This is a genomic window from Qipengyuania sp. S6317L1 (assembly GCF_023015615.1).
In the GTDB taxonomy this organism is placed as follows: domain Bacteria; phylum Pseudomonadota; class Alphaproteobacteria; order Sphingomonadales; family Sphingomonadaceae; genus Erythrobacter.
This window is the reverse complement of the sequence record NZ_JALKAJ010000003.1, coordinates 284,761-330,948: the sequence shown is the minus strand read 5'-3', so window position 1 is coordinate 330,948 and position 46,188 is coordinate 284,761. Positions and strand designations below refer to the sequence as shown.

The window sequence follows — 46,188 nt, the reverse complement described above, 5'->3', positions numbered from 1 at the left end:
TACGACGTGATTGTGCTGGGCTCTGGCCCTGGTGGCTATGTGGCGGCCATTCGTGCCTCGCAATTGGGATTGAAGACCGCGATTGTGGAGCGTGAACTGCTTGGAGGCATCTGCCTCAACTGGGGCTGTATTCCGACCAAGGCGATGCTGCGCAGCGCGGAAGTCTTTCACCAGATGAACCATGCAAGCGATTATGGTCTCAAAGTCGCTGGCGAGATCGAGGCTGATCTGGAAGCGATTGTGAAACGTTCGCGCGGCGTTGCCAAACAGCTTAATCAGGGCGTCACCCATTTGATGAAGAAGAACAAAATCACCGTCCACATGGGCGAGGGGCGGCTGTCGGGTCCAACCTCGCTCACGGTGACAAGCGATAAGGGCGAGGAAGAACTCACCGCCAAGCATATCATCGTCGCCACCGGTGCGCGTGCACGCGATCTGCCTTTTGCGCCCGCAGACGGGAAGCGCGTTTGGACCTATCGCCATGCGATGACCCCGCCCGAAAAACCGACCAAACTTCTGGTGATCGGATCAGGCGCAATCGGGATCGAATTTGCCAGCTTCTACAACGACATTGGCGTTGATGTGACCGTGGTCGAGATGCTCGACCGGATCGTGCCGGTGGAAGATGCAGACGTATCGACCTTCCTTGAAAAGAGCCTGACCAAGCAAGGCATTGCGATTATGACCGGGGCAGGGGTCGAAGACCTGAAGGTTGGCGACAAGAGCGTGACGGCGACGATCAAGGACAAGGACGGCAATACCGAAACCACCGAGTTCAGCCACGTGATCACCGCGATTGGCATCGTGCCCAACACCGAAGATATCGGCCTCGACGATCTTGCCGAGATGGACAAGGGCTTTATCCAGATTGACGAATATGGCCGCACCAAGTCGGATGGCCTGTGGGCGATTGGCGATTGCACGCCGGGGCCATGGCTCGCGCACAAAGCCAGCCACGAAGGCGTGACCGCAGCAGAGGCCATTGCGCAAGAGCTTGGCAACACCGAAGTCCACCCGCACCCCATGGACCGCTCAAGCATCCCGGGCTGCACCTACTGCCACCCGCAGGTCGCCAGCGTCGGCCTGACCGAGGCCAAGGCGAAGGAAGCAGGCTACGAGCTGAAGGTCGGCAACTTCCCCTTCATCGGCAACGGCAAGGCCATCGCGCTTGGCGAAGCGGAAGGGTTTATCAAGACCATCTTCGATGCAAAGACCGGCGAGCTTCTAGGCGCGCATATGGTGGGCGCAGAGGTCACAGAACTGATCCAGGGGTACACCGTGGGCAAGACGCTTGAAACGACGGAAGCCGAGCTTATGCAAACGGTCTTTGCGCACCCGACGCTGTCAGAGATGATGCACGAAAGCGTGCTCGACGCCTACGGCAAAGCGATCCATATTTGATTGGGGAGGCCTCAAGCAGCGAAGCGGTAGGCCTTGAATAAGGTGGCGGACAGTCAGGGATTCGAACCCTGGAAGGGCTTGCACCCTTGCCGGTTTTCAAGACCGGTGCATTCGACCACTCTGCCAACTGTCCGCTTGGGGGATGCTCGCTAACGATGTAGTTTGATTCTGTCACCCCTCCTTTTTCAAATTTGGAGCGAAATATCTTGGCCAAAGGCACGCACGATTTTGAAGCCGACCCGCGCAATGATGAAATCCTCATCAACGTAAACGGCGCACTCGTGCCACGCGCCGAGGCAAGCGTCTCGGTTTTCGACAGTGGCTTCATGCTAGGTGACGGTGTGTGGGAAGGTTTGCGGCTGCACAAAGACAAAATTGCCTTCCTTGATGCACATCTGGACCGGCTTTACGAAGGCGCGAAAGCCATCGCAATGGATGTAGGCCTGACCCGCGATGATCTTTGCGCGCGGATCGACGAGACGATCGAGGCAAATGCGATGCGCGGGCAAGAGGGCGTACACATGCGCCTGATGGTGACACGCGGGATACGCTCAACTCCGTATCAGGACCCGCGCGTTGTAGTTTCTCCAGCGACAATCGTGATCATCCCGGAATATAAGACCCCTCTTCCAAGCACTATCGAGACAGGCATCCGGCTGTTCACCGTACACGTGAGGCGGGGGGATCCGGCGGTACAGGACCAGAAACTCAATTCGCACTCCAAGCTCAATTGCATCACCGCCTGTATTCAGGCGACGCAGGCAGGAGCAGACGAGGCGTTAATGCTCGACCCTCACGGGTTTGTCGCGACCTGCAACTCAACCCATTTCTTTATCGTGCGAAAGGGCGAGGTTTGGACGTCGAGCGGGGATTATTGCCTTGGCGGTATTACCCGGAGCAATGTCATCCAATTGTGCCGAGAGGCAGGCATCCCTGTGTTTGAAAAGAACTTCTCGCTGACCGATGTGTATGGCGCTGATGAAGCCTTTGTAACTGGCACATTCGCAGGCGTGGTCCCGGTAACCGACATTGATGGCCGGGCCATGACGCCGGCCCGCGGGCCCATGGTAGAGCGATTGCAAAGGCTCTATCGTGACCTCATGGACAGGGACGTGGCATGACCATCAGGATCGCCATGTGGTCGGGGCCCCGCAATCTATCGACTGCTATGATGCGCAGTTTCGGCTCGCGCGCCGATACATTCGTCAGTGATGAGCCATTCTACGGCGCCTATCTCAAATCCACGCGCGACCCTCAGCCGATGATCGACGAAATTATCGCCGACATGGATTGCGACTGGGAAAGTGTGAAAAACGCCCAGAATGGCAGGGCCCCTGATGAAAGCCCGATCTGGTATCAAAAGCACATGCCCCACCATATGGAAGGGCCGGTCGACATCACCGACTTTCCCGACACGCGGCACGCCTTTCTGATCCGCGATCCTGTCCGCGTTGCCGCCAGCTATGCCAATAAGCGCGCTGAAATCCGGCAAAAGCACCTGGGGGTCACGCGCCAGAGAGAGTATTTTGAAAAGGTGGCTGACCAAGCAGGAAAGGCGCCGCCCGTTATAGACAGCCACGACATCCTCCTCAATCCGCCTGTCGCCTTGAAAGGATTGTGCGGCGCGCTTGAGATTGATTACGATCCAGCGATGTTGTCCTGGGAAAAGGGCCCGCACGAAGAAGACGGCGTTTGGGGCTCACATTGGTATGACAAGGTCAACGCCTCAACCGGCTTTGGCTGTGCGCCGGATTCGATGCCGGAGCTTGACGAAGCCTATCGCAAAGTTGCCGATGAATGTCGTGCAGATTACGAGTTTCTTTCCCAATTCGCGATCAGTTCGAAGGATCGCGGTGGCTAACTCCGATCTGGTCATGGCTTGTTCAAACACAAGATAATAGAAGCGCCTGATGATGCACCGTAGCTTTTCCTCACTTGCACTTTTCGCCGCCGCACTTGTCGGTGTCGGAGCGCTATCGCAAATCGCGCCCAGCGCCCCTGCCAATGCCCAAGTCGCCGCACGTGATGGGATCACGTTTGACGCCTATCTGGAGCAGATAAAAGCTAAAGCACGCGCGCAAGGGGTGTCAGAGCAGACCATTCAGCGCATGACATCAGGGCTTACGCCCAATCCGACCGTCATCCGCCTTGATCAGGGTCAACCGGGCACACCGACACGCCGTGGATATCCTGATCTTGCCCCTTACATTGCCAAACATGTAAACCCGACGCGCATCAATGGCGGGCGTCAGGCATACAGCGCCAATAGCGGCATTTTGCGCGCGGTGGAGCGTGACTATGGCGTGCCGGGCGAAATCATCATTGCGATCTTCGGCCACGAAACGAGCTACGGGCGTATTCGCGGCAATTTCGATCTTTCGCGCAGCCTCGCGACGCTCGCTTGGGAAGGGCGCAGGCGGGAGCTTTTTGAAGGTGAATGGATCGCGCTTATGAAGGTCGCGGACAAAGGCTATTCGCGCGACGAACTCGTGGGCAGCTATGCAGGTGCTTTTGGTAATCCGCAGTTCCTGCCCTCGGTTTACCTGCGCCTTGCAACCGATGGCGACGGCGATGGTCGCGCCAATATCTTTTCCAACCGCGCAGACACTTTTGCATCAATCGCCAATTACTTCCGCGATGCGGGATGGCGCACAGGTCAACCCTGGGGCGTTCGTGCCTATGTACCGGCTGGCTTTGATGTCGATGCCTACAAGACCAAGCTGAGCGCGCCCGTTTGCCCGCGTGTTCACGAGCGGCATAGCCAGTGGAAAACCGTCGCTGAATGGCGGGCACTTGGTATCCAGCCTCAAAGACCGCTTGCCGATGATACGCTAACCTCTCTGTTCCAGCCCGACGGGCCAGGAAATCCGGCATGGCTTCTCACCAGTAACTACCGCGTAATCCTCGAATACAATTGCTCGAACTATTACGCGATGAGTGTTGGACTGCTCGCCGACGAAATCGTGAACTAAGCGCGCACGGGCTCTCGCATCACATGTTGCTTGGGCCTATAGAATGCGGCGTGAGCTCCGAAGGCATCTTCAGATTGGCGCTACCATGCGCTTTACTCGCGGCTGGGTTGGCCGCGATGCCAAGCATGGCGACCGCAAAACAACCCGCTCCCGTTCCGTCAATGTCCGAGGTGCCCATCGCGCTTTTGGTCGATGTAACCAGCAACCAAGTCCTCTTCGCGCGTGAAGCAGATCGGCGTTTTGTGCCTGCCTCCATTACGAAGGTGATGACCCTCTATCACGCTTTTGAGCTGATTGACGAAGGCGCTCTTACACCCACGCAGCGGTATCGGATGCGTGATGAAACCTGGGCCGAGTGGCATCGCAAGGGTTCGACAATGTTCATTGCCGATGGTGCAAGCGTTGCCGTCGATGACCTGCTCATGGGGATCGCCAATGTCTCTGCCAATGACGGCGCTATGGCCCTTGCAGAAGGGCAGGCCGGTACCCTTGATGCCTGGTTAGGTGGGATGAATGCGCGCGCACGCGCACTGGGCATGACAAACAGCCATTTCGGCACGCCCAACGGCTGGCCCGATGAAGGGCGCACGTTCACAAATGCAAAGGATTTGGTCCGGCTGGCAAAAGCACTGACCGATCGCCACCCGGAAAAAGTTGCTCGCTACATTGGCAAAGAAGGCTTTCGCTATAACGATATCGCGCAGAGCAATCGCGATCCCATGATCGGCCGCGTCGATGGTGCGGATGGCATCAAAACCGGTTTCACCAGTGAGGCGGGGCTCGGCTATCTTGGCACAGCGGCGAGAGACGGGCAGCGCCTTGTTGTCGTAATTGCCGGAGCAGACGAAGAAAGCATCAGGGGCGAGACGGCACGCGGCCTTATCGAATGGGGTTTTGTAGAATTCGACCGGCGGAAAATCGCGAGTAGAGGCCAGTCAATCGGCAAGGCTCGCGTGCAAAATGGCAAGAGCAAATTCGTCGCCCTACAGACTTCCAGTCCAGTTTTCGTCAACATTCCCAAGGGCATGACTGGCGAAGTGCGAATGTCGATCTCTTACAATGGTCCAATTCATGCGCCCATTAAATCGGGTCAGCGTGTCGCGACCATGCTCGTAACCGTTCCAGGATTGGAGCCTGCTCGCATTCCGCTGGTTGCATCTCAAGACGTTGAGAGAGCAGGGCTTATCGGTCGGGTCTGGAATGGCATAACAGGGTGGTTCGCATGACCTCAAAAGCGCAACGTGGCTGTTTTATTGCGCTCGAAGGGGGAGAGGGCACGGGCAAGTCCACACAAGGCCGCCTTCTCGCTGAAGCATTGCGCGAGGATTTTGGCCTGAGCGTCACTACCACGCGAGAGCCGGGCGGAACTGGGGGCGCTGAAGCGATCCGCGAGCTCCTTCTGAACCCGCCGGGGAAAGGCTGGAATGCACAAAGCGAGGCGCTCTTGTTTGCGGCTGCGCGTGCGGATCACGTGGCGCATTTGATTGTTCCAGCAATTGAAGCTGGCGAATGGGTAGTCTGCGACCGCTTCGTGGATTCAAGCCGGGCCTATCAGGGCGGGGCAGGGGGCATGGGAGACGACGCCATTCGTGCCCTGCACGCATTTGGCAGCAATGGCCTTCGCCCCGATTGCGCTGTTCTTCTGGAAGTGGATGACGCTGCTCGCCATGAACGCCTCACCGCCCGCGACGGCGACACCAGCGACGCCATAGGTGGACGCAGCAAGGAGTATCACAAAGCCGTCGCAGAAAGCTTCCGCGCGCTTGCCGATGCGGACCCGCGGGGATTTGTCGTCGTCGATGGCTCCGGCACGCCCGAGGAGGTCCATGCGCGCATAATGGAAGCCATCGCGCCATTGCTCCGAAGGACAAAGCGATGAGCGTCACCCAGCCTCTATCATGGCCAAACCACAAAGATGCCTGGCATCAATGGCGTAGCGCCATCACCAGTGCGCGCATGCACCACGGCTGGATCCTTGCGGGCAAAAGGGGGCTGGGTAAACAGGATTTCGCTCTTGCCGCCGCGCGCGAATTGGTGGCGGAAGAGGGCGTTGCGCAACCTGCAGGCGACCATCCCGATATCCTGACGGTCACCTATGGTCCCAAGGATAAGAAAGCAATTGCAGCGCAGGAAGCGGGCAAGCCCTTCGAACCGGCGCGCAGCATCCGTATTGCGCAAATTCGCGAGATGCAGCGACGTCTGACGGTTCGCCCGACGCTCGGTTCTCGCCGTGTGGTCATTATAAATCCGGCCGACGATATGGAGCGCGCGACTTCGAACGCACTGCTCAAAAGCCTCGAGGAACCACCGCAAGGCACCTTCTTCCTGCTTGTTACACACCGACCCTCGCGGCTTTTACCCACGATCCGCTCACGCTGCCGGATACTCCGTTTTCCCGGCCTGACCGACGCGGAACTTCGGACAATGCTGCAAGATGCACAGCAAGAGGGCGACACCTCGGCAGCGATTGACGCGGCAGAGGGTTCGTTTGGCGCGGCACTCCAGTTTTCGCAGCAGGATCTGCAACCTGTAGCCAACCAAATGACCCGGCTTATTGTCGATGGGGACCGGGACTTGCAGGGGAGGACCGCGCTAACGAAGCTTATCGGGCCGCGCGCAGATAAGGACCGGATGACAGCAATTTTCGAACTTGCGCAATCCATCGTCGCACAGCGCGCGCGTGCAAGCGAAAATTCCCTTGAGCGCGCCGAACTGATCGAAGTCCACGCCGAACTCACCACACTTGCGGCACAGGCCCCGTCATATAATTTCGACACCGGATTGCTTTGCCTTGAAATCGGAACCTTGCTCTGCCGTCCAAGCGCGGCTAGCGAGCACGCCCATGGCTGAACCCTATTACATAACCACCGCAATCAATTACCCCAATGGCCGTCCGCACATCGGGCATGCCTATGAAGGTATCGCTGCCGACGTCATCGCCCGCTTTCAACGCCTGCGCGGACGCGAAGTTCGGTTTCAAACCGGCACCGACGAACACGGCCTCAAAATGGCGCGCAAGGCCGAAGAGCAAGGCCGCACCCCGCGCGAGCTTGCCGATGAAATGTCCGGCTATTTCCAAGAAATGGATCAAGCGCTCAATATCAGTTTTGACCGCTTTATCAGGACAGTAGAGCCCGATCATCACAAAGCAAGCCAAGCGATCTGGAAGCGCATGGAAGATGCCGGCGATCTATATCTTGATCGTTACGAAGGCTGGTACTCGGTTCGTGACGAAGCTTACTACGATGAGAGCGAACTGAAAGAAGGCGAGGGCGGTGAGAAGCTTTCCCCGCAAGACACTCCGGTTGAATGGACGGTTGAGGAAAGCTGGTTTTTCCGTCTTTCAAAGTATCAAGAGCCGCTACTTGAGTTATTGAAAACGCCGGGCTTTCTCGAACCGACAAGCCGCCGCAATGAGATGATTGCCTTTGTCGAAGGCGGTCTTCGCGATCTCTCAATCAGCCGGACGAGTTTTGATTGGGGCGTGAAAGTTCCCGGTTCCGACACGCATGTTATGTATGTCTGGGTCGATGCGTTGACCAATTATCTGACTGGGCTGGGTTTTCCCGACGAGACGGAACATATGGCCAAATACTGGCCCGCCGATCTTCATCTGATCGGCAAGGATATCGTCCGCTTTCACACGATCTATTGGCCTGCATTCCTTATGAGTGCCAAACTTCCTGTCCCAAAGAAAGTGTTTGGACACGGGTTCTTATTGAACAAGGGTCAAAAGGAGTCCAAGTCGCTTGGCAATGTGACCGACCCGATCGAACTCGCTGAACAATTCGGGGTCGACGCGCTTCGCTATTTCCTCATCCGAGAGGTGTCGTTTGGCAAGGATGGCTCCTACTCGCCAGAAGCCATTGTCGAGCGCGCCAATGGTGAATTGGGCAATGCCTTTGGAAATCTTGCACAGCGCACGCTTGGCTTCATGGCCAAGAACCTGAATGGCAATTTGCCTGCGATCCACGGGCACACCGACGCTGACAATGCGCTGTTTAAAGAGGTCGACAAGGCAATCTCAACAGATGTGCCGCAAGCCTTTGAGGATCTTGCGCTTCAGCAGGCAATTGAAGCATGGCTGAAAGCGGTTTTTGCCTGCAATGCCTACATTGATTCAGAAGCCCCATGGGCCTTGCGCAAGACCGATCCTGAGCGGATGGAGACCGTGCTTGCCACGCTTTACATCTGCATCGCCCAACTTGGCGTTGCAATTCAGCCGGTGATCCCGGCAAGCGCTAAAAAGCTGCTCGATATGATGGGGGTTCCTGAAGACTGCCGGACCTATGAGAGCATCCGCTCGCAATGGTATTCGCCGCTTTCTGAAAGCGGATTTCAGATCGAGAAACCGACGCCGCTTTTCCCCCGCCTTGAACTGCCGGAAGCAGCAGAAGGGTAGGGGCCGTGCTCGTCGATAGCCATTGCCACCTTGAGTATAAGGGGCTCGTCGAAGATCAGGCCGGCGTTCTCGAACGAGCGCGTGAGGCCGGGGTGGGGGCCTTTCTCAACATCTCGACCAAGCGCGCCGAATGGGAACAGGTTGTCGCGACCGCCAATCGTGAAACCGATGTCTTCGCAAGTGTCGGAATACACCCCCATGAGGCCGATGCGCACGAAGACTTGGGCCGCGCAGAATTGCTCGCCGCGACAGAAAATGAGCGCGTAATCGGGATCGGCGAAACCGGGCTTGATTATTTTTACGAATATTCAGACCGCGCGGTGCAGGCCAAGCTTTTCCGGATGCACATCGATGTGGCTCGCGAGACCGGTCTGCCTGTCATCATTCACACCCGCGATGCAGAAGACGATACTTACGAAATCCTCGCCGACGAGATGGAGGAGGGCGCGTTTCCTGCATTGATCCACTGCTTCACCGCGTCCGCTGAGTTTGGCCGAAAGGTGCTCGATCTGGGGCTGACGATTTCGATCTCGGGGATTGTTACCTTCAAGAATGCCAAGGACTTGCAGGCCGTCGCTGTCGAAGTGCCTGAAGATCGCTTGCTGGTCGAAACCGACAGCCCGTTTCTGGCCCCTGTCCCGCATCGCGGGAAATCTTGCGAGCCTGCATACGTCGCCGATACCGCGCGTTTTCTAGCGGAATTACGAGGCACAGAGCCCGAACGCCTCGCACAGCAGACAACCGCTAATTTCACCAGGCTGTTTTCGAAGGCCGCCTTGTGAAGTTTATCATGCTCGGCTCTGGCACCTCGACTGGTGTGCCGCGCGTTGGCGGGCCTGATGGCACCGGTGACTGGGGCGACTGCGATCCGAATGAACCACGAAATCGCAGATCGCGTGTTTCGGTCGCGATTGAAAGCAATGACGGCTCGCGCATTCTGATCGACACGAGTTCCGACTGTAGAGCGCAGCTTTTAGCAAACAAGATCAATCGCTTGGATGCTGTTTTTTGGACTCATGATCATGCCGATCATTGTCACGGAATAGATGATTTGCGGGTCCTTCGTTATGGTCGTGGTGGTCCGATTCCAGCCTATGCACACACCGAAACCGTGCGTCGGCTTCGCCAAAGGTTCGGATACGTCTTTGCAAACCAAGATGGCTATCCCGATATTTGCAGCATCTCGACGCTTGAACGATTGCGCATCGTTGCCGGCTTCGGCGTCGAATGGTGCCAGATGGAACACGGGCCCGGTGAAACAACCGGCTATCGCTTTGAAGCCGATGGGAAGTCGATTGTCTATGCGACTGATTTCTCGTCGATCTCTGACGAAATGGTAGAAACATTTGAAGGCGCCGATATACTCGTGTGCGACTGTTTGCGGCGTGAACCACACCCGACCCACGCACATCTGGCAATGGCGATCGAGCTTGGCGAACGCACCGGCGCCAAACAGCTTGTGCTGAGCCATCTCGACAAGAGCATGGATTACCGCACATTATGCGACGAAGTTCCGGACTTTGTGACCGTCGGATATGACGGGTTGGAGATGGTGGCATGAGCGAAGGCTCTATTATATCAATCGTAGCGCTGCTGGGTTGGCTTATCCTCGCAGGCAGCGCGCTTGCATCCTTCCGCATGGGTTGGGGAAAGATGGCACAACTTGCATTGGTATGGCTGGCGATTTTCGCCGGTTTGTTTGTCATTGCTGACCTGATGGGGGCGACGCTCCCTAACTAGCTCGTGGCGTAATTTAACATAATATATATTATCATTCTCGCATTGAGGCATAGCTTATATCCCGATGGCCAGCGAAAACCACTCCTCCCAAATGAAACGACTGCTGCGCATCATGGAACGCTTGCGCGACCCGGAGCGCGGCTGCGAATGGGATAAAGCGCAGACCTTCGATACGATTGCACCTTATACGATTGAGGAAGCCTACGAGGTCGCCGACGCAATCGAGCGCAAGGACCTGGCTGAACTCAAATCCGAACTTGGCGATCTTTTGCTGCAGGTCGTCTTTCACTCGCAAATGGCCGCCGAGGCTGACGCTTTCACTTTTGACGACGTCGCACGCGCGATCAGTGACAAGATGGAACGTCGGCATCCTCACATATTTGGCGAGGAAACCGGAGCGATGACCAACCGGCGTTGGGAAGATCTCAAAGCAGCAGAACGCGATGACGCAGGATCATCAAGCGCTCTGGAAGGGGTCGCAAAGGCACTGCCCGCGTTGATGCGATCGGATAAGCTGCAAAAGCGAGCCGCACGTGTCGGGTTTCAGTGGGATGATGTTAGTGGTCCGAAGGAGAAGCTTGAGGAAGAGATCGAAGAGCTGGAGACTGCGAGCAACGATGAACGCTTGATGGAAGCGGGCGATGTCCTATTCGTCGCGGTGAATATTGTCCGGCGTTATGGTGTCGATCCAGAAGCCGCTCTCAAAGCGTCAAATTCGAAGTTTGAACAGCGTTTCAGGCGGATGGAGGTTCTTGCACAGAGTAATGGCCAAGACTTCGCCACGCTTTCCCTCGATGAGCAGGAAGCCTACTGGCAGAAAGTCAAAGCGCTAGAAAAGACCCAAGGTTAGAACTTCAAAGCGTTGAATATTGGCCCAATTCTTTAGGATTTAGCCGCACTGTCATCCGGCGTAGGGGGCCGTCCTCCCCTTCCCCAGCATCCTCATCTGCGAGGACCTCGCCATGAGCATGAAGCCATGCGATGCGGCGACCATCGGACACGGGCAGCGTGACTGTTACCTCACTTGCCTGCTCGGTGAGGATTTGTGCAATTTGTTCCTCAAACGCCTGTAATCCTGTGCCTTTCGCAGCCGATACGAGAACAGCACCCTGCCCCGCAGCCGCTTCTACGAGTTCGGCGATCCGGTCCTCGTCCAGCAAATCGGCCTTGTTCCAAATCTCGAGGATTGGAATCTCGCTTTGTCCGCTCTCGGCATCCACAACGCCAAGGTCGGCCAAAACCTCCATTACCTGCTTCTTCTGAGCAGCATGGGCAGGATTAGCCATATCGCGCACGTGACAGATAATGTCGGCGCCAGTCACCTCTTCGAGCGTCGCACGAAACGCGGCGACCAACTGGGTCGGCAGATCGGAAATGAAGCCGACCGTGTCGGAAAGAATGGCCTTTTCTACCCCCGGCAGGGAAATCGCACGCATAGTCGGGTCGAGGGTTGCAAAAAGCAGGTCCTCTGCCATGACCTCTGCGCCAGTCAAATGATTGAAAAGGGTGGATTTACCCGCATTGGTGTAACCTACGAGCGCGACAACCGGCCAGGGTGCCCTCCCCCTGCGCTCGCGGTGTAATGCGCGGGTCTTGCGAACCTGCTCAAGCTCACGGCGAAGGCGGCCCATGCGTTGGCGGATCATCCGCCGGTCGGCTTCGATCTGGGTTTCACCAGGTCCACCGAGGAAGCCAAAACCGCCGCGCTGCCGTTCAAGGTGGGTCCAGCTTCGCACGAGACGGCTTTGCTGATAATCCAGATGCGCAAGTTCGACCTGCAAACGCCCTTCGGCAGTGGCCGCCCGCTCGCCGAAGATCTCAAGGATTAGTCCCGTACGATCAATGACTTTGCGCTTGAGTTTGTCTTCAAGGTTGCGCTGCTGAATTGGGCTAAGCGCGCCATCCACGATCACAAGTTCGCATTCATGCTGTTCGCAGGCAATCTTGATGTTTTCGACCTGCCCGGAACCGAAGAGTGTATTGGGCTGCATCTGGCGAACAGGCAGGACTTCGGAGTGCGCGATGATCACACCGATCGCCAGCGCAAGTCCCTCTGCCTCGGCCAGCCTTTCCTGCGCGTCGAGGTCGTAGGAAAAGCTTCTCACATTAGGGCACAGGACCAAGCAACGCGCACCGCGCGTCACTTCGTCCATCAAGGTTTCATCAAAGCTCAGTAGTCACCCTCGTAATCGTCATCATCCTCATCCTCGCCTTCGTAATCGGGGTCATCGGAGAGGTCGACCGGGCTCGATGGCTGGATGGTCGATACTGCGTGCTTATAAGCAAGCTGCACTGCGCCGTCACGTTCGAGCAGCATGCAGAACAGGTCGAATGCAGCGATGCGGCCTTGCAGCATCACGCCGTTCACGAGGAACATCGTCACTTCGACCTGTGATGCGCTCACGCGGCTGAGGAACACGTCCTGCAGCAAACGCTGCTTGCCCGAGCCGTTGCGACTGGCAAACTGCTCAGCGTCGACCGGCCCACCGGGCATGATGGTAGAAATCGCGTGCTTGTAGACAAGCTGCGACTGGCCATCGCGGCGCAAAAGGATCGAGAAATTGTCGAACCAAGTGACAATCCCTTGAAGCTTTACGCCTTTGACCAGAAACATCGTTACCGGTGTCTTGTTTTTGCGCAGCAGATTTAGAAAAGCGTCTTGAAGATTGCCCTGCTGTTTCGCGTTACCCCCCGTGGAACGCGCAGCTGGTGCTGAAGACGGCTTTGATACGGGGCGGGGAGAGAGAGTTCGCCCACTGGACATATTATGCTCCTATTATTGGCGGTCGCTGTTACGATCCGCAGTCGCGCAGTAGCTTATACCAAGTTCAAGCTAAAGCTCTTTAGTATAATGGCAATTGATCGACAAAGCTGCAATGGTTCTGATGTGCCATTGCGAAGGTTTCGCGACAAAGGACCACAAACCTGTGGTTACTTATTCTCCATGTCGCGCCTGTCTGCCATGCCCAGAAGCTTAAGCTTGCGGTGCAGTGCCGAGCGTTCCATTCCGATAAAAGTCGCTGTTTTCGAGATATTTCCAGAGAACCGCCGGATCTGAATGGTGAGATATTCGCGCTCGAATGTTTCGCGCGCTTCGCGAAGGGGAACCCCCATCATCGCAGTGAGGCCTTCACCAGAACTCGCAAGACGACCACCGGTAATTTCGCCTGGCAGCATATCGGGTTCAACCACCCCAAGCCGATCGCGCGGGGTCATGATGATGGTTCGTTCGACCACATTGCGAAGCTGCCGCACATTGCCAGGCCAATCATACGCCTGAAGCGCTGCCATTGCTTCCTGGCTGATTTCTGGCGGGGCGATCCCCTGCTCGCTCGAGTAGCGGGCGAAAAATTGGTTGGTAAGCGAAGGTATGTCATCGCGCCGCTCGGCCAGTGAAGGGATCGCGACGGGCACGACATTGAGGCGGTAGAAGAGGTCTTCGCGAAATCGCTTCTCCTCCATCTCAACGGCCAGATCGCGCGAAGTGGAAGAGACCACCCGTACATCGACACCAATCTGGCGAGAGCCCCCTACCCTTACGAAAGACTGCTCTGTCAAAACCCGCAAAATGCGAGCCTGCGTCGACAAAGGCATATCGGCCACTTCGTCGAGATAAAGCGTTCCGCCATCAGCGAGTTCAAACAGGCCGGGCTTGACCTGCTTGCCATCGACCTCTTCGCCAAAAAGCTCCTGTTCGAACCGCTCCGGAGTTATGCGCGCCGAATTCACCAGAACAAAAGCACCATCGGCGCGGTTGCTCCAGCTGTGCAGCATACGCGCCGCGACTTCTTTACCTGCACCGGCAGGTCCCGAGATCATCACCCGGCTACCGGTGTTTGCGACGCGTTTCAATGTCGCGCGCACCGTGTTGATCGCAGAGGAATTGCCTGTGAATTCGGGCTCTCCCAAATTCATTTCGCGCAGCTGTGTATTCTCGCGGCGAAGGCGCTCGGTTTCGGTCGCGCGCTCGACCAAGAGCAACAAGCGCTCTGCTTCAAATGGCTTCTCGATAAAGTCCATCGCGCCCCGGCCCACCGCAGACACTGCGGTGTCAATATTGCCGTGGCCCGAAAAGATAATCACCGGAAGATCAGGTTCCCGCGCTTTGATCGCGTCAAGCGTTTCAAGGCCGTCCATCTCGCTTCCGTGGAGCCACACATCAAGCAGAACGAGGCTCGGGCGGCGTTCGTCGACGGCTGCCAAAGCCCCTGTGGAATCGGCCGCCGTGCGACATTCGTAGCCCTCGTCCCCGAGCACTCCAGCGACAAGCTCGCGAATATCGCGTTCATCATCAACAATCAGGATATCAAGCGCCATGCGCATCTCCGTGGGGCAATCTTATCATAAAGGGAAAATTCTGAGGTGGTCTGGCTGGGGTCACTGGGCATCGCCCTCCTTTGCCTTGGGAGCTCGCGCGAAGCGCAAGGTAACCCGCGTGCCCCCTTCCGGGGCGCTCGCAAAGCTCATATCGCCGCCGTGTTCATCAACAATCTTGTTAACAATGGCGAGCCCAAGTCCGGTGCCCTTCTCGCGGGTAGTCACATACGGCTCAAGCAGGCGTTCACGGTCGGTTGGAAGGCCGATTCCGTTATCAGCGACGATGATCGCGACGCGTTCGCCATCATCGATCAGGCTTACCTGTATCTGGCCGTTATAATCGGCCTCGGATTTGCTCGCACGCGCCTCCACCGCCTCAACCGCATTCTTGAGGACATTGGTCATAGCCTGTCCCAACTGATGACGGTCGCATTCGATATGACGCTCGGTGAGGTTCGCAGCGTCCAGTTCGAATCCGATCTGAGTATGCGCGACCTCTTGCAAGAAAACCGCCTGACGCACGAGATCGAGTGCATCTTCTCCGCGAAACACCGGTTTGGGCAGGCGAGCAAAGGACGAGAACTCGTCCACCATCTTGCGAAGGTCGCCAACCTGGCGGACAATTGTGCTGGTGAGTTCATCAAACAGCTCGCCATCCGCGGGCTCCACCTGCTTGCGATAGCGCCGTTTCAATCGCTCGGTCGCAAGCTGGATCGGGGTCAGCGGGTTCTTGATTTCGTGAGCGATCCTTCGGGCGACATCGGACCAGGCCGCTTGACGCTGATCGAGCAATTGCCGGGTGATATCCTCAAAGGTGATCACAAATCCGCGCGTGCCCGGCGCGACGGTCACAGCGAGAGTGAAGAACTCGCCTTTGTGCTCGTGGCTGACGATGCTTCGTTCTTTGCCATCGCTGATAACCTGCGCGATCTCAGCGGAAAGCTCTTCGAGCGGCTGGCCTTCTCCACCAGCGTTTTCATCGTCCCACAACAGCCCTTGCGCCGTCCCGTTCATCAGCAGCACGCGCATATCCTCATCGACCGAGACAACGCCAGCGGTCACCGATTGCAGCACAGCCTCCATGAAGGCGCGGCGCTCATCGATTTGCTTGTTTGCGCTTACTAGCGCGTCGGTCTGCTTTTCAAGCTGAGAGGTCATGCGATTGAACGCGCGGTTGAGGAGGCCGATTTCATCCCCGCCAGAACGCCCGTCTACCCGCATCGAAAAATTGCCCTGCCCCACTTTGTTGGCAGCGTTTATAAGCTCGGTCAGTGGCTCCACCTGACGATCAGCAAAGCGAAGGGCAAACCACACGGCAAGGCCAACCAGTAGTAAACTCATCGCGACCAAAGCAATGTTGAAGCGCAATTGCAGAACGCGCGCCTCACCGGTCAGGGTTTCATAGGCTGTGCCGATGGCCTGCGCGCGCTCCCATGAGTTGAACATGGTCTCTTCCGTCGTGCGCGCATTATAGAGGTAGATGCCGCTTTCCCGATCGATAGGCGCGATGGCTGCAATGCGTTCTGAACTCCCTTCCACGACGACAAATTCGCCTTGGTCCAGTGCCGGGAGCGCGGCGGTGCTGAAAGCAAGCGGGCTGTTGTCTTCCATCAGGTTCATGATCGCAGCTGTCCGAAGACTGCCATCGCTCAGCCTTTGCAGGATGGCGCTCTCGCTGATTTCGCGGCCCTGAGCCTGAAACGCGTAAAAGTCGGGGAAGTCGGGGTCGGTGATAGGGACGCGGCGAAGGATCTCCCCCATATCCACCGCCATTGTGATCGTGTTCTGCTGAACGTCGCGCTGGTTCGCGTCGTAGTAACTTTGTGCCAGCGCGTTGGCGTTTTCCATGAGGCCGCGCGACTCATCCGAAAACCAGAACGCGACGCCCGTTTGGAACAGAAACGCAGCAAAGCCAGCGACCAACAATGTCGGAACAGCGGCTACAATTGAAAAGAAGAACACGAGGCGCACATGAAGCCGGGACGTGCTTCCGGCCGCGCGGCGAAGCGCCATTCTCCGGCCAATCAGGACAAGGATCGACAAGGCTGGAACGAGCACTCCAACCAGAAGCAGCGAAACCTGCAGCGAAGGCAGCGCCCCTGCCTGTTCAGGCGTATTGGTATAAGCGATATAATTGGCGAACAGCGCGAGAACCAGGGCAGCCACCGACAACCATTCGAGGATAGGAAAAAGGTTGGCCCTGCCAGATAATTGGAGCAGATCACGCCACCTTTGAGCAGCGCCTTGCGCGCGGTCGCCTGAAACGGCCGGATCGCCAGTCATTTCTGACTCAGATTTGGGTGACACAATTCCGTCCATCGTTGCCCAGTTACAACAACTAGTGTTGCAAAATGGCAAGCTTAAAGTGACTGATTAGTCGCAAATCAGGGGGCACTCATCGCAAAACAGCGCGTAACTTGACGCGAGCCTCACATCTTAATGCGGCCGTGCGTAACGATCGGGTTCGATGAAAAGCTCGGTGATGCGTTTTCGCAAGGTATTGCGGTTGATCCCCAAAAGCTTCGCCGCGCGCAGTTGGTTGCCCCCCGTTTGCCTCAAGGCGTGTTCAATCAGAGGCTTTTCGAAAGCTGCGAGCGCACTTCCATAGACCGTCCCTGCAGGGGGGTCCTGGGCAAGCAGCCAATGATCGAGCGCTGCGGATATTCCGGCATTTGGATCATTGCCCTCACCATGTTCCGACATGAATGGCCGTTCGTCGCCGAGGGTGTCGATCAGGACTTCGCTGTCAATCGCGTCCTTGCGACTCATCACCGCGAGGCGATAGATCGCATTGCGAAGCTCGCGCACATTGCCACGCCAGTGCCGCGCCTCAAGCCCAGCCACCGCCTCCTTCGTCAGTTGTCGTTGAGGCAGGCCCTCATCGACGGCTTGAGCGAGGAAATGCTGCGACAGCACTTCGATATCCTCGCGTCTCTCGCGAAGAGGGGGGAGCTCAATCGGCACTACGTTGAGACGGTAAAAAAGGTCTTCGCGAAACTTACCAGCTTCGATCAGAGGCATAAGATCGCGATTGGTCGCAGCGATGATCCGGACGTCGACCGCAATTTCCTGACGCCCGCCAACGCGCCGAATACGCCCCGATTGCAGCGCCCGAAGGAGTCGGGTTTGAGCCTCGGGTGGCATATCGCCAATCTCATCCAGAAAAAGCGTGCCGCCATTGGCCTGCTCGAATTTGCCGATAGCCTGCGCCACGGCGCCGGTGAACGCGCCTTTTTCATGGCCGAACAGCTCGCTCTCGACCAGATCGTGCGGAATTGCGGCCGTGTTGACAGCGACGAATGGGCCGGTCCGCCGGCTGCCCAGTTGGTGCACCGCCTCGGCTACCAACTCCTTGCCGGTGCCGCTCTCGCCTGTGACCAGCACGGTCAGGTCATTGCGAAGCACCCGAGTGATCATGCGATAGACGCTTTGCATCGCGGGCGAGCGACCTACCAAGGGCATGCCATCGCCCTCTTCGCTCATCGAGATGGCCTCGGATGTGTCCTTATGGCTCGCAGACGCCTGCGATACGGCGCGCACCAGTTCATCGAGATCGAAGGGCTTGGGGAAATACTCGAATGCGTTGTTATCGCTTGCACGCACTGCCGTATCGAGGGTGTTTTGCGCCGAAAGCACGATGATCGGCATATCGGGCGCATTTTGACGAACACTGCCAAGGCTTTGCAGACCGTCACCATCTTCGAGCATGACGTCGGTCAACATCACGTCAAACTTGCCATTCTCGAGATGAATATCGCGCTCCGCGATCTTGCTACAGCGCCTGATCGCATAACCTTCGTCTTCAAGGGCCGCCGTAATAACGGTTGCAATCGCACTGTCGTCTTCGACCAGAAGAATTGATCCTGGCATGGCGTTCAGGCCCCCTCACTCTTGGCAGCATCGGTTTTGGCAAGCGGCAGGTGAACCCGGAAGCTTGTAATCGCACGTTTTGCATCGCGTTCGTGGCTGATTGAGCCGTTCATGTCGTGCACCAGCTTTCGTACCAGCGCGAGGCCAAGCCCCTGCCCCGATGGTTTGGAGGAAACAAAGGGCTCAAAAATATGGTCGCGCATGGCGCGTTCAACACCGGGCCCGTTATCGCTGATCGTGATTTCAATTGGCAAGCGAACGGCCCGTCCCAACCGGATGGCGCTGAACGCCAGGCCGCTGACGAAACGGGTTCGGACGGTGACCTGTCCTTGCGCTGCCGAACTCACGGCATCGCGCGCGTTGGAAATCAGGTTGATCAACACCTGCTCCAATGCATCCCGATTGGCGAGCACGGGGGGCAAGGAAGGATCAAACTCCTCGATGATTTCCACCTTGCCCTTGTCCGCCGCGCGCACAGTTGCAATCGCGGTCCGTATTGCTTCGTGCGGGTTGCACGCGCTCACTTCTTCCGGTGTGCGCGCGCCCAATTGCTGCATGCGATCAATCAGGCGAACGATCCGGTCCACCTCGTCGGTGATCATCGTTGCCAGCTTCGCATCTGCGCCCCTTAACTTGCGCGCAGCGAGTTGAGCAGCGCCCCGAATGGCAGCGAGCGGGTTTTTGATTTCGTGAGCAAGGATAGACGGAGCGCCAAGAGACGAAGCCAGTTCTTCATCGTTACCTGTTTCCTCGTAGCCCACCTCTGACAAAGTGATCACCCGCCAGCCAAGATGACTGACAAGCGGTGATGCGGTCAAATTGACGCGCCTCTCGGCTTCGCTCGTCGAAATGGTAATTTCACGCGCGACAAGAGCCGCTTCGTTTACCGAAAGGCGGTGCTGGACCCGCGGATCGAGCGGTCCGATCAGCTCAATCAGATCCTGGCCAATCACTCGCTTTGCGCTCTTGCCAAGCATATTTTCCGCCGACTGATTGAGCTCGGCGACCCTCAATTCCGGGTCGATGAGAATGAGTGCGAAAAGCAGGCCTTCGATCTGCTCGCTTGCGCCCGGGCGCAGGTCGGGACTTGTAGACAAATGAGATGGAATAGCCACAGCTCCCGCCTATTCGGCGTCAGGCCGCTTTGGCCGTACGGCCAAGGAAGGGCTCGTAAAACCGCTCAAGCTCATCGAGGACGACGTCGGGGTTGTCGATCAAATTCGCCTTGTTTCGAAAGTCAGCAGAGCCATGCATCCCCTTGGTGTACCAACCAAGGTGTTTGCGCGCGATCTTTGTGCCGACTTCGCGACCGTAATGGTCAAGCATACGCTGGTAATGCTCGACAAGCGTCGCATATTGTTCATCGAAGCTTGGCGTTGGAATGACCTCGCCCGTGCGCCACCAGTGCATCACCTGGCCCAACAGCCACGGTTTGCCATATGCGCCGCGTCCGATCATGAGCCCGTCTGCGCCTGATTGTTCGAGCGCCTTTGCAGCATCATTGATTGTGCAGATATCGCCATTGACGATGACAGGGATCGAGACAGCTTCTTTGACCTTGCGGATAAAGGACCAATCGGCGCTGCCTTTATACATCTGATTGCGCGTGCGGCCATGAACGGTGATCATCTTGACGCCCAAGTCTTCTGCAATGCGGGCCATTTCTGGCGCGTTGAGGCTTTGATGGTCCCACCCCATGCGCATTTTCACGGTGACGGGCACATCGACCGCCTTCACCGTCTCTTCCATCAACTTGGTCGCCAGCGGCACCTCTCGCATAAGCGCAGAGCCTGCAAGCTGGCCGACGACTTTGCGAACCGGGCACCCGAAATTGATGTCGATAATCGCTGCGCCATTGCCCTCTTGCAGCTTCGCCGCTTCGCCCATGGAGCCCGGGTCACAGCCGACAAGCTGCATCGAAACCGGCTCTTCGGTCTTGTCCCATTCCGCCTTTTGCACCGATTGGCGCGTCTCGCGAATAGCCGCCTCGCTTGCGATCATTTCAGTCACGTTGAGACCAGAGCCGTACCGGCGCACAAGCGTGCGGAACGGTTTGTCGGTGACACCTGTCATGGGAGCAAGGATCACGGGCTCATTGATCGTGACGGGGCCGACTTGGATCGGTTTCAAAGGAGGTGGTGCGGGGATTTCAGACATAAGAACAATACAGGCAAAGGACGCGCAAAAGCGGAGGGGTGTGCTTAAATTTTGTGCAGCGCATAGTGCATTGCTAATGGGCCGTCCAGACCTTAAGCGCTTGGGGAGATGGCGAAGAATACCCCCCTCCCCGATTTTGCAGCTATAGTCGTAGCCGCTGGCAAGGGTTTGCGCGTCGGTGGCGACACGCCGAAACAGTTTCGCAAATTCCAGGGAAAGCCGGTTCTGCGTCATTCGGTCGAAAGGTTGCTGGACGCAGGCGCGTCGCCTTTGATCGTGGTCATCGCCGAGGGAAGCGAAGGACACGCCGAAGACGCACTCCACGGCCTCGAAGGGTTCCAATTTGTATCTGGCGGCGCGTCGCGTCAGGATTCAGTACACGCCGGGCTTGAGGCGATTGAAGATAGCGAGCCGGCCCGCGTGTTGATCCACGATGCTGCGCGCCCTCACCTGCCTTTTGCAGTCGTTGAACGGCTCATTACGGCCCTCGACAATCATGCCGGTGCCATCCCGGTGCTTCCCGTTGTCGACAGCCTTGCTGTGGCAAGCGACGACGGCACCATGAATGGATCGGCCAGGCGCGAAACCCTTCGAAGGGTTCAAACACCCCAAGCGTTTCGATACGATGAGATCCTTGCGGCACACCGCGCTTGGGATCGCTCTACGGACGCTGGCGATGATGCACAGGTGCTCGCGGCAAGCTCCGGTTCAGTTGCGCTCGTCCAGGGGGATGAACGCTTGAAAAAAATCACATTTGCCGACGATCTGGAGGACAACGCAATCAAACCGCCCTTTCGCATTGGTCAAGGATATGACGTGCACCGCCTCGAAGAGGGTGAGGAGTTGTGGCTTGGCGGGATCAAGCTCGAGCATACTCACGGACTTTCAGGGCATTCGGACGCCGATGTGGCGCTCCATGCCATTACCGACGCGGTGCTCGGCGGTATCGGCGACGGCGATATTGGCACACACTTCCCGCCCAGCGATCCGCAATGGAAAGGGGCACGCTCGGGCCAGTTTCTCGAACACGCCGTTAAACTTGCCAATGAAGCGGGTTATGCCATTGGCAATGTCGACCTCACCATTATTTGCGAAGCACCCAAAATCGGACCGCACCGTCCCGCGATGCGCGCCAAGGTCGCAAAGCTGATGGGGCTTGAGGAGGCGCAGGTCAGCATCAAGGCAACCACCACGGAAAAACTCGGATTTACCGGCCGGAGCGAAGGTATCGCTGCACAGGCCGTCGTATCACTCTTTGCAATGGAGACCCGTTCATGAAATCCAAGATTATCAGCACCGCGCTCGCTTTCACCGCGCTTGCTTCAGCTCAGGCCGCAGCAGCGCAGCAAGCGTGCGTCGAGAGCGCGGACGTCTCCGATACGGTAACCTATGCGATGCCGATGCTTTACGATGCAGTGCAGGGACCGTGCTCGGCGGAATTTTCGGCAAGCGAATTCATGACAAACGAGGCGGATGCCTTCATCGCTCAGTTTGCCAGCCTTCAGGACACATCGTGGCCGGGCACCCTGCGGTTGCTCAAAGTCTTTATGGCGGCAGATTCGGCAGAAAAGGGCAAAGGCGAAGATCCCATGATGGCCGCTCTTGAACAGATGCCGCCAGAAGCCTTGCGACCGCTGGTCGATGCTTTTGTCGGGCAGATGATCACAAATGACCTTGCCAAGGATTTGAAACCTTCAACCTGCGGCGATATTGCCGAGGCTATGGAATTGGTAGCACCTTTGCCGCCCGAGAACATCGGCGGGCTCGCAAGCTTTCTGGCGCGCGTCACAGGGCTCGACAATCCTGCTGTTTGTGGAACACCGCAAGCGACACAAGCAGCGCAGGCGGCAGAGTAAGACAGACCCGTGAGCAATTATCTCCTCTCCGATGAAATTGGTGCGCTTGCCGCGCGTGTGGTGAAAGAAAACGCGAAAGCAGGCCGCAAGGTTGTCACGGCTGAAAGCTGCACGGGCGGTCTAGTTGCAGGAGCCCTGACCGAGATAGCGGGGTCGTCGGCGGTGCTCGACCGTGGCTATGTCACCTATTCAAACGAGGCCAAGATGGAGATGCTGGGCGTCGCTCAGGATATTATCGAAACCTTCGGTGCAGTCTCGATTGCGTGTGTATGGGCAATGGCAAAAGGCGCGCTTGAACGCTCCGATGCCGATGTGGCGGTGGCGATCAGCGGCGTCGCAGGACCGGGTGGCGGCTCGCAATTAAAGCCTGTCGGAACGGTCGTATTTGCCCGTGTGGTGCGCAACCAGTCGGGCGATCCCGAAGGCGAACTTAAACACTTTGAAGGCGGGGACGGCCCCGGCGGCAGAGCCGAGATACGGCGTCAGGCGACGATATGCGCGCTGGAATTGCTGTTGCCGTAGAGGTCGCCGGCGCGTTTCTCAAAAGCGGCGACCATCTTGCGAAAAGCGCGGTCAAAATATTGCCCTGCGAGTGCTTGAAATACCCGATTCTTGAATTCAAAATCGACCGCAAAATCAATCTCGCAGGTGTTCTCGTCAATTTCGCGGAAGGTCCAGACGTTGTCGAGGTCGGATAGCGGTCCATCGACATAGTGAACCGCGATCTGTTTGGGACGGTCCTTCAACACACGCGAGGTGAATGTCTCGCGGATGGATTTGAAGCCCACCACCATATCGGCGAGCATTTCCGTTTCGGTGTTTGAGCGTACACGGGTCGCAACAACCCAAGGCAAAAACTCACGATACCTTGCAACATCCGCCACCAGATCGAACATCTGTTCTGCGCTATACGGTAGCCTTCGGGTTTCCCTGATCCCAACCATCAGACAGCCAGATGATCACGCTTGCGGTTTTTGGCGAGCTTTTCCTCGCGCGCCTTGCGCATCACTGCAAAGTCATCACCAGCGTGATAACTGGAGCGAGTCAGCGGACTTGATGCCACTTGCAGAAAGCCTTTGGCACGCGCGATGGACCCGAACGCCTTAAAAGCTTTCGGCGTCACGAACTCTTCGACTTTGGCATGTTTGGGTGTTGGCTGGAGATATTGACCCATCGTGATAAAGTCGACCTCGGCAGAGCGCATGTCATCCATCACCTGATGCACTTCGAGGCGCTCTTCGCCAAGACCGAGCATGATGCCCGATTTGGTGAAGATCAGCGGATTATGAACCTTCACCTCTTCGAGCAAACGCAGCGAGGCATAATAGCGCGCGCCTGGGCGAATGGTCGGGTAAAGGCGCGGAACGGTTTCGAGATTGTGGTTGTAAACATCAGGCCCCGCCTCACAAATCGCCTCAACCGCCGCGCGCATTTTGCCGCGAAAGTCAGGTGTCAGGATCTCGATGGTGGTGTTCGGCGTGTTGCGGCGCAGCGCCTCAATCACCTTTACAAACTGACCCGCCCCGCCATCGGGAAGGTCGTCGCGATCGACGGAGGTGATGACGATATGTTCAAGCCCCATTTTCGCAGCCGCAACCGCGGTGTTTTCTGGCTCCATCGGGTCAACTGCGCGCGGCATACCCGTCTTCACATTGCAAAATGCGCAGGCGCGGGTGCACACATCACCAAGGATCATCACAGTCGCGTGCTTTTTTGACCAACATTCACCGATGTTGGGGCACGCCGCCTCTTCGCAGACCGTGTTCAGATTGAGTTCGCGCATGAGCTTGCGCGTTTCGTGATAGCCTTTGCTGACAGGTGCGCGCACCCTGATCCAGTCAGGCTTGCGCTGACGCAGCGGGCGTTCTTGGTCGGACGACACGCCAGAAGATGACTGGGCAGGTGAATTCGATAGGTCGTTCATGCCCGCTCATTTAGGCGCGTTCCCCGTCCGCCGCAAGCGAAGCAAATGATACGCCGATCAGCCTAGGCCAAGATTAGGCGACATCGCCTCGCACAATTGAGTATTGGGATGAAGCCAATTCACCGCTACGGGGGCCTCCATGCTGGAAACTGCAATACAGACTTTCACATCTCCGGTGGTCCTGTTCTTCGTGCTCGGACTTCTGGCAGCCTTCGTGCGTTCGGACCTTGCGATCCCGGAACCGATTGCCAAAGCCATGTCGCTCTATCTGATGGCAGCGATTGGCCTTAAAGGCGGTGTCGCTGTCTCGAAATCCGGGATTGATGCGACTGTAATTTCTGCCCTCGTCGCCGGGATTGTCGCAGGCTTTCTTCTTCCTTTCTTCGCATACGCAATTCTCAAGACATTCGGGAAGCTCGACCGCATCAACTCCGGCGCAGTCGCTGCGCACTATGGTTCGATCAGCGTCGTCACATTCGTCACCGCAACCGAAATCCTCACCGGACAAGCGCGCGAGCCGGGTGGATATATGGTTGCCGTCATGGCCGCGATGGAAGCACCGGCAATCTTGAGCGGCCTGATCTTGGCGCGAGGCGCAGGAGGCTCCGGGAACCAGAGCACCGGCGAAATGCTGCACGAGGTGTTCACCAATTCTTCAATCGTACTTCTTCTTGGCGCGTTCGTCATCGGCATGGTCGGCGGCGAGGCTGGCTTTGACGAGGTCAGCCCCTTCTTCGAGGCTGGGTTCAAGGGTGTCCTTTGCATCTTTCTCCTTGATATGGGCCTGATCGCCGCACGCCGGATGATTGACGCGCGTTCCGTCACGTGGCGATTGGCCGCAATCGCGATTTTCCTGCCGATCGTGAACGGTCTTGCCGGGACCGCTCTTGGTGTGGGCATCGGCCTCGACGCAGGATCGTCCGCAGCCCTTGGCGTCTTGTGCGCCAGCGCAAGCTACATCGCCGTTCCAGCTGCCATGCGGCTTGCCCTGCCCGAAGCCGATCCGGGAATTTACCTTACCATGTCGTTGAGCATCACTTTCCCATTTAACGTGCTCATCAATATCGGTGTGATAAGCGCCTTTGCTGCCTTTCTCACCGGGATCACCGGCGCAGATGGAGGGGTTCGATGATCGAAACAGTTACCCGCAAACGAATTGAAATCCTGACTGACAAGGCGCTGCAAAAGCGCGTGACCGACGCGATTGAGAAAGCCGGAATTATCGGCTGGACTATCCTTCCAGTCAGCAGCGGCAAGGGACGCGAGGGTGTGTGGCGCGAGGAAAGCGTGATGGGCACGGACAAGGTCTTCGTCCTGACAATAGCGTCGGAAGAAAATGCACAGGCTCTTGCAGAGGCCCTTGCACCTATGCTTACGAACTTTGGCTTCCTGCTGTCGATGTGGGATGTTCAAGTCATTCGCGGGGAGAGGTTCACCTGAACGCTTCCTCTGCATTCTAAAGAGGGGGCGCAATTGCCCGAATATGCTGAGCTTTTGAAAGGCTACCGCCGGTTTCGCGAGGACACCTACCCTCGACAAAAAGAGCGTTTCGACAAGACAATCGCAGAAGGGCAGCATCCAAAGCTGCTGATCATCGGGTGCTCTGACAGCCGCGTGGACCCTGCACAGATTTTCGACGTTGACCCGGGCGATATATTCGTCGTCCGCAACGTCGCTGCGCTGGTTCCTCCCTTCGAAACCACGGGCGGACAACACGGCGTTTCGGCAGCGGTCGAATTTGCCGTTCAAATGCTCGAAGTCGCGCAGGTTGTCGTGATGGGCCATGGCCGATGCGGCGGCTGCCAGGCAGCCCTTACCAAAGCGTTTGAAGACACTGACCATGGCAAAGGCGCGTTTATCGCCAATTGGGTGGGCCTGCTCGACGAGGTGCGAGACAAAGTGGCCCGCAAATACGGGACCGAAGGCCGCAAGGCAGAGCTAGCGATGGAATTCGCAGCCATCAGGCAAAGTATCGACAATTTGCGTACCTTCCCGTGGGTCGCAGAAAAAGAGGCGGCTGGAACGCTCAAATTGCGCGGCGCGCATTTCTCCATTGCTGAAGGAATTCTCTACTCGCTCGACGAAGAAACCGGTGCGTTTCTTCCCGAGGAATGATCACTTCCCTCCTCAATCTACGCGAGAAATGAAGGCATTATGGCTGATAGTGAACTTAAGAACATCGCCCTGCTGATTGACGCAGACAATACGATGCCTAGCGGAATTGATCCGGTTCTGACCGTCATGGCAGAACTTGGTCAGGTGAATATTCGCCGCGCCTATGGTAATTTTGCCAAGGACAATCTCGCGCCGTGGGAAACGATCACCAACAAATTCGGGATCCGGCCACAGCAGCAATTCGATGTATCGAAGGGCAAGAACGCAACCGACATGGCGATGACCATCGACGCGATTGACCTGCTGTATCAGGGCAAGGTCGATGGATTTGGCCTGATGACATCGGATAGCGACTTTACCCCCCTTGTCACGCGCCTGCGCCAGGACGGCATCATCGTTTACGGTTTTGGCGAAGCAAAGACGCCTCAAGCGTTCAAATCGGTGTGCACGCGCTTTATTGATATCAAGAAGCTGATCGCGACCAATGCCAGCGACAATAACGGCACCAAAAAAGAAGCGTCCGGGTCTGAAACTTCGGTTGATGACGATTTGCACGAACTCATAACCGCCGCCTATTCCGAGGCGAAAAAAGACCACGGCTTTGCGCGTCTCTCCCAAGTCGGACAGATCGCTGGCAATCGCTCGAGTTTCGATGTCAGGAACTACGGGTTCAAGAGCCTCAAGGATCTTTTTGAGAGCCTTGATAACTTCAAGCTTGAGACACGCGACGATAATCAGGTTTACGTCAAGCGCGTTAGATAGGCGCTGCCGCAGCGACAACGCACAAAAAAGGGCGCCGGAATTGCTCCCGGCGCCCTTTATGTTTGGCCTATCGGCTGAACTACATTGTCGTAGCGGTCGCCGGTGCGTCCGATGGCATGACATCGGGAGTAGCGCCTGCCTCAGCTTCAAGCTGATTGGCATAAGCCGTCCACAGCATTGCCAGTGGCTTGCGTGTACCGGTGATGCGGCTCAGGCTTTCGCGAGCGGCTGCGTAGTCGCCTGCACCGATCTGTGCGATGGCAAGACGGTTAAGCTCTTCGCCAAGTTCAACCCCTGGCATCGCTACGGCACGCTCGTAAAACTTCACCGCCTTGTCGTATTCGCCATAGCTCAAGAATGCATCGCCTGCCGCAACAACGGTGCGAAGGCCGGCATTAGCCGCCGAAGCGTCGGCTTCGAGTGCTGGCAAGTCAGCGCGGTCGCTTGCGATACGGCCGTTGGCGACGCCAAGCTGCTCAACCATGTAAAGGTTTGAGTCGACGAGGATGCCAGCGGCCTTGCCCTCTTCGATCACGCTCTTCACTTCGCTTGGAAGACGACGCGCATCGGCGACTTCGATGTAGAAGTCATAGTCAGATGCCGTGTTGAGAGCACCCGTCTGGCGTGAGAGGCGGAAAAGATCGAGCATCTCAGCCGGGGTGAAATTATTGAGGTTGCGAGCAATGTTGATCGAATCGCGCCAATTGGTCTCGCTCGGGAAGTCGCTAAGCCACATGGCCGCAATTTCATACACGGCTGGAGTGAGCTCATTCTCATAAGCAACCGAGATACCGCGACGATACCATGCTTCGTCCACCGTTTGACCGGCGGCTTTCTGCTCGGCGATCGCGTCGTTCAGATATTTGATGCCAGCATCAAATTCGCTGTTGCCAAAGTAGCTCTCCATCATCGCGATGCGAAGGCTCGCCGGGTTGATGTTTTCGGCCGTGAAATTGTTGTCGATCGCAGCCTGAAGATAGGTGCGCGCCTTGGCGACCATATTCTGACGGTCAGCAAGCTGATAGGCGATGAAATTGTAACGCCCGGTATTTGCTGCCTCGACCATGCCGCTCGCCAGCATGGCTTCCATGCCTTTAAGCTGAAGAGCCGGATCTTGCAGCCGCACACCAGAGTTGAACATAAGCCCGCCGCCAGCGATCTTTTCATCTGGCGTATTCAGAAGCCCTGCAAGCGCGTCGAATTGTGCGCGTTGTGAAGCGAGATCGGAACCTTCCGTGCCCATCAGCTCGTTCAATGGCTGATACACGGCGATAAACTCTTTCGAGTAACCGCCGCCATCGCTCTCGTCTTTTTTCTTCTTGCGCTGCGCGCTTGCCTCGGTCGGCATAACCGCAGTTGTCGCAACAGCAGCGCCTGTCGCCATGGCAATGGCAAGAGCGAGCGAAGACGTACGCTTGCGTGAGAAAAATGTAATCATTGTTGGTCTCTCCAGCAAAAGTTTTCAAAGCCGACCGTTGGGGCGCGGCTGATTGATGAATCTCTAGGCCGCTCAATGAACGAGGCGGTTTCCTATTGCAATTGGTACTAGAGGAAGTGTGCTGAACGAGGATTGAATGGAGCGCACATATCATTCCCCGGCGTGTAATTATTGTTCGCAGAGCCTCGTGATCCGCTGCGTGGCGTCCAACGCCTGTCCCAAGTGTGGAAAAAGCCCGGAATGAACGGGTATCTGCCCCCCTATCGGTAGCACTCGCTCGCACGATACCCTACATTGCAGACATAGAAATAGAAGCGAGCGAAAAGGCTTTTCCTTGAGCGACGATAACGACATTCTCGAACCTTCCGCATCGGCTCCGCAGCCAAGCGAATATGGCCGCATCGACATCGTCGATGAAATGAAAACGAGCTATCTCGATTACGCAATGAGCGTGATCGTTAGCCGTGCCCTCCCCGATGTGCGCGACGGCTTGAAACCGGTCCACCGCCGTATTCTTTACGCCTCCAAGCTTGGTAACTTCGTCGCCGGACGACCTTACGTAAAAAGCGCGAAGATTGTGGGCGACGTGATGGGTGATTTCCACCCGCACGGCGATAGCGCGATCTACGATGCCCTGGCGCGTTTGACGCAGGATTGGTCGATGCGCGTCCCCCTGATCGATGGTCAGGGCAATTTCGGATCGATGGACCCTGATCCGCCTGCGTCCATGCGTTATACCGAGGCGCGGCTTGCGCGTGTCACTGATACGCTGCTCGATGACCTTGATAAGGACACGATCGACTTCGTGCCGAACTACGATGGCCGGAAGAAAGAGCCGTCCGTCCTTCCCGCCCGCTTCCCCAACCTCCTGGTCAATGGCGCGGGCGGTATTGCCGTGGGCATGGCGACCAATGTCCCGCCCCACAATCTGGGCGAGGTTATCGACGGCTGTCTGGCCTTCATGGACAAACCCGCAATCACATCAGAAGAGCTGATCGAGTATATTCCGGGACCGGATTTCCCGACCGCTCCGTTGATCCTCGGGACCAGCGGCGCGAAAGCTGCCTACACCACAGGTCGTGGCTCGGTCCTGATGCGTTGTCGCCATGAGATTGAGACGCGGCGCGGCGACCGCGAAAGCATTGTCTTCACCTCAATTCCCTATCAAGTCGGTAAAGCGGGCCTGGTCGAAAAGATCGCCGATGCCGCCAAGGAAAAACGGATCGAAGGCATCGCCGACATCCGCGACGAAAGTTCGCGAGCGGGTGTGCGCGTGGTCATCGACCTCAAGCGCGATGCGACCGCTGAGGTTGTTCTGAACCAGATCTGGCGTCACACACCTGCGCAATCCTCTTTCCCGGCGAATATGCTGGCAATTCGCGGCGGGCGTCCTGAAACGCTGATGTTGCGCGACTTCATTCAAGCCTTCATTTCTTTTCGTGAAGAGGTCATCACCCGCCGCACCAAGTTTGAGCTTAACCGCGCCCGTGAACGCGCGCACATTTTGCTCGGCCTCGTGGTTGCGGTCTCCAACCTTGATGAAATCGTCGCGATCATTCGTGGTGCGCCAAACCCGGCAACCGCGCGCGAGCGTTTGCTCGCCAAGGAATGGCCAATTGGCGACATCGCGCAATACATCCGTCTGGTTGAGGCGATTGAGCCTTCTGCCGATCAGGAAGGCGGCACTTATCGCCTGTCAGTGCGCCAGGTGAAAGCCATCCTTGATCTGCGCCTTCACCGCCTTACGGCTTTGGGCCGCGATGAGATTGGCGATGAACTTGCCGAATTGGCAGAGCGGATCGAAGAGTATCTCGCCATCCTTGCTGACCGCGTTAAGCTTTATGCTGTGATGCGCGAAGAGCTTGAGGAGATCCGCGCGACCTATGCGACGCCTCGTCTTTCCGAGATTGCGCCGGCATGGGATGGTCTTGATGATGAAGACCTGATCGAACGCGACGATATGGTCGTGACCGTCACCCTCGACGGCTACATCAAGCGCACGCCTTTGAGCACCTTCCGCGCGCAAAATCGCGGCGGAAAGGGGCGCGCTGGCATGTCGACCAAGGACGAAGATGCCATCGCCGAAATGTTCGTCACCTCGACGCACAATCCGGTGCTGTTCTTCTCGACCGCCGGCAAGGTGTATCGCATCAAGGTGTGGAAGCTCCCCGAAGGAGGACCGGCAACGCGCGGTCGTCCGATCATCAACCTGCTTCCCGCGTTGGACGATGGCGAGACGATCCAGACCGTGCTGCCGCTTCCCGAAGACGAGGACACCTGGGGCGCGCTCTCGGTCGTGTTTGCCACCGCCAAGGGCAATGTGCGCCGCAACTCGATGGATGCGTTCAGCAATATCCCGTCAAACGGCAAGTTCGCCATGCGCTTTGACGAGGATAGCGATGATCGCCTGATCGGCGTACGCCTGGTCGAGGCGGGTGATGACGTCATGCTCGCTTCGAAAGCCGGCAAGGCAATCCGCTTTGGCGCCGAAGAAGTGCGCGAGTTCACTTCGCGCACATCCACCGGCGTTCGCGGCATGAAGCTTCCCGAAGGCACCGAAGTCGTCTCGCTGTCGACGTTGAGCGCGACCGGCACCACGCCTGATGAACGCGAACAGTATCTCAAATTCGCACCCTACAAGGGCGAGCGCGAGGGCGAGCCGAATATGTCGCCCGAACGCTTCGAAGAGATCGAGGGCAAGGAGCAATTCATCCTCACCGTATGCGCCAATGGGTACGGCAAGGTGTCGAGTTCCTACGAATATCGCACGACCGGGCGCGGCGGTCAGGGCGTTGTCAACATCGACAACATCGAGCGCAACGGCCCTGTAGTGGCAAGTTTTGTTGTGGGCTCTGGCGACCAGCTCATGCTTGTCACAGATCAGGCAAAGCTTATCCGCATCGGACTTGAGAGCCTTCGTGTACTGGGCCGCAATACGGCTGGCGTCCGCCTTTTCAATGTCGGCAAGAATGAGCATGTCGTCTCAGCCGTCAAAATCGACGAAACCGAAGAGCCTGAGAACGAGAGCGAAGAGGCAGTCGTCGAGGAAATGGTCGATCGCCGCGGCGGCGGGGATGTCACCTCGCCCGAAGGTCCTGCTGATCCAGAGTGATCTTGCGCTACCGGTTCCCTCTCCCTAGCCTTCTGGCCAGGGGAGAGGATGAATGAAAATCGAACCATCGGGCCAAGCTTGCGGTGCGACGGTGCACGGGATTGATCTGGCTGGCGAATTGTCGGCTGAGATCCTGGCGGACATCCACGAGGCATGGCTTGCGCATAAGGTGCTCGCCTTTGCTGGACAGAAAATGGACGACGATGCGCTCGAGCGCTTCAGTCTTGCTATCGGCGAATTCGGCGATGATCCCTTCTTCGATCCCATCGAGGGGCGCAAGAATATCGCTGCCATCCAGCGCGAGGCCGATGAAACTTCACCGCTGTTTGCCGAACAATGGCATTCCGATTGGAGCTTTATGCCAGAGCCGCCGAAAGCAACCTGCCTGATGGCGGTGGAAATCCCACCGATTGGCGGCGACACGATGTTTTGTGATCAAGGGGCGGCCTTTGCCGCCATGCCCGAGGAGCGCAAGGACGAACTACGCCAAATCCGGGCAATCCATTCGGCACGGCGCGGCTATGCACCAGATGGCCTATATGGAGACAACGACAAGGGCCGCTCCATGGCGATCAAGCCCGGTGAAGCGGCTCTGGCAACCCATAACCATCCTCTGATCAAGCCGCATCCTGAAACGGGCGAAGAGGTTCTTTTCTTCTCAATCAGTTACACAATCGGGTTCGAGGGTCACTCCGATGAGGACGCGATGACGCTTCTCATAGACCTGCATCAATGGTGCGAGCAGGAGTGTTTCCATTACCGCCACAAATGGGAGCCTGACATGCTGGTCATGTGGGACAACCGCTGCCTCAATCACAAGGCGACTGGCGGTTACGAAGGCTATCGGCGCGAGCTTCATCGCACCACAATTGCGGCCTAACGAACTGGCGTTTCCCCGCGCAGCGACTGAACCACGCCCGTTGCAATCATGAGCTGCCCTGCAAAATACAGCGGCCAGACGAGCAGATCTGGCAAGTCGCCAAGATCGAATGGCCCCATGCGGCTGAAGATCAGCCAATCGCTAACCACAAACAACAGCGCGCCGATCCCCACCCGGTAGCGGGGAAAACGGCTGGTCCACGCAGTTGCCGCCATAGCGCCCAGTGTGATGGCATAGACGCCGATCAAAGGGTCATTCGAAAGCACATAGGAAAAGGCTGGCACCATGACGAGGAGTGCAAGGCCCAACAAGCGCTGGCTCAAACTCGCTCCATTCCGGCGATTGCGCATGTAGAGGACGATTGCTGCCACATGCGAGACTGCAAAGAGCGCCCCGCCCGCCTCGAACCATAATTCCAACGCCATGTCCGCCAGGGCAGAGAGTGCGAGCGCTATCGTAAGAATGGTGCCATCCACGCCAGGCGCACGGCGCAGCGCATAAATTGCCAGAAACCCGACCCCCATCCCTTTGATGGCAATCTCAATCGGTTCGACCTTGATTGAGCCTTGGAGAAAATAATAAGCGACCGCCGCGATAACGCCAGCAAGCAGCCATGGCCGGTGGTCAACAAGCGCGCGTCTTGGCATTTTGGCTCTCAATTCCTCTTCTTGGCTTGAAGGTGCGGTAGCACGGGGCTACTTCGCGAGCCATGAAAACAACCCAAACTACCCACGATGTCCACATTATCGGTGGCGGCCTCGCCGGCTCTGAAGCGGCGTGGCAGCTCGCCAATCGCGGTGTCAAAGTGCGACTGTCCGAGATGCGCGGTTCGGGCGAAATGACGCCTGCGCACCAGACCGACGGTCTTGCTGAGCTTGTGTGTTCGAACAGCTTTCGTTCTGACGATGACACCAAAAACGCCGTGGGACTGCTTCACCACGAAATGCGCGAACTCGATTCCATTGTCATGCGCGCAGGCGAAGTGGCCCGTGTGCCTGCTGGGAGCGCCATGGCGGTCGACCGCGATGTGTTTTCCTCTGAGGTTGAAAAGGCGCTCAAAGAACACCCCAATGTCGAGGTCGTGCGCGAGCGGGTGGACCAGCTTCCCGAGGCGGGCCTTACCATAGTCGCGACCGGTCCGCTTACCGCGCAATCTTTGGCCGAAAGCATTATCGGGACGACGGGTCAGGAACGGCTCGCCTTTTTCGATGCGATCGCTCCCATCGTCCATCGCGACAGCATTGATATGTCGAAGTGCTGGATACAGTCGCGCTGGAACAAGACCACCGAAGCGTCCAACGAGGATGGCGATTACATCAATTGTCCGATGACCAAAGAGCAGTACGAAAGTTTCGTGCGCGGCCTCATCGAAGGCGACAAGGGCGAATTCAAGGATTGGGAAAAGGACACGCCTTATTTCGACGGCTGCATGCCGATCGAAGTGATGGCCGAGCGCGGGATTGAGACGCTTCGATATGGTCCGATGAAAGGCGTGGGGCTCGACAATCCCTTCGACCGCACCGAAGAACATCCGCAGGGGCGCTGGCCCTACGCAGTGGTGCAGCTTCGTCAGGACAACAAGCTTGGCACGCTGTGGAATATGGTCGGTTTCCAGACCAAGCTCAAATACGGCGCTCAGGTGGAGCTTTTCCGGACCATCCCCGGTCTTGAGAATGCCGAATTCGCGCGGCTGGGCGGTCTCCACCGCAACACCTTTCTGAATTCGCCAGAAGTTCTCGATCGGCAGCTACGCTTGAAAGCGGCCCCTCACATCCGGTTCGCCGGACAGGTAACAGGATGCGAGGGCTATGTCGAAAGCTCTGCAATCGGCCTTGTCGCTGGCATGATGACCGCGTGCGAACTTGCTGGTGAAGAGTGGAAACCTCTTCCCCCTTCCACCGCGATGGGTGCGCTTTTGAGCCACATAACCGGCGATGCCGATGCTGCAACCTTCCAGCCAATGAATGTGAACTTCGGCCTCTTCCCGCCGCTTCACGAGGTGAAAAAGAAGCAACGCAAGGAAGCGTACACTTCCCGCGCCAAAGCTGACCTCGCGCAGTGGATTACCGAAACGCGCCAGGTCGAACCTGCCTAGCACCGGCACGCAGGTTTGCGTGTGCGCTTTGGCGCTGAGGTTGCAAATTCTGCCTGCGTCAATTCTGCATTTCCGTCTTCGTCCATTTCGGCGAAGCGATCAGAAGTGCGCACCGCCCATTCTTCAAAGGTCAGCAGATTGTTGCCGTCCTTATCGAGTTTTCGGAAAGCGTTGGCCCGTGTCGAAAGCATTTCGTTGCGGGTGATTTTGCGGTCGCGATTGCGATCATAGCGAAAAAAGCGGCGTTCTTCGCGGGTGAGCTCGGACGCTTCTGGAGGCGCAGGACCAACCATGTCACCGGGATCTGTCTCGGGAAGACTATCGGGATCGACTTCAGCACTCTCTTCAGGTTCTGGCGGCGGCGGGGCCAATTCTTCGACCTGCGCACGGCCTTGCCACCAGAACACGCCAACACCAGCAAAGATGAGGCCCAAGAACACTCCAAGCACTGTTTGACGCATACCGATCTCCTTTACTGGATCTCGATGGGATAATACCTTGTCTTTTCGCTAGAAGATAGTCGCTCTGAGTGCCGCGAGCGAAGCGCCCCGCCCTTCCATTAAGGGTCGCCCACCCCGTTTGAGTGCGCGGTGTGCCAATGCTCCGAGAAGATGGAGCCCTTTGTCAGGTTTGGACAAGCGATCCATTATAGGATCAAATCGCAGGCCAAAGTCCACAAACATAGCCCTCTCGTCCTCATCGCTGACATTTGCAGCAAGGTCTGCGCAGACCCACCACCAGGCAGGTTTGGCGTAGTTTTCCTGCTTGTTGTCGCTGCTGGCATATTTGCCATAGGCCGCCATCAGCACGTCGCGACGCGCCATGAGAAATGCAATCGCATCCTCCTCGCCAAGGGGTGGTTCGGCAAACAGCCTTTCCCATCCATCCACCAGTTTGATCAGATCAACCTCTCGACCGGCCCAGTGCACCCCGATCGCATCCAGTACCACGTCTCCGTTCGGGCGCTCGGCAATCGGTTTCGCCAGCGTTTCGCGCCACCACGCGAGCCGCATTTGACCCAGCATCACCTCATTTGTCCCACCGACAATCCGGCCCAAACGCGCATCAAGCTCAAAGAATATCCTTAACGAAGCCCGATACGTCGGCTGCGCATGGGCAAGTGCGAGATCGATCTCGGCAGGCAGGTTTTCTTGAGAGGAAGGGGACATAAAGCAGGCTTCTAGGGCGGCGAGGTGACGATTTGTCAACCTGATCTTGGCAAAGGTCGAGGTTGGAAATTGAAGTTAAAGGCAGGGGGGCAATGAAACTTTCTGTTAACCAGAAAGCTTTGGAATCCGCTTACCCGCGGTGGGTTATACCTGTGTCCAATAGCTTAAATTGCGTGCGGATTGCACGTGAAAGACAACCTTGAGGACAAAGTACCATGGGTAAATCGCTGATACCGACTGGCACGTTTCTCCAGCGCATCGCGCACGACACGACCGCGAACACGCTCGCTATCTCTGCTGCAGCAATGCTGCCGCTAATGGCGATGGTCGGAGGCGGCGTCGATGCGAGCCGCTATTACATGACGGAATCGCGCCTCCAGGCAGCGTGCGATGCAGGCGCTCTTGCCGCGCGGCGCGCCATGGATGACAACGATTTTACCAACGAGCACAAAACCGTTGGCCTCAACTTCTTTGACAACAACTACAAAGAAGGGACCTTCGGGCTCGAAAACCTTGAACGCGATTTTGTCGGGACAGACGATGGCGAAGTGAACGGAACAGCGACCGGCACTCTTCCAGCATCGATCATGGGCGCGTTCGGTTACAAAACCTTCCCGGTCGAGGTAGAGTGTCAGGCCGATATCAACATCGCGAACACCGACATCGTGCTCGTACTCGATACCACCGGGTCAATGGACGGTCAGCCTATCCAGGATCTGCGCGATGCGACCATGTCATTCTATGACGTGATCGAAGAGGCTACATCCGATGCTGCGCAGGTGCGCTACGGCATTGTCCCCTATTCCTCGCAGGTGAATGTCGGTCACCTTCTGCAAGCTGGCTGGATGAAAACCAACCATACCTATCAATCGCGCGAGACAATTCGCACTTCTGGTACGCCAACTACCGAAAGTATCGACGTTGTGCGCACAGGTGATGCGACAAATTTCCAGAACCTGCCGAACCAGCAATACTACAGCGAAGTGCTCGCGACCTATAACGATTGTGTGGATATTGCCTTCACCAACGAACCGGGCAACAACGAATACATCTCGCACGATCCAGAAGGGTTGACCCTCGTTTCGCAAGAAACCAACGGATCACGGACAGTTTCGGTTTACGAAGGCTTCGCCAAGTACCTGAACCTCAATTTTGCAAGCGGGACGTGGTTTGGTTCGACTTCATCAACCAACCGCGAATGCCGGCTGTATTTCAACCGCCAGTCTTACGACGCCTGGTCGACAATCACGATCATCGAAGATGCCCCATATGAGTGGGATTGGGAATACAAGCCCGTTTCCTATAACGTCGGAAATGTCATTTCGAACGGCTATCTTGATGCCGATACGGGCGATGACATGGAGATTGAACGGCACAACTGGAATGGTTGTATCGAAGAAGCGCAAACGGTGAACACGAGCGTCTGGAACCCGGTTCCAGCAGGCGCATACGATATCGACATTGACCTTGTGCCAAGTTCGGAAGCCGAACGTTGGGCGCCCATGCTGCCCACACTGGTTCGCCCTCGCTATACCGACGGAAGCAACCGTTACAGCGAGTCAAACTACATTTACGGCAACATGCGCTCCGAAGAGGACAAGCAGCCGATCTGGACGACTTGCCCCAAGCCAGTGCGTCAATTGGACAAGATGCCTGATCGGACCGAACTTGTAGACTACCTGAAAGCGAGCGAGGGCTTTGTCGCCGACGGCGCGACCTACCACGACATTGGAATGGTGTGGGGTGGCCGCATGATTTCGCCAGATGGCATCTTCTCCTCGCGCAACCAGACCGGTGCAAACGGTCAGTCCATCTCGCGCCACATCGTCTTCATGACCGACGGCGTGATGTTCGGAAACAATCGCGTGTATTCGCCCTATGGCTACGAGTGGTGGGACCGCCGCGTCACCGACGATGGCGACCAAGACGACAACACCGCCATTCACGCAGAACGCTTCCAGGCCGCCTGCCGCGCAGTGCGCAACAAGAACATCACCCTGTGGGTGGTCGCCTTTGGCACGGCGCTTTCGCAAAACCTGATCGATTGTGCGACGCCGGGCCGCGCCATGCGCGCTGCCGATGGTGACGAGCTTGACGCCAAGTTCCGCGAGATCGCTGAGAAGATCGCAGACCTGAGGTTGACCAAGTAATGGCTATCACGAAAGCACAAGGCTTGAAGCGCGACACAGACGGCGCGGCATTAACGGAGTTCGCTCTGGTCGCGCCGGTCCTGATCCTGCTCATCATGGGCATTTTTGACATGGCCCACTCCAGCTACACCAACTCGCTTATGAGCGGTGCCATTCAAAAAGCTGCGCGCGACCTCACCTTGGAAACCGGCGTGGTCAAGCAGGATGACATTGATGATGCTGTGATTGCACAGGTTCGCAATGTCGTGCCCGCAACTGCAGAAATCGAACTTATTAAGCTCTCGCACTTCGAATTCGAGGATATCGGTCAGCCTGAAGAATACACCGATACCAACGGCAACGGAAAATGCGACGCTGGCGAGCCTTACATCGATTACAACAACAACGGTCAATACGATACGAACCGCGGTGCTGAAGGCATCGGCGGGGCAAAGGACGCGGTGCTTTACACCGTCAACGTCAGCTACGACCGGCTTTTGCCGATGGCCTATCTGGCGGGCCTTTCCGAAACCATCAATCTGAGCGCCTCGACCGTTCTTCGCAACCAACCTTACGCCGAACAGGTCAAGAGTGTATCACAAGGGAATTGCGCGTGAGCATGATCAAAGCCCCCAAATTCTCGCGTCTGCGAAATGCAGCCAAGAAACTGCGCACCCTCGCGCGCGACAATTCCGCCATCGCGCTTACCGAATTCGCCTTCGCAGCGCCGATCACTCTCAGCATGGGAATGCTTGGCACTGAGACTGCCTATTTCGCGATCTCGCATATGCAGATGAGCCAGATTGCCATGCAGGTCGCCGATAACGCGAGCCGCGTGGGTGACAGCGCTCTGGCAGCGCAGGTCGTGACAGAACAGGATATCAACGGCACTTTCGTCGGCGCAGAACGGCTCGGCGAAAGCTATGATATCTTCGAGAATGGCCGCATCATCATTTCAAGCCTGCAGGTCAACGACGATGGCGGGCAATGGATCGCGTGGCAGCGGTGTCGCGGGGCGAAGATGAAGGATTCCAAATATGGGTCCGAGGGAACAGGCGCCAATGGCAATGGTTTCAAGGGCATGGGTGAACCGACGAAACCGGTGACCGCCAGCGATGGTACAGCGGTGATCTTCGTTGAGCTTTACTACACCTACGACCACATCACGCCGTTTGAACTTTTCGGCGAGAAAGAGTTTCAATACGAAGCTGCATTCAACATTCGCGATGTGCGCGATTTGAGCGGTTTGCAGCAGACCAACCCGGTAAGCCCGGTGGCGCGGTGCAATCAATACACCAAGGACCTCAATTAACCGGTCAAATCTTGGCGAAAAGTCAAAAGGGGAGAGTGGCGGTGGCCACCCTCCCCTTTTTTCTTACTTATAGCAGACCTTTTTGACGGCCTCGACGATACGCGGCGCGTCGATCAATGCAAGCTTCTCAAGGTTGGCGGCATAAGGCAAAGGCACGTCCTCATTGCAGACCCGCGTGACCGGCGCATCGAGATCGTCGAAACCCTCGTCCATGCAAATCGCGACGATTTCGGACGCGATAGAGCATGTCGGCCAACCTTCCTCAGCAATTACCAGGCGATTGGTCTTGGCAAGGCTTTTGAGCACGGTCTCCTTATCCAGCGGGCGAAGCGTGCGCAGATCAATGACTTCTGCGTCTATTCCTTCTTCCGCCAAAGTCTCGGCCGCTTCGAGCGCAAGTCCCACGCCGATCGAGTAGGAAACGATGGTCGCATCCTTACCCTCGCGCATTATCCGCGCCTTGCCGATAGGAAGCACGTGATCATCGAGGTCAGGAACGTCAAAGCTGCGCCCGTAAACAAGCTCGTTCTCAAGGAAGACTACAGGATCCTCGGAACGGATCGCCGCCTTCATCAGCCCCTTCGCATCGGAGGCATCGTAAGGCGCAATAACGATGAGACCCGGAACGCTTGCATACCATGGACCATAGTTTTGCGAGTGCTGCGCGCCCACACGGCTCGCCGCGCCATTGGGGCCACGGAACACGATGGGACAGCGCATCTGCCCGCCGGACATATAATTGGTCTTGGCCGCCGAGTTGATGATGTGGTCAATCGCCTGCATGGCGAAGTTGAAGGTCATGAACTCGACAATAGGACGAAGCCCGCCCATCGCAGCACCTGCGCCGATGCCAGCAAAGCCATACTCGGTGATCGGGGTGTCGATAACCCTCTTGGGACCAAACTCATCGAGCAGCCCCTGGGTAACCTTATACGCGCCCTGATATTCCGCGACTTCCTCGCCCATGACAAATACGCGAGGGTCGGCGCGCATCTCTTCGGCCATCCCATCGCGAAGTGCTTCGCGAACGGTAGTGGAGGTGAAGCTGGTGCCTTCAGGGATCGCAGGATCATTCGCCCGTGCCGCAGCCTTGGGCGGTGCGTCGGCAGTAGAGGCTTCTGGCGCAGGCGTCGGTGTCGGAGCAGGCGCCGGTGTTGGTGTTGGTGTCGGGGTGGGAGAGGCCTCGGCGCCCTCGCCTTCCATATGGGCGATCACCGTGCCGACAGCGACATTTTCGGTGCCTTCCTCGACAAGGATCTTGGACAGGACACCTTCATCGATGGCTTCAAATTCCATCGTCGCCTTGTCGGTTTCAATCTCGGCAATGATATCGCCGGGCTCGATCGTGTCGCCTTCTGCCTTCAGCCATCGGGCAAGCGTGCCTTCTTCCATCGTGGGCGAAAGCGCGGGCATTTTGAGTTCGATAGCCATTAGTAGTTCTCCACCAGAACATCGGTGTAGAGCTCAGATGGCGCTGGCTCGGGAGAGCTTTCCGAGAAGTCAGCGGCTTCGGTCACGATCTTACGGATGTCCTTATCGATAGCCTTGAGGTCGGCCTCATCATGGCCTTTCTCAATCAGCGTGCGTTTAAGCCGCTCAATCGGATCATGCTTCTCGCGTTGTTCCTGCACTTCGTCGCGGGTGCGGTATTTGGCTGGGTCAGACATGGAGTGGCCGCGATAGCGATAGGTGTTCAACTCCATCAAAACAGGTCCCTTGCCCTCGCGCACGTGTTTGAACGCGACTTCGGCGGCGGCACGCACCTCAAGGACGTCCATGCCGTTCACATCCATGCCCGGAATGCGGAAAGCCGTGCCGCGGCGGTGGAAGCGGGTCTCAGCCGACGAGCGCGAACTCGATGTTCCCATTGCGTATTGGTTATCCTCGACCACGAATACGATCGGCAGTTTCCAGAGCGCCGCCATATTGAAAGTCTCGTAGACCTGGCCCTGGTTCGCAGCGCCATCACCGAAATATGCAAGGCAAAGCCCACCATCCTCATTGTATTGGTGCGCAAGAGCGAGGCCGCCGCCAAGAGCCACTTGAGCGCCCACGATACCGTGGCCACCGTAGAATTTGTGCTCGGTCGAGAACATGTGCATCGACCCGCCCTTGCCCTTGGAAATACCAGCTTCACGGCCGGTCAGCTCTGCCATGATGACCTTTGGATCAATACCATAGGCAAGCATGTGGCCGTGGTCGCGGTAGCCGGTAATCACACTATCCGTGTCGTTGTCGAGCGCCGATTGAAGGCCGATCGCGACCGCTTCCTGACCGATATACAAGTGACAGAAGCCGCCAATCAGCCCAAGACCGTAGAGCTGGCCCGCCTTCTCTTCAAACCGCCGGATAAGAAGCATCTGCTTGTAGAACTCAAGCATTTGATCATCATTCGCAGCGAAGCTCTTGTTCTTCTCGAACTCTTCCTGAAGCGAGTGAAGGATGAAATCTGTATCATCCGAAGGCGCTGGCGATGCCGGCGCTTTCTTGGGTGCGGCTTTTTTTGCGGCGGGCTTTTTGGCCAAAGTATTATCCCTTCTCACTTGCGGTCGATTTTCACAGTGGTGCCAAAATCGCCGTCTCACCACCGATATAGGCAGGGCGCTAAGGGTTCCGCAACGTCAAGCGCAATGCATAGGTATTAAATTACCAATTTGGTAAAAAGTCTTGAACTGGACAACCAATTAAGCGCGAAATGGTCAGTCTTCCAAGGTCACGACGATTTCATCCGGGTGAAGCACACCAAGATCCTTGCGCACCAGTTCGCCTACAAGATCCGGATCGGCGCCATTGGGGTCGAGCAATTCGACGCGGTTCTTCAATGCGTCGCGCTTTTCGGTGAGCGCGGTAATGCGCGCTTCGCGTTCAGCGAGAACTTCGGAATTTTCAGCCCATGCAAGAAGGCCCGTGGGCCCCGCGATTGCGCCAACGGTAAGCACCACAAGCAAAACAAGCGCAAGGCTTTGCTTCACGTGTTCTTGTGGTTGTCTGCGCATGGGTATCCCTGTCCTTCTATCCTCACAGAATCACAGTTAACGCCCCCATGCAAGCGAAATGCGAATGAGCGTCGAGATTTCGCGCCAAATTGGTAAAAATGCCTAATAAGAGCGAGGCAAACCCAGCACGTGTTCTGCCAAATAGGACAGGATTAGATTGGTTGAAATCGGGGCGACGGTATAGAGCCGCGCCTCACGAAATTTGCGTTCAACGTCGTATTCTTCTGCAAAACCAAATCCGCCGAAGGTTTGAACGCACATGTCAGCAGCAGCCCAGCTCGCCTCGGACGCGAGAAGTTTGGCCATATTGGCCTCTGCGCCGGGATTTCCGCCTTCGTCATAGGCTCGCGCCGCGTGATGCACCATCAGTTCAGCGGCGCACACCTGCGCATAGCTTCGCGCAATTGGAAACTGTACGCCCTGGTTTTGACCGATGGGCCGGGAGAAGACTGTGCGGTCGCTGGCATAGGTGCGCGCTTGCTCGATGAACCACTTCGCATCGCCAATGCACTCCGCCGCGATCAGAATGCGCTCCGCGTTCATGCCTGAAAGGATGTAGCGAAAGCCCTTACCCTCTTCCCCCACAAGACTGCTTGCCGGAATATGCAGATCGTCGAAAAATACCTCGCACGATGAATGGTTCATCATGGTGCGAATGGGTTTGACGCTCATACCGTTCTTGAGCGCATCCTGCATATCGACAAGAAAGATCGATAAGCCTTCGGTTTTCTTTGCGACATCCTCGCGAGGGGTGGTTCTTGCAAGCAACAGCATGAGGTCGGAATGTTCGGCTCTGCTGGTCCAGATCTTCTGGCCTGAAACGATGTAATGATCGCCTTCACGCACCGCCCGTGTCTTTAAGCTGAGCGTATCTGTACCACTGGTGGGTTCTGAAACGCCAAATGCCTGCAATCGCAGTGCACCTTTGGCGATGCGCGGCAAATACTGCGCCTTCTGTTCCTCGGACCCATACCGCAGAAGCGTATTCATGATGTACATTTGCGCGTGAGCCGAACTGCCGTTGCACCCGCTCGCCTGAATTTCCTCCATGATGACACAGGCCGCATCAAGGCTGAGCCCGCTACCGCCGTATTCGGTCGGAATAAGCGCAGCAAGAAAGCCAGCCTTGGTCAAAGCATCGACAAATTCGCCCGGATATTCGCGCGCTGCATCCTTTTCGCGCCAGTACTCGCCCGGAAAACCATCACACAATGCTCTTACCGAGCGGCGGATTTCGGCGAGCTCTTCGCTCTCTTGGGACATTCCTGATCCTCTCTCTCTCGGGTGTTTTGCGCGCCTTATCAGGAGGCTCGCTGCAAATTTCAAACACAATCGGTTGTTTCATGCTACCTATCTCTCCATTGAAACGGGAGACCACCATCATGAAAGTTCTTCAGGCTGACCTTTCGCGCTTCGCAAGCATTCCCGATTATCCTTTCGCGGAGAACTGGTTAGAGATCGATCTTGGCAGCGGGCATAAGGGCCGGATGCACTATGTGGACGAGGGGCCAAAGGACGCGCCTGCCGTGCTGCTTTTTCATGGCGAGCCCAGTTGGAGCTTTCTCTATCGAAAGATGATCCCGATCCTGCTCGATGCCGGTTTCCGTTGCCTTGCGCCGGATCTCATCGGCTTTGGCAAAAGCGATAAGCCAGACGACATCAGCTTCTACACATATGACCGCCACATCTATTGGCTCTCGCAATGGCGCGATGTGATCGTGCCGGGGGATGCGGGCCTGTTCTGTCAGGATTGGGGCGGGCTCCTGGGGCTACGGCTTGTCGGCGAACAGCCAGACCGCTTTCAATATGTCGTTGCTTCCAACACATTCCTGCCCACCGGCGGCACGCCCTCGCCTGCTTTCCTTGCATGGCGCGAATTTGCAAAGAGTTCGCCCGAGTTCAAAATCGGTGAATTGCTCCAGCGCGCCACCGCCACCGAGCGCAGCACCGATGAAATTGCAGCCTACGACGCGCCCTTTCCGGATGAACCCAGCAAGGCCGGCGCACGCGCTTTTCCTGCGCTGGTGCCTGTCGAGGACGGTATGCAAGGCATCGCGCAGAACAAGGTCGCTTGGCAGGGCCTCGCCAGCTTTGGCAAACCGTTCCTCACGCTGTTTGGTGAAGATGATCCGGTCACAGGCGGACTTGCGCAGCCGCTTATTGACAGTATTGCCGGTGCCAAAGGTCAACCTCACGGCATGCTCTCGGCCTGCGGGCATTTTTGTCAGGAAGACAGACCGAAGGAGCTCGCAAAAGGCGTGATTGATATGGCTAAGAAAGCAGGTGTGATCTGAACGCTTCCATCACGCCCGAGCCTGCCAAGGAACAATCGGCGCAATCGCTCGGCTATCTCACCAAGGGTCAGGAGTATGCGTTGGCCGTGACAGTCGCGATTGTCACGGCCAATGCCTATTACATCCACCCGATTGTAGGTGAGGTCGCCGATAGTTTCGGCGTAAGCGATGCTCAGATCGGGATTGTCCCGGCACTGAACCAGCTCGCGCTCGTGTTTGGCATTCTCCTGCTTCTTCCCTTGGGCGATCGCTATTCGAACAAGACACTCAGTCTTGTGTTCGTGGGCGCGCAGAGCGTGTTCATGCTTGGCATGGCTCTGGCTGAAAGCTTTGCGCTTTTCACGCTCGCCTCGACGCTTCTGGGTTTTGTCACCATCGCGCCCTATCTCATCCCCACCTTTGCCTCGAAACGTGTCGCGCCAGAACGGCTGGGACAGGTGATGGCGCTACTGACGGTGGGCGTAATCTTCGGCATTCTGGTCGCGCGCGTTGGCGCTGGCATTGTCGCGGAAACTTTCGGATGGCGCGCTGTCTATTGGTGCGCAGTCGTCCTCATGGCTGGGATTACAGTGTGTTTGCCCGTTGCCATGCGAAGCGAAGGTAAAGTGAACAAGGGGCCAAGGAGCAGCTACATCGCGCTCATCCTGTCCGTCTTTACCATTGCCCGATCCAATCGGGATATGGTTATCGGAGGCGTTATCCAGGCGCTCAACTTCGCAAGCTTCATCGCAATCTGGCTTGGCCTTGCGCTTTATCTGACCGGCGATGACATGGGCTACGGGGTCGACACGGTCGGCTATCTTGCGGGCATTGCCATTGTCAGCATCTTCGTCACGCCGCGGCTGGGAAAGCTCGCAGACAAAATCGGCCCGCGCCGGGCGCGAATGATTGCCGCGATTGCGCAGTGCGCTGGCATTGCGCTGCTCTATCCGCTTGGCGGATCGGTGTGGCAGATCATCGTACCCCTCTTTATCATCAACGCGGTCGGCCCCACGATCGATGTAACGGGGCGCATGACCTTCCTCACCGAAGAGCCAGAAATCCGCACACGGCTAACCACATCCTATATCATGCTGATGTTCGTGGGCGGTGCCTTGGGCAGCATATTGGGAACGAGCGTGTATGATTGGGCCGGATGGGCCGGAACATGTGCACTGATGGCGCTTGTTTCGATCAGTGTCCTCGCCCTGTCGATCTATTCCTATCGCTCCTCGGCTGAACGCATCTAGGTGCAAACACTAGGTAAC

General features: G+C 57.0%; 44 protein-coding genes and 1 tRNA gene. 27 read left to right on the top strand and 18 right to left on the bottom strand.

Going from position 1 to position 46,188, the window contains the following annotated elements; all coding sequences use genetic code 11:
• A partial coding sequence (gene lpdA / locus MWU38_RS09230) for a dihydrolipoyl dehydrogenase (RefSeq protein WP_247271555.1) occupies window positions 1–1,401 on the top strand: 1,401 nt, incomplete at its 5' end.
• A gap of 43 nt (window positions 1,402–1,444) precedes the next feature.
• Here the strand turns inward: lpdA and MWU38_RS09225 are convergent.
• Window positions 1,445–1,534: transfer RNA gene (locus MWU38_RS09225), tRNA-Ser, on the bottom strand.
• Between the two features lie 73 nt (window positions 1,535–1,607).
• On the opposite strand from MWU38_RS09225, the gene MWU38_RS09220 reads away from it, so the two are divergent.
• From MWU38_RS09220 to mazG, 11 genes are all read left to right on the top strand, one after another.
• The gene (locus MWU38_RS09220) at window positions 1,608–2,522 is read left to right on the top strand and encodes an aminotransferase class IV (protein WP_247271554.1); all 915 of its coding nucleotides are present in this window, start codon (window positions 1,608–1,610) and stop codon (window positions 2,520–2,522) included.
• Window positions 2,519–3,262: a sulfotransferase gene (locus tag MWU38_RS09215; RefSeq protein WP_247271553.1), complete on the top strand. Its 744-nt coding sequence runs from the start codon at window positions 2,519–2,521 to the stop codon at window positions 3,260–3,262. Before MWU38_RS09220 ends, MWU38_RS09215 begins: the two co-directional genes overlap by 4 nt.
• 52 nt (window positions 3,263–3,314) lie before the next feature.
• Entirely contained in the window at window positions 3,315–4,373 is a 1,059-nt protein-coding gene (locus MWU38_RS09210) for a lytic murein transglycosylase (RefSeq protein WP_247271575.1), read from the top strand.
• 161 nt (window positions 4,374–4,534) lie between these two features.
• Window positions 4,535–5,599, top strand: a complete 1,065-nt coding sequence (locus tag MWU38_RS09205; RefSeq protein WP_247271552.1) for a D-alanyl-D-alanine carboxypeptidase family protein — start codon at window positions 4,535–4,537, stop codon at window positions 5,597–5,599.
• On the top strand, window positions 5,596–6,252 hold the full coding sequence (gene tmk / locus MWU38_RS09200; RefSeq protein WP_247271551.1) for a dTMP kinase: 657 nt from the start codon (window positions 5,596–5,598) through the stop codon (window positions 6,250–6,252). Before MWU38_RS09205 ends, tmk begins: the two co-directional genes overlap by 4 nt.
• The gene (locus MWU38_RS09195; protein WP_247271550.1) at window positions 6,249–7,223 is read left to right on the top strand and encodes a DNA polymerase III subunit delta'; all 975 of its coding nucleotides are present in this window, start codon (window positions 6,249–6,251) and stop codon (window positions 7,221–7,223) included. Before tmk ends, MWU38_RS09195 begins: the two co-directional genes overlap by 4 nt.
• On the top strand, window positions 7,216–8,775 hold the full coding sequence (gene metG / locus MWU38_RS09190; protein ID WP_247271549.1) for a methionine--tRNA ligase: 1,560 nt from the start codon (window positions 7,216–7,218) through the stop codon (window positions 8,773–8,775). The genes MWU38_RS09195 and metG overlap by 8 nt, the downstream gene beginning before the upstream one ends.
• Window positions 8,776–8,780: 5 nt before the next feature.
• Complete coding sequence (locus tag MWU38_RS09185) at window positions 8,781–9,557, top strand: TatD family hydrolase (RefSeq protein WP_247271548.1); 777 nt, start codon at window positions 8,781–8,783, stop codon at window positions 9,555–9,557.
• Window positions 9,554–10,336 (top strand): MBL fold metallo-hydrolase, encoded by a 783-nt coding sequence (locus MWU38_RS09180; RefSeq protein WP_247271547.1) that lies wholly within the window; start codon window positions 9,554–9,556, stop codon window positions 10,334–10,336. The genes MWU38_RS09185 and MWU38_RS09180 overlap by 4 nt, the downstream gene beginning before the upstream one ends.
• Window positions 10,333–10,515 (top strand): hypothetical protein, encoded by a 183-nt coding sequence (locus MWU38_RS09175; RefSeq protein WP_247271546.1) that lies wholly within the window; start codon window positions 10,333–10,335, stop codon window positions 10,513–10,515. Before MWU38_RS09180 ends, MWU38_RS09175 begins: the two co-directional genes overlap by 4 nt.
• A gap of 91 nt (window positions 10,516–10,606) precedes the next feature.
• A complete protein-coding gene (gene mazG, locus MWU38_RS09170) occupies window positions 10,607–11,365 on the top strand; it encodes a nucleoside triphosphate pyrophosphohydrolase (RefSeq protein ID WP_247271545.1) in 759 nt (252 codons plus the stop codon).
• Window positions 11,366–11,369: 4 nt separating this feature from the next.
• Here the strand turns inward: mazG and hflX are convergent, their stop codons facing one another.
• The 7 genes from hflX to dusB form a co-directional block, all read right to left on the bottom strand.
• A complete protein-coding gene (hflX, locus tag MWU38_RS09165) occupies window positions 11,370–12,668 on the bottom strand; it encodes a GTPase HflX (protein ID WP_247271544.1) in 1,299 nt (432 codons plus the stop codon).
• A 17-nt stretch (window positions 12,669–12,685) separates the two neighbouring features.
• Window positions 12,686–13,279, bottom strand: a complete 594-nt coding sequence (hfq, locus tag MWU38_RS09160) for an RNA chaperone Hfq (RefSeq protein ID WP_247271543.1) — start codon at window positions 13,277–13,279, stop codon at window positions 12,686–12,688.
• A gap of 167 nt (window positions 13,280–13,446) precedes the next feature.
• Window positions 13,447–14,832 carry a sigma-54 dependent transcriptional regulator gene (locus MWU38_RS09155; RefSeq protein WP_247271542.1) on the bottom strand — a complete coding sequence of 462 codons (1,386 nt, stop codon included), beginning with the start codon at window positions 14,830–14,832 and terminating at the stop codon, window positions 13,447–13,449.
• A 60-nt stretch (window positions 14,833–14,892) separates the two neighbouring features.
• Complete coding sequence (locus tag MWU38_RS09150; protein WP_247271541.1) at window positions 14,893–17,115, bottom strand: ATP-binding protein; 2,223 nt, start codon at window positions 17,113–17,115, stop codon at window positions 14,893–14,895.
• Window positions 17,116–17,268: 153 nt separating this feature from the next.
• Entirely contained in the window at window positions 17,269–18,702 is a 1,434-nt protein-coding gene (locus MWU38_RS09145; protein WP_247271540.1) for a sigma-54 dependent transcriptional regulator, read from the bottom strand.
• A gap of 5 nt (window positions 18,703–18,707) precedes the next feature.
• Window positions 18,708–19,799, bottom strand: coding sequence for an ATP-binding protein (locus tag MWU38_RS09140; RefSeq protein WP_247271539.1), 1,092 nt, complete (start codon window positions 19,797–19,799; stop codon window positions 18,708–18,710).
• A 37-nt stretch (window positions 19,800–19,836) separates the two neighbouring features.
• Window positions 19,837–20,859, bottom strand: coding sequence for a tRNA dihydrouridine synthase DusB (dusB, locus tag MWU38_RS09135; protein ID WP_247271538.1), 1,023 nt, complete (start codon window positions 20,857–20,859; stop codon window positions 19,837–19,839).
• Window positions 20,860–20,967: 108 nt separating this feature from the next.
• On the opposite strand from dusB, the gene MWU38_RS09130 reads away from it, so the two are divergent.
• The 3 genes from MWU38_RS09130 to MWU38_RS09120 are packed head-to-tail and all read left to right on the top strand — an operon-like array spanning window position 20,968 to window position 23,237.
• Window positions 20,968–22,137, top strand: coding sequence for a bifunctional 2-C-methyl-D-erythritol 4-phosphate cytidylyltransferase/2-C-methyl-D-erythritol 2,4-cyclodiphosphate synthase (locus MWU38_RS09130; protein WP_247271537.1), 1,170 nt, complete (start codon window positions 20,968–20,970; stop codon window positions 22,135–22,137).
• Window positions 22,134–22,715, top strand: coding sequence for a hypothetical protein (locus tag MWU38_RS09125; RefSeq protein ID WP_247271536.1), 582 nt, complete (start codon window positions 22,134–22,136; stop codon window positions 22,713–22,715). Before MWU38_RS09130 ends, MWU38_RS09125 begins: the two co-directional genes overlap by 4 nt.
• A gap of 9 nt (window positions 22,716–22,724) precedes the next feature.
• The gene (locus tag MWU38_RS09120; RefSeq protein WP_247271535.1) at window positions 22,725–23,237 is read left to right on the top strand and encodes a CinA family protein; all 513 of its coding nucleotides are present in this window, start codon (window positions 22,725–22,727) and stop codon (window positions 23,235–23,237) included.
• Here MWU38_RS09120 and MWU38_RS09115 read toward each other — a convergent pair.
• Both MWU38_RS09115 and lipA read right to left on the bottom strand, forming a co-directional pair.
• Window positions 23,198–23,659 (bottom strand): type II toxin-antitoxin system RatA family toxin, encoded by a 462-nt coding sequence (locus MWU38_RS09115; protein WP_247271534.1) that lies wholly within the window; start codon window positions 23,657–23,659, stop codon window positions 23,198–23,200. The genes MWU38_RS09120 and MWU38_RS09115 overlap by 40 nt on opposite strands.
• Window positions 23,659–24,639, bottom strand: coding sequence for a lipoyl synthase (lipA, locus tag MWU38_RS09110; RefSeq protein WP_247271533.1), 981 nt, complete (start codon window positions 24,637–24,639; stop codon window positions 23,659–23,661). Before lipA ends, MWU38_RS09115 begins: the two co-directional genes overlap by 1 nt.
• Before the next feature lie 139 nt (window positions 24,640–24,778).
• Between lipA and MWU38_RS09105 the strand changes: the two genes are divergently transcribed.
• Genes MWU38_RS09105 through MWU38_RS09090 form a run of 4 tightly spaced genes read left to right on the top strand, consistent with a single transcriptional unit; the run spans window position 24,779 to window position 27,516 of the window.
• Window positions 24,779–25,771, top strand: a complete 993-nt coding sequence (locus tag MWU38_RS09105) for a sodium-dependent bicarbonate transport family permease (protein ID WP_247271532.1) — start codon at window positions 24,779–24,781, stop codon at window positions 25,769–25,771.
• Complete coding sequence (locus MWU38_RS09100) at window positions 25,768–26,079, top strand: transcriptional regulator (protein ID WP_247271531.1); 312 nt, start codon at window positions 25,768–25,770, stop codon at window positions 26,077–26,079. The genes MWU38_RS09105 and MWU38_RS09100 overlap by 4 nt, the downstream gene beginning before the upstream one ends.
• Window positions 26,080–26,112: 33 nt before the next feature.
• Complete coding sequence (locus MWU38_RS09095) at window positions 26,113–26,754, top strand: carbonic anhydrase (protein ID WP_247271530.1); 642 nt, start codon at window positions 26,113–26,115, stop codon at window positions 26,752–26,754.
• Between the two features lie 39 nt (window positions 26,755–26,793).
• Window positions 26,794–27,516: an NYN domain-containing protein gene (locus MWU38_RS09090; RefSeq protein WP_247271529.1), complete on the top strand. Its 723-nt coding sequence runs from the start codon at window positions 26,794–26,796 to the stop codon at window positions 27,514–27,516.
• A gap of 79 nt (window positions 27,517–27,595) precedes the next feature.
• Here MWU38_RS09090 and MWU38_RS09085 read toward each other — a convergent pair whose 3' ends face one another.
• Window positions 27,596–28,954 carry a hypothetical protein gene (locus MWU38_RS09085; protein ID WP_247271528.1) on the bottom strand — a complete coding sequence of 453 codons (1,359 nt, stop codon included), beginning with the start codon at window positions 28,952–28,954 and terminating at the stop codon, window positions 27,596–27,598.
• A 334-nt stretch (window positions 28,955–29,288) separates the two neighbouring features.
• Here MWU38_RS09085 and gyrA point away from each other — a divergent pair, with 334 nt between their 5' ends.
• Together gyrA and MWU38_RS09075 are read left to right on the top strand one after the other, a co-directional pair.
• A complete protein-coding gene (gyrA, locus tag MWU38_RS09080) occupies window positions 29,289–32,066 on the top strand; it encodes a DNA gyrase subunit A (RefSeq protein WP_247271527.1) in 2,778 nt (925 codons plus the stop codon).
• A gap of 52 nt (window positions 32,067–32,118) precedes the next feature.
• Window positions 32,119–32,946, top strand: coding sequence for a TauD/TfdA family dioxygenase (locus MWU38_RS09075; RefSeq protein WP_247271526.1), 828 nt, complete (start codon window positions 32,119–32,121; stop codon window positions 32,944–32,946).
• On the opposite strand, the gene MWU38_RS09070 is transcribed toward MWU38_RS09075, so the two are convergent.
• On the bottom strand, window positions 32,943–33,593 hold the full coding sequence (locus MWU38_RS09070) for a lysoplasmalogenase (protein WP_247271525.1): 651 nt from the start codon (window positions 33,591–33,593) through the stop codon (window positions 32,943–32,945). The genes MWU38_RS09075 and MWU38_RS09070 overlap by 4 nt on opposite strands.
• 62 nt (window positions 33,594–33,655) lie before the next feature.
• Between MWU38_RS09070 and trmFO the strand changes: the two genes are divergently transcribed.
• Window positions 33,656–35,041, top strand: coding sequence for a methylenetetrahydrofolate--tRNA-(uracil(54)-C(5))-methyltransferase (FADH(2)-oxidizing) TrmFO (gene trmFO, locus MWU38_RS09065; RefSeq protein WP_247271524.1), 1,386 nt, complete (start codon window positions 33,656–33,658; stop codon window positions 35,039–35,041).
• On the opposite strand, the gene MWU38_RS09060 is transcribed toward trmFO, so the two are convergent.
• Together MWU38_RS09060 and MWU38_RS09055 are read right to left on the bottom strand one after the other, a co-directional pair.
• Window positions 35,038–35,502, bottom strand: coding sequence for an EF-hand domain-containing protein (locus tag MWU38_RS09060; RefSeq protein WP_247271523.1), 465 nt, complete (start codon window positions 35,500–35,502; stop codon window positions 35,038–35,040). The two genes, trmFO and MWU38_RS09060, sit on opposite strands and share 4 nt — an antisense overlap.
• A gap of 48 nt (window positions 35,503–35,550) precedes the next feature.
• Window positions 35,551–36,210, bottom strand: a complete 660-nt coding sequence (locus MWU38_RS09055) for a hypothetical protein (protein WP_247271522.1) — start codon at window positions 36,208–36,210, stop codon at window positions 35,551–35,553.
• Window positions 36,211–36,425: 215 nt separating this feature from the next.
• Between MWU38_RS09055 and MWU38_RS09050 the strand changes: the two genes are divergently transcribed.
• Genes MWU38_RS09050 through MWU38_RS09040 form a run of 3 tightly spaced genes read left to right on the top strand, consistent with a single transcriptional unit; the run spans window position 36,426 to window position 39,651 of the window.
• Window positions 36,426–38,360, top strand: coding sequence for a pilus assembly protein TadG-related protein (locus tag MWU38_RS09050; RefSeq protein WP_247271521.1), 1,935 nt, complete (start codon window positions 36,426–36,428; stop codon window positions 38,358–38,360).
• Window positions 38,360–38,956 (top strand): TadE/TadG family type IV pilus assembly protein, encoded by a 597-nt coding sequence (locus MWU38_RS09045; protein WP_247271520.1) that lies wholly within the window; start codon window positions 38,360–38,362, stop codon window positions 38,954–38,956. The genes MWU38_RS09050 and MWU38_RS09045 overlap by 1 nt, the downstream gene beginning before the upstream one ends.
• A gap of 2 nt (window positions 38,957–38,958) precedes the next feature.
• Window positions 38,959–39,651, top strand: a complete 693-nt coding sequence (locus MWU38_RS09040; RefSeq protein ID WP_247271574.1) for a hypothetical protein — start codon at window positions 38,959–38,961, stop codon at window positions 39,649–39,651.
• 63 nt (window positions 39,652–39,714) lie between these two features.
• Here the strand turns inward: MWU38_RS09040 and MWU38_RS09035 are convergent, their stop codons facing one another.
• The 4 genes from MWU38_RS09035 to MWU38_RS09020 form a co-directional block, all read right to left on the bottom strand.
• Window positions 39,715–41,082 (bottom strand): pyruvate dehydrogenase complex E1 component subunit beta, encoded by a 1,368-nt coding sequence (locus tag MWU38_RS09035; protein ID WP_247271519.1) that lies wholly within the window; start codon window positions 41,080–41,082, stop codon window positions 39,715–39,717.
• A complete protein-coding gene (pdhA, locus tag MWU38_RS09030; protein WP_247271518.1) occupies window positions 41,082–42,176 on the bottom strand; it encodes a pyruvate dehydrogenase (acetyl-transferring) E1 component subunit alpha in 1,095 nt (364 codons plus the stop codon). Before pdhA ends, MWU38_RS09035 begins: the two co-directional genes overlap by 1 nt.
• 174 nt (window positions 42,177–42,350) lie before the next feature.
• A complete protein-coding gene (locus MWU38_RS09025) occupies window positions 42,351–42,647 on the bottom strand; it encodes a septum formation initiator family protein (protein WP_247271517.1) in 297 nt (98 codons plus the stop codon).
• Between the two features lie 102 nt (window positions 42,648–42,749).
• Window positions 42,750–43,910 carry an acyl-CoA dehydrogenase family protein gene (locus tag MWU38_RS09020; RefSeq protein WP_247271516.1) on the bottom strand — a complete coding sequence of 387 codons (1,161 nt, stop codon included), beginning with the start codon at window positions 43,908–43,910 and terminating at the stop codon, window positions 42,750–42,752.
• Window positions 43,911–44,029: 119 nt separating this feature from the next.
• Between MWU38_RS09020 and MWU38_RS09015 the strand changes: the two genes are divergently transcribed.
• A complete protein-coding gene (locus MWU38_RS09015) occupies window positions 44,030–44,941 on the top strand; it encodes a haloalkane dehalogenase (RefSeq protein WP_247271515.1) in 912 nt (303 codons plus the stop codon).
• 86 nt (window positions 44,942–45,027) lie between these two features.
• Window positions 45,028–46,170, top strand: coding sequence for an MFS transporter (locus tag MWU38_RS09010; RefSeq protein ID WP_247271573.1), 1,143 nt, complete (start codon window positions 45,028–45,030; stop codon window positions 46,168–46,170).
• Window positions 46,171–46,188 lie beyond the last annotated feature (18 nt).

Bases quoted from the DNA above. Each gene is read 5' to 3' on its own strand.
- MWU38_RS09215 (WP_247271553.1), top strand. From the start codon at position 2,519: ATGACCATCAGGATCGCCATGTGGTCGGGGCCCCGCAATCTATCGACT.
- MWU38_RS09210 (WP_247271575.1), top strand. From the start codon at position 3,315: ATGCACCGTAGCTTTTCCTCACTTGCACTTTTCGCCGCCGCACTTGTC.
- MWU38_RS09205 (WP_247271552.1), top strand. From the start codon at position 4,535: ATGTCCGAGGTGCCCATCGCGCTTTTGGTCGATGTAACCAGCAACCAA.
- tmk (WP_247271551.1), top strand. From the start codon at position 5,596: ATGACCTCAAAAGCGCAACGTGGCTGTTTTATTGCGCTCGAAGGGGGA.
- MWU38_RS09195 (WP_247271550.1), top strand. From the start codon at position 6,249: ATGAGCGTCACCCAGCCTCTATCATGGCCAAACCACAAAGATGCCTGG.
- metG (WP_247271549.1), top strand. From the start codon at position 7,216: ATGGCTGAACCCTATTACATAACCACCGCAATCAATTACCCCAATGGC.
- MWU38_RS09175 (WP_247271546.1), top strand. From the start codon at position 10,333: ATGAGCGAAGGCTCTATTATATCAATCGTAGCGCTGCTGGGTTGGCTT.
- mazG (WP_247271545.1), top strand. From the start codon at position 10,607: ATGAAACGACTGCTGCGCATCATGGAACGCTTGCGCGACCCGGAGCGC.
- hflX (WP_247271544.1), bottom strand. From the start codon at position 12,668: ATGGACGAAGTGACGCGCGGTGCGCGTTGCTTGGTCCTGTGCCCTAAT.
- hfq (WP_247271543.1), bottom strand. From the start codon at position 13,279: ATGTCCAGTGGGCGAACTCTCTCTCCCCGCCCCGTATCAAAGCCGTCT.
- MWU38_RS09155 (WP_247271542.1), bottom strand. From the start codon at position 14,832: ATGGCGCTTGATATCCTGATTGTTGATGATGAACGCGATATTCGCGAG.
- MWU38_RS09150 (WP_247271541.1), bottom strand. From the start codon at position 17,115: ATGACTGGCGATCCGGCCGTTTCAGGCGACCGCGCGCAAGGCGCTGCT.
- MWU38_RS09145 (WP_247271540.1), bottom strand. From the start codon at position 18,702: ATGCCAGGATCAATTCTTCTGGTCGAAGACGACAGTGCGATTGCAACC.
- dusB (WP_247271538.1), bottom strand. From the start codon at position 20,859: ATGTCTGAAATCCCCGCACCACCTCCTTTGAAACCGATCCAAGTCGGC.
- MWU38_RS09130 (WP_247271537.1), top strand. From the start codon at position 20,968: ATGGCGAAGAATACCCCCCTCCCCGATTTTGCAGCTATAGTCGTAGCC.
- MWU38_RS09125 (WP_247271536.1), top strand. From the start codon at position 22,134: ATGAAATCCAAGATTATCAGCACCGCGCTCGCTTTCACCGCGCTTGCT.
- MWU38_RS09115 (WP_247271534.1), bottom strand. From the start codon at position 23,659: ATGGTTGGGATCAGGGAAACCCGAAGGCTACCGTATAGCGCAGAACAG.
- lipA (WP_247271533.1), bottom strand. From the start codon at position 24,639: ATGAACGACCTATCGAATTCACCTGCCCAGTCATCTTCTGGCGTGTCG.
- MWU38_RS09105 (WP_247271532.1), top strand. From the start codon at position 24,779: ATGCTGGAAACTGCAATACAGACTTTCACATCTCCGGTGGTCCTGTTC.
- MWU38_RS09100 (WP_247271531.1), top strand. From the start codon at position 25,768: ATGATCGAAACAGTTACCCGCAAACGAATTGAAATCCTGACTGACAAG.
- MWU38_RS09090 (WP_247271529.1), top strand. From the start codon at position 26,794: ATGGCTGATAGTGAACTTAAGAACATCGCCCTGCTGATTGACGCAGAC.
- MWU38_RS09085 (WP_247271528.1), bottom strand. From the start codon at position 28,954: ATGATTACATTTTTCTCACGCAAGCGTACGTCTTCGCTCGCTCTTGCC.
- MWU38_RS09075 (WP_247271526.1), top strand. From the start codon at position 32,119: ATGAAAATCGAACCATCGGGCCAAGCTTGCGGTGCGACGGTGCACGGG.
- MWU38_RS09070 (WP_247271525.1), bottom strand. From the start codon at position 33,593: ATGCCAAGACGCGCGCTTGTTGACCACCGGCCATGGCTGCTTGCTGGC.
- trmFO (WP_247271524.1), top strand. From the start codon at position 33,656: ATGAAAACAACCCAAACTACCCACGATGTCCACATTATCGGTGGCGGC.
- MWU38_RS09060 (WP_247271523.1), bottom strand. From the start codon at position 35,502: ATGCGTCAAACAGTGCTTGGAGTGTTCTTGGGCCTCATCTTTGCTGGT.
- MWU38_RS09055 (WP_247271522.1), bottom strand. From the start codon at position 36,210: ATGTCCCCTTCCTCTCAAGAAAACCTGCCTGCCGAGATCGATCTCGCA.
- MWU38_RS09050 (WP_247271521.1), top strand. From the start codon at position 36,426: ATGGGTAAATCGCTGATACCGACTGGCACGTTTCTCCAGCGCATCGCG.
- MWU38_RS09045 (WP_247271520.1), top strand. From the start codon at position 38,360: ATGGCTATCACGAAAGCACAAGGCTTGAAGCGCGACACAGACGGCGCG.
- MWU38_RS09040 (WP_247271574.1), top strand. From the start codon at position 38,959: ATGATCAAAGCCCCCAAATTCTCGCGTCTGCGAAATGCAGCCAAGAAA.
- MWU38_RS09035 (WP_247271519.1), bottom strand. From the start codon at position 41,082: ATGGCTATCGAACTCAAAATGCCCGCGCTTTCGCCCACGATGGAAGAA.
- MWU38_RS09025 (WP_247271517.1), bottom strand. From the start codon at position 42,647: ATGCGCAGACAACCACAAGAACACGTGAAGCAAAGCCTTGCGCTTGTT.
- MWU38_RS09020 (WP_247271516.1), bottom strand. From the start codon at position 43,910: ATGTCCCAAGAGAGCGAAGAGCTCGCCGAAATCCGCCGCTCGGTAAGA.
- MWU38_RS09015 (WP_247271515.1), top strand. From the start codon at position 44,030: ATGAAAGTTCTTCAGGCTGACCTTTCGCGCTTCGCAAGCATTCCCGAT.